Below are 50,872 nucleotides of genomic sequence, written 5' to 3'. Positions count from 1 at the left end.
TCAGGGGGAGGAGACAGAAGAGGCGGACGCGATACTCAGCCGGTACCGGCGGGGGGAACTTTTGCCGCTTTAGGCCGCTTCGCGCGGCACCAGGCGGGTCACCTTGGCGGTGGCGACGTTCTCGTTCACATGGGCGACCGGGGCCGGGCGCTCGATCAGGCCGGCCACGGCGGCCGGGATCTGGGAGCGGCTGAGGCCGATATCGCGCAGCATGGTGTCGTCGAGGCCGTTCAGTTCGTCCATCGCACGCTGCTGGGCGAGATAAGCCTTGAAGCGGGTGGTCACGCCCTTCAGGGCGGTCCAGGCGCCGACGATCAGGTTGGCAATGGCTTCGGCGCGGATACGACGCGCGTAGGCCTCGATCTCGGCGGCGCTCATGGGCGCCAGGTTGGCCGGGATGGCAAAAGCGGTCTGGGTGCGCAGGGTGTTCATGGTAGTCTCCGTTCTGTGGTCCGGGCTTCTCTGTGCATCGCGGCCACGGGCAGAATATTGCACTGCACCTATGAAAAAACAATGACTTACCCATGATCGTTTGCTTACGCAGTATTGCAGAAACTGCATAGCTTGGTCTGGACGAATGCCCTCTGCCGCCCCATAATTTCAACGACACAGCAACGGGTTATCCCATGACACTGCATCAGCCAGGCCCGCTTTCCGCCCTCACCGCCGGCCTGCCGCCCGTGCTTACCAATTGGTTACGTGGGATTGCCGCCGCGCCGAGGGTTTTCGATGGTTTCCCCGGCCTCGCCCTGCTGCCGGCCGATGCGGCCCTGCCCGCCGACAAGGCCGCCGCCCTGGTGGCCGAGCTGGCCACCCGCTTTGCCGCCGCCATCGAGGATCGTAGCGCCGTTGCCGGCCGGCTGGCGAGCTTACGCGCCGAACTGGCCCGACGTGGCCTGGCTGGCGTGATCGTGCCGCTGACCGACGAATACCAGAGCGAATATGTGCCCCTGCGGGCCCAGCGCCTGAGCTGGCTGACTGGTTTCACCGGCTCGGCCGGGCTGGCTATCGTGCTGACCGACAAGGCGGCGATCTGGAGCGACGGCCGCTACACCCTGCAACTGGCCCAGCAGGTGGATGGCGCTTTGTTCGAGCGACTGCACAGTATCGACAATCCGCCGGTCGACTGGCTAAAGGCCACCCTCCGGCCCAACGCCCGCCTCGCCTACGATCCCTGGCTGCATACCGAAGAGAGCGTGAAACGCTTTGCCGCGGCCTGCGCCAGCGTGGGCGCTGAACTGGTTGCGGCAGACGGCAACCCGATCGATGCGGTCTGGGAGGATCAACCGCCACCGCCACTCGCCCCGGTCCGGATACAGGATACCGCACTGGCCGGCAGAACGGCGGCAGATAAACGCGCCGAGATTGCCACAAGCATCAGGGCACGCGGCGTCGAGGCGGTTGTGCTCACCCTGCCGGAATCGATTGCCTGGCTGCTGAATATCCGCGGTGGCGACGTACCGCATACGCCGCTGCCGCTTTCGATGGCGGTCATGGACGCCAATGGCGACGTCGATCTCTATATCGACAGCCGCAAACTGACGCCGGAAGTCCACGCTCACCTGGACGATGTGCGACTGCATGAACCACCCGCCTTCGCGGCGGCCCTCGACGTATTGGGCGAGACCGGCAAGACGGTACAGGTCGATCCCGCCACCAGCGGCGCCTATATCCTGCATCATCTGGAGCAGGCTGGCGCGAAACTGGTCCGCGCCGAAGATCCCTGCCTATTGCCCAAGGCCTGCAAGACGACCGCCGAACTGGATGGCACCCGCGCGGCGCATCGCCGCGATGGAGCCGCCATCACGCGTTTCCTGGCCTGGCTGGACCAGCAGACGGCGAAAGGCGTTGTGGTCGACGAGATCGGCGCGGCAGACAAACTGCAGAGTTTCCGCCGGCTGGATAATGGCCTGCGCGACCTGTCGTTCAGCACGATCTCGGGCGCGGGGCCCAATGGCGCCATCGTGCATTACCGCGTCACCCAGGCCACCAACCGCAACCTGGAAAGCGGCAGCCTCTATCTGGTCGATTCCGGCGGCCAGTATCCCGACGGCACCACGGATATCACGCGGACAGTAGCCATCGGCACGCCGACGGAGGAAATGCGCGACCGCTTCACCCGCGTGCTGAAAGGCCACATCGCCATCGCCATGGCGAAATTCCCCGAAGGCACCGCCGGCCAGCAACTCGATGCCCTGGCGCGCAAGCCATTATGGGAAATCGGGCTGGATTACGATCATGGCACCGGCCATGGCGTCGGCAGCTACCTGTCGGTACATGAAGGCCCGCAGCGCATCGCCAAGGCCGGCAGCGCGGTGCCGCTGAAGCCCGGCATGATCGTCTCGAACGAGCCGGGTTATTACAAGACCGGCGGCTACGGCATCCGCATCGAAAACCTGGTCGCCGTGCGCGTCGAGACCGAGAAGGCCGAAAGCGGCAAACGCTGGCTTGGCTTCGAGACGCTGACCCGCGCGCCCATCGACCGCCGCCTGATCGATCTCGGTCTGCTGACGCCGGCCGAGGTCGCCTGGATGGATGCCTATCATGCGCTGGTCTGGCGCGACATCGCGCCGCTGCTGGATGACGAGACGCGTGCCTGGCTGAAACAGGCGACCGCCCCGTTAGGGACCTGATTGATCCAGCGCAAGCAGCCTTAGAAAATCCGATTCCCCCGCTTGCCAGTCCGGGGCCGCCACGCCTAGCCTGCTTCTCCTGAGCGAAGGAGCGACGATTATGCTGGATGCACGGATCAAGGCCGCCCTGGAACTGGTCACCACGGCGACCCTTACGACGGTCCTGCTCAAGAAGGGCCTGCGCAACGTGTGGCTTCGCGGCGCCAAACCACTGACGCCGCAGGACAGGCGCATCGTCGGCGAAGCTTTCACCCTGCGTTTCGTGCCGGCCCGCGAGGACCTCGCCACGCCGGCCAGCTGGGCCTCGCCGCGCTCCACGCGCGGCGCCATCGAGGACATGCCGGAAGGCTGCATCGCCGTGGTGGATGCCATGGGCATCAAGGATGCCGGCATCTTCGGCGACATCCTCTGCGCCCGCATGCAGAAACGTGGCGTGGCCGCCCTGGTCACCGATGGCGTGGTGCGCGACGGCGCCGGGGTGATCGGCACGCAATTGCCGGTCTGGTGCGATGGCGTCGCGGCGCCGCCCAGCGTGGCCGGCCTGACCTTCGTGAACTGGCAGGAGCCGATCGGCTGCGGCGGCGTGGCCGTCTTCCCCGGCGACGTGATCGTGCTGGATGCCGATGGCGCCGTGCTGATCCCGCAGGCCCTGGTGACCGAAGTGACGGCCGAAGCCGTGGAGCAGGAGAAGCTGGAAACCTGGATCATGGGCGAGGTCGAGAAAGGCACGCCCCTGCCCGGCCTTTATCCACCCAATGCCGAGACCAAGGCGCGCTATGAGGCGGAGATGAAAAAGGGCGGCTGAGCCTTCAGCGCAGCCAGGGCGGCGGACGGTGGCGGCGGAAGGCCGAACGCCGTTCCGTCGCCGAAGAACAGGCTTCGTGATATCCCGGCTCCAGCCGGCCGGGCTTGATCCCAAACCGCGGCAGCAATCCCATCAGGTCGCCGCTGCCGGCATGCGTCATGGCGCGCAGGGCGATGCCGGCACAGGCCGCCGCATCGCTATCGGCCGCATGATGCTGCAGCGCGACGCCGATATGCTCGGCCACCGTGGGTAATTTGTGGTTCGGCAGGTCGGGCCAGGCGGCCCGGGCGATCTTCACCGTGCAGAGATAAGAGAGAGTCGGCCAGGCCAGGTCGTAATGGTTCAGCGCTGCCCGCAGCACGCCGATATCGAAGGGGGCGTTATGGGCCAGCAGCAGAGGCGTGGCCTCCAGATGCGGCAGCAACTCCTCCCACACCAAAGGAAATTCCGGCTCGAATTCCACGTCATGGGGCTGGATGCCATGGATGCTGACATGCCAGGGATCGAAGCGCATGTCATGCGGGCGAACCAGGCAATGCGCCGTCTGTGCCACCTGCCCGCCAACAATCCAGGCCAGGCCGACCGAGCAGATGCTGCCGGCGCTGGGGCTGGCGGTTTCGAAATCCAGCGCGATGGCGGAAGCACCGGATACGGCATCGACGGACGGAATCGCCTGCTGCACCAGCATGGTCAGCCGCCGATCAGCGTGAGCCACTCGTCTTCGGTCAGCACCGTCACGCCGTGTTTTTGCGCATCAGCCAGCTTGCTGCCGGCGCCGGGGCCGGCCACCACGTAGTCGGTCTTCTTCGAGACCGAACCGGCCACCTTGGCGCCCAGGCTCAAGGCGCGCGCCTTGGCCTCGTCGCGGGTGAACCGTTCCAGCGAGCCGGTGAACACCACGGTCTTGCCGGCCACGGGGGAATCCTGCGCCGGCTTTTCCGGCGGCACCACCTCGCGCAGTTCGGCCAGAAGGTGATCGATCACCGCGCGGCTGTGCCGGCGGGTGGCGAAGGTGACGATGGCATCGGCCACCACATCACCCATCTTGTCGATGCTGTTGAGGTCGCCCCAGGCCTCGCCCTCGCGGTCCTTTGCCGCATCCATCGCCTCCAGCCAGGCCTCTGGCGTGCCGTAATGCATCGCCACCAGGCGGGCGCGCTCCTGCCCGACATGGCGGATGCCCAGCGCATGCAGGAAACGGTCGAAGCCGATCACCCGGCGCTGCTCGATGGCGGCCATCAGCTTGGCCACGGACGTCTCGCCGAAGCCTTCCTTGCGCTGCAACGCCTCGGCATGGCGATGTAACAGGAAAATATCGCGCGGTTCCTTCAGCCAGCCCCATTCATAGAAGGCGGCGATCTGCTTTTCGCCCAGCCCCTCGATGTCGAAGGCGTTGCGCGACACGAAATGGCGCAGGCTTTCCATTGCCTGGGCCGGGCAGCTGATGCTGCCGGTGCAGCGGCGCACCACGTCCTCTTCACCCGATTTGGGATCGGCCTCGCGTTCGGCCGGCGCGCCGCAGACCGGGCAATGGGTGGGGAATTTGAACGGCTTCGCATCTTTTGGGCGATGCTCCAGCACCACACTCACGATCTGCGGGATCACGTCGCCGGCGCGCTGCACGATGACGGTGTCGCCGATGCGCACATCCTTGCGGGCGATCTCGTCCTCGTTATGCAGGGTGGCATTCGAGACCAGCACGCCGCCGACATTCACCGGTTTGAGCTTGGCCACCGGCGTGAGCGCGCCGGTACGACCCACCTGGATGTCGATATTCTCCAGGATCGTCTGCGCCTGCTCGGCTGGGAATTTATGAGCGATGGCCCAGCGGGGCGAGCGGCTGATGAAGCCAAGCCGGTCCTGCCAGTCGAGCCGATCCACCTTGTAGACCACGCCGTCGATATCGAAGGCCATGGTGGCGCGCTGGGCGGCGATCTTGCGGTAATAGGCGATCAGGTCCTCGAAGCTGTGGCAGACTTTCACCGGATCGTTCAGCGTGAAGCCCCAGTCGGCCAGTCTGCCGCGCGCCTGCTGCATCGTCTTGCCCAGCGGCTCGGACACCTCGCCCCAATAATAGCCGAAGAAGCGCAACGGGCGCTGGGCGCTGATCTTCGGGTCGAGCTGGCGCAGGCTGCCGGCGGCGGCATTGCGTGGATTGGCGAAGATCTTGGCGCCGGCCTTATCCTGCGCCTCGTTGAGGCTGAGAAAATCCTTGCGCGTCATGTAGACTTCGCCGCGCACCTCCAGCACGTCAGGCCAGCCACGGCCATGCAGCTTGTGCGGCACGCCATGTTTCAGCGTCAGGATATTGGCAGTGACATCCTCGCCTTCCTGGCCGTCGCCACGTGTCGCCGCCCGCACCAGCTCGCCATTCTCGTAGCGCAGGCTGGCCGACAGGCCGTCGATCTTGGGCTCGGCGATCAAGGTGAGATCGTCCTCGATCTTGAGATTGAGGAAGCGGCGGATGCGGCCGAGGAAATCGGCAACGTCTCCCTCGGCAAAGGCATTGTCGAGCGACAGCATCGGCCTGGCATGGCGCACCTTGGCAAAGCCCGCTGCCGGCGCGGCGCCGACGCGGCTGGACACGCCACCGAGCGCGGCAAGATCGGGGAAATGCTCCTCGATCTCCAGCAGGCGACGCTTCATCGCGTCGTAATCGGCATCCGAGATGACCGGCGCATCCTGCTGGTGATAATGCTTGTCGTGCTCGGCGATCTCTTCCTCGAGCCGGGCATGCTCCAGCCTGGCCTGACGCGGCCCGAGATCAGCCACAGGCTTCGCGCGCTGGCGGCTCATGCTTATGCTTCCTGTCCAGCCAGCAGGCTGTCGGCGGCCGCGCGCGCCGCATCGGTGACGGTGGCGCCGGCCAACATGCGGGCGATTTCCTCGCGCCGGTCGGCAACATCGAGTGGCGCAACCTCAGTGAGGGTGGTGCGATTCCTGGCCGGGCCGGTCTCGCGTTTGGCAATGCGCCAGTGACGGCTGCCCTTGGCGGCCACCTGCGGCGAATGCGTGACCACCAGCACCTGCACGCGCTCGGCCAGCCGGGCCAGACGCTGGCCCACGGCAGCGGCCGTCGCGCCGCCGACGCCGCGATCGACTTCATCGAAAATCAGTGTGCCGGCCGAACCGCGACCGGCCAGCACGACGCGCAGGGCCAACATGAAGCGGCTGAGTTCACCGCCCGAGGCGATCTTGGCCAGCGAGCCCGGCGCCGTACCCTGGTTGGTGCTGGCCAGGAACTGCACGCGGTCGGCACCCTCGGCGCTCCATTGCTCTGGCGGCAGCGCCTCGACCGATGTGGAGAATTTCGCCGCGCCAAGTTTCAAAGGCGCCAGTTCAGCCGCCACCGCCTTGTCGAGCTTGGCGGCTGCCTTGCGGCGCGCCGCTGAGATCGCTTCTGCTTTCGCTTGGTAGGCGGCCCTGGCAGCCGTCGCGGCTTTTTCCAGTCTGGCCAGGCTGGCCGCCTGGTTGTCGATCAGGGCCAGACGCTCGGCATAGCGGTCGGTCATGGCGGCCAGATCGTCGACGGCAACATTATGTTTGCGGGCAGCGGCACGGAGCGCAAACAGGCGCTCTTCCACCTTGTCCAGCCGCTGCGGATCGAGATCCAGCTCGCGCGCCGTGTGATCCAGCGCCGCGGACAATTCGCCGGCCTGCAACAGCACCTGGTCGGCCTGGGCAATCACCGCATCAAGTTTGCCGGCGGCCTTCTCGGCCACGCGTTCCAGCGCGCGCAGGCAGGCGCGCAGGCGCGCATCGACACCACCGCCCTGCTCCAAGGCACCCTGCGCCTCCTGCATGGCCGCCGCCAGCTTCTCGCCGGCCTGCAGCAGACTGCGCTGCTGCGCCAGTTCCTGCTCCTCGCCGGGCTTGGGCGAGAGTTCCTGCAGCTCGTTCACCACATGGCGCAGGAAATCCTCCTCGCGCCGCGCCTGTTCGGCGGTCTGGGCGGCATCGGTCAGGGCTTTCTCGGCATCGCGCATCGCCTGGTACGCGTCGCGCAATCCGGCCACGTCTTTTTCCAGCCCGGCATAGTCGTCCAGCAGCGCGCGATGGATCGTCGCGTCGGTGAGGCCCTGCTCGTCATTCTGGCCATGGATCTCGACTAGCATGTCGCCCAGGCGGCGCAACAAGGCGATGCTGACCGGCTGGTCATTAACGAAGGCGCGGCTTTTGCCATCGGCGCCAACCGCACGGCGCAACACCAGCTCATCCGCGCTGTCGAGGCCCTGTTCAGACAGGATGGTATGGGCGGGATGCCCGGCCGGCAGCTCGAAGACGGCGGAGACCACGCCCTGGGCGGCGCCGTTGCGCACGAGGCTGGCATCGGCGCGGCGACCAAGGGCAAGCCCCAGGGCATCGAGCAGAATGGATTTGCCGGCACCGGTCTCGCCGGTCAGTACGCCGAGACCATCGCCACAGGCCAGATCGAGCCGCTCGATCAGCACGATGTCGCGGACACTCAGGCCGGTCAGCATGGCGTCAGAAAATCGAGTTCCAGGTGCGGCCGAACCAGCCCTTGCTTTCGCCATTCGCCGACTTGGTGCCGGGCACCGCCTCGCCGGTTACCAGGGTATAGGTGTCGACATACCATTCGCTGCCCGGATAGTTGTAACCGAGCACGGCCGCCACATTCTGCGCTTCGTCCAGAACGCCCAGCGACATATAGGCTTCGGCCAGGCGATGCAGGGCTTCTGGCACATGGGTGGTGGTCTGGTACTTCTCGATCACCGCGCGGAAGCGGTTGATCGCGGCGATCTGCTGGCCGCTGCGCAGATAATAACGACCGATCGTCATTTCCTTGCCGGCGAGATGGTCGCGGGTCAGGTCGATTTTCAGGCGCGCATCGCGGGCATATTCGCTGTTCGGATAGCGGCGCACCACCTCCTCCAGGGCGTTCAGCGCCTGCTGGGTGATCTTCTGGTCGCGGCCGACATCGGTGATTTGCTCGTAATAGCAGATTCCGACCAGATAATAGGCGTATGGCGTTTCCTTGCTGCCGGGATGCAGCTGGATGAACCGCTCGGCGGCCGAGATCGCGTCGGTGTAGGAATTCTTCTGGTAATGGGCATAGGCTGCCATCAACTGGGCTTTCGTGGCCCAGACCGAATAGGGGTGCTGCCGCTCGACCTCATCGAATCCCCTGGCGGCCGCCTCCCATTCGCTCACCGCCACCGCGTCCATGGCGGTGTTATACAGTTCCTCGACCGGGCGCTCGACATAGGGGGGATCCTTGGCGCCGCAGGCAGCCAGGACCAGAGAGAAAAACAGCGGCAGGACCAGCCTGATGCCCAGGCTACGCCCCCCGGCCGCCCCCGGGTTTACGGCGGGAGTGGCAAAAGCGCGGCGCGCGGAGGGCACAACCCGCGACGAATCCAATCGGCGAAGCATCGGCATGGTGAATTCTGTCGCATGGGGCCCTGTGAAAATCAAGGTTGCCGCCTGATTCGGCAACCTGTCGGGCCGATAAGCCCCTGGCCAGCTACGCCTTTGGAACAACCTTCCCAAGGGCAGGCCGCTATGTATGCAATATTCCTGAGAATTTCCCCCCTCACTACAACCTATACTTCTGAACGATTTCCACTATCTGTAAATTCTCCTATTACATGTACCGACACTCGGTTTCGGACAGTTTGCGTTTACGTTTAATCGCCTGCCGCGAGTAGCGCCGGCTAAAAAGACGGATAGAATAGGCCGCAGTTAGATCAGGGTGCGGACGTTTTGTCGCCCTGTGTCATGCCAGCCCGGACAGCAGGACCGGTTTCGGGCACCATATGAAGAGTAAGCCGGCTGCGGCCGGTTCTCAGTGTTCAAAGGCCGGTTCGACCGGCCCCGCCATGAGGTGAGACTATGGGCAAGATCGCAACGCGTGTTGATGAGTATGTCGGTGAGCGGATTCGCGCCCGCCGCACGGAACTTGGCCTGACCCAGGAAGAACTCGCGAACTCACTGAAGATTTCGTACCAGCAGGTACAGAAATACGAAACCGGCGCCAATCGCGTCAGCGCCGGCCGGCTGTTCGAGATCGCCCAGCGCCTGCAGGTCGACATGGCCTATTTCTTCGACGGCCTGGAAGCCAAGCTGGAAAGCAAGCCGATGGAGCATGGCGGCAAGAACCGCTCGACCATCGAACTGGTACGCAATTTCAGCGATATCGAAGACACCACGATCCGTTCCGCCGTGGCCGGCCTGATCAAAAGCATCGCCAGCCGCTACAAGGACGAGGAAGAAGCTGCCGGCGCCGCCGACTGAGCTGCCGGCAGAACTTTGCCGAATAAAAAAGCCCCGCTTGCGCGGGGCTTTTTTGCTGCAGTATTTCAGCCCTTGATCAGAACGCGGCTTCGGCAGCCACTGCCGGGCGCTGCCGCAAGCCGGCCTCGGCCGCAGGCATGAGACGGGCACTTTCGCGACCCTTGGCATGCGTGGTCCAGGCATAGGCGCTCTGGTCGGCAAACAGCGTCTTGAGCAGCTTGTTGTTCAGCGCATGGCCGGAACGGTGGCCTTCATAACGGCCAATGATCGGTGCGCCGGCCAGATAAAGATCACCCAGGGCATCCAGGATCTTGTGGCGCACGAATTCGTCGTCGTAGCGCAGGCCATCGTCATTGAGGATGCGGTCATGGCCAAGTACCACGGCGTTCTCCAGCGACCCCCCGCGCGCCAAACCCATCGACCGCAGCTGCTCGACTTCCTGAACGAAACCGAAGGTACGGGCACGGGCAATGTCGGCCTTGAAGCGGCCAGGCTCGAGCTGGAACTCGGCGCTCTGGCGGCCGATCATCTGGTTGGCGAACTCGATCTCGAAATCGATGGTAAAGCCGTCATCGGGATGCAGGGCGGCGCCGGCATTGCCCTCACGAACTTCGATGCTCTTCAGCACTTTCAGATAACGGCGCGGCGCCACCTGATCGATCAGGTCGGCACACTCGATCAGGAATACGAACGGAGCCGACGAACCGTCCATCACCGGCACTTCCGGGCCATCGAGATCAACCAGCACATTGTCGACGCCCATACCCGACAGGGCGGCCATCAGATGCTCGACGGTACCGATCGATACACCCTCGCCGGCGGCAACCGTGGTGCACATGCGCAAATCGGAAACCTGGTCATAACGGGCGTGGACCAGCGGCTGGCCGGCCAGGTCGGTGCGGCGGAACACCACGCCGGTATCCGGCGCGGCCGGGTTGAGCACCATATGGACCTTGGCGCCGCTATGCAGACCGATACCCGAGCACTTGATGCGGTTCTTCAGCGTCTTCTGGGCAATTTTTCCAGCAGTCAGCACGCAGCGAACTCCTTGAACCGAAATAGCGAATCGGGCGACCCGCGTAAAAACAAAACCGGGGATGGTTGTAGCAACCACCCCCGGCAACAACAAATCACTCTATGTTTCTAACTGTAACGCCGCCGATACCTATTAACTCATTGTATCGACTGTACTTTTTAACACTCAATTGGCCTGCCGGCGCAGGAAGGCCGGGATGTCCAGCAGATCATCCTGCGGGCGGCTCGGAACCGGGCGTTCAGCCGTGGTGATCAGGCCCAGATCAGCCTGGCGCGGCGCCTGTTCGGTACGGGTGACAGTCGCGGCCGGAGCCTGCTGGGCCGGAGCTGGTGCCGCCGGAGCCTGCACGCGGGTGAATTGCGGCTCGGCCTGACGCGCCGGCGCCGGTTCGGCATCGCCAGCGCGGCCACGGGCCACGCCCGTGATGCGATCGAACAGACTGGCCTTCTTCTTCGGCTCGGCCGGCTTGTTCACCATGTCGGCCTCGGCGAAGGGATTCGGCTGGCGCAGGCCCTCTGGTGCGCGCGGCGGCAACGCCTGCGCAGCCGGCGGCACGAACTGCGGCGCGGCAGCCTGGGCTTCGGCGAGTTGGGCGGCAAACGGCCGCGCCATGGCTGGCTGAGCCTGGGGTTCGATGGCCGGCGTTGCCGCGACGGCGACTGCCGGCTCGGCAACAGGCTGGGCCACAGGCGCCATTGCCGCGTCCGGTAATGCGGCCGGTGCCGGCAATTCGATGCCGGTTTCGGCTTCCGCGGCCATTTCGGGCATCGCCAGCGCCGTGGCGCCAGCCGTCATCGGCTGCGGCGCCATCACGGCCTGGGCAACGGCCGGCTGGGCCGGCATGGCCGGACGGGGCATGGCGCCAAAGGCAATCGGCTTGGCCTGAGGCGGCGTCACCAGGCGCAGCGACGGATTGGCCTGCGGCTGCGGCATCATCTGAGCAGCAGCATCGATGCCGGTAGCGACGACGGAAACGCGCATCTTCCCCTGCATGTTGGCGTCCAGGGTGGAGCCGACGATGATGTTGGCTTCGGGGTCGACTTCCTCGCGGATGCGGTTGGCCGCTTCATCGACCTCGAACAGAGTCAGGTCAGGACCGCCGGTGATGTTGATCAGCACGCCGCGGGCACCCTTCATCGAGATGTCGTCCAGCAGCGGGTTGGCGATCGCCCGCTCGGCCGCCTCGATGGCACGGTGCTCGCCATCGGCCTCGCCGGTGCCCATCATCGCCTTGCCCATCTCGCTCATCACCGAGCGCACGTCGGCGAAATCGAGGTTGATCAGGCCCGGCATGACCATCAGGTCGGTGATGCCGCGTACGCCCGACTGCAGGACGTTGTCCGCCATCTTGAAGGCATCGGCGAAGGTGGTCTTCTCGTTGGCCACCCGGAACAGGTTCTGGTTCGGGATGATGATGAGGGTATCGACATACTGCTGCAGTTCGCGGATGCCGGCTTCGGCCAGCTTCATGCGCTGGCTGCCCTCGAACGAGAACGGCTTGGTGACAACGCCGACGGTGAGGATGCCCATCTCCTTGGCGGCGCGGGCAATCACCGGGGCAGCGCCGGTGCCGGTGCCGCCGCCCATGCCGGCGGCGACGAAAGCCATATGGCTGCCCTGCATATGCTCCAGGATCTGGTCGAGCGATTCTTCCGCCGCGCCCCGGCCGACATCCGGCTTGGCGCCGCAGCCCAGCCCCTGGGTGAGCGAAACGCCCAGCTGGATGCGCCGCTCGGTGAGCGACATGTTCAGCGCCTGGGCATCGGTATTGGCGGCAACGAATTCGACGCCCTCGAGCTGGGCGGCGATCATGTTGTTGACTGCGTTTCCGCCGGCGCCGCCGACGCCGAAGACGACGATACGGGGCTTCAGCTCCCGCGTGGTCGGCATGGTGAGATTGATACCCATGTTCTCCTCCAGGGTTAACTGTTGCAATGACCAAAGTCGCGTTGCGATGCAAGCGACAATGCAAAAACCGCGTGGATGCTGGTTGTTTTGAGTGTGGTGTTCATCGTCTTGGCCACGCGGTCAGAAATTGGTCCGCAGCCAACGGCCGATTCGCGAAATCGCGCCGTTGGATACGGGCTCTGGTTCAGGCAGTCGGATGGTGCGTTCAGCCGCCTGCTGTTGTGCATAAGAGAGAAGGCCGGCACAGGCCGAAAAGGCCGGACCGCCGGTTGCTTCCGCCAGGCCGCCGACTCGAATCGGCCGGCCCAGACGCACCTGTTTGTCGAGAATGCGGGCGGCCAGTTCACGCACGCCCTGCAGCTGGCTGGCCCCGCCGGTCAACACGACGCGGCGGCCGGCCAGCTTCTCGAATCCCGATTGCGCGAGTCGCTCGCGCACCTGCTCCAGCGTCTCTTCCAGACGCGGCTTGATAATGCCGGTGAGAATCGAGCGCGGCACCTGGTTATGGGCATGATCGTCGGTCTCGCCGACCTGCGGCACGTCGATGGTCTCGGTATCGTCCGAGGGGCTCGGCAGCACGGTGCCGTACAGGGTCTTGAGCCGTTCGGCATGGGCCAGCGGCGTGGAAAGCCCGCGGGCGATGTCGTTGGTGACATGGCCGCCGCCCAGCGGCACCATATCCACATGCACCAACTGGCCGTCGTAGAACACCGCCAGGCTGGTGGTGCCGCCGCCCATGTCGAGCAGGGTGACGCCGAGATCCATCTCGTCCTCGACCAGGCAGGCCAGCCCGGCGGCAAAAGGCGCGACGATCCGGCCGGCAATACGCAGATGACCACGAGCCACGCAGGTAGCCAGGTTGCGCAGTGGGCCGGAGCCCGCGGTGATGACATGCATGTTGACGCCGAGGCGCTCGCAGGCCATGCCGCGCGGATCCTTGATGCCGCGTGAACCATCGATGGTATAGCCGACCGGGATCGAATGGACGATCTCGCGGTCGCCCGGATGTTCGTGGCGGCGACCCTGGTCGAGCACCAGGGCAACATCATGCTCGGTCACCTCATGGCCGGCCAGGTCGACCTCGACGCCAACGCTGTGCGACTGCGGATTGCCGGCATTCACGCTGACATAGACGTCGCGGATGGTCTCGCCGCACATGCGCTCGGCGGTTTCCACTGCAGCCCGGATCGACTGCTCGGCGCCTTCCATGTCGATCACGTTGCCGTTGCGCAGGCCGCGCGAGAGCTGGTGTCCGATGCCGATCACCCGCAAGGTGCCGCCATCGGCGCGGGCGATGAAGCAGCAAACCTTGGACGAGCCCACGTCCAGAGCGGCAATCAATCCATTGCGCGATACAGCCATGGCTTACTTCCCCTCGCGTGCCAAGCGTTGTGTCATGTGCGTTTCCCCGCCGGTTTCCTGCCCGGTCCTGCCTTCGGCACCGGCGATTCGGCGTCCGGGTTGAGCTGAACGGTCAGGCGGTCTTCCAGCCGCAGGTCCACGGTCTTGATGTCGCGACGCAGCAGGCCGTATTGCCGTTCCAGCTCGATCAGGCGGCTCCAGGCCTGTTCCGGATTTTCCTCCGGCAGGCGGGCGACAATGCCGTTGTCGAATTCGATGTCCCAGCGCCGGCCGCGCACACGGATCGCATTGACGACGCGGCTGGCCAGAACCGGTTCACGACCCAGCATGTCGAGCAGGTCATGCGCCTTGTCGGACGCGCCGGCGCCCACAAGCAGGAAGAGATGATGGAATTCTGGGCGATCGCCCTCTTCCAGCACCTTGCCGATGGTATCAATCAGATAGACGCGGCCGTCGATCTGCCAGCGCGCGAAAGCCTCGCGCTCGACGATCTCGATATGCAGCGTATCGGGCAGCTGGCGCCATACGGTTGCCTGCCGGACCCAGCCGATGCCCTCGACACGACGGCGGATGGCATCCAGGTCAAGCGACAGCATCGGATCGCCGCGTTCGACTCCCACGGCCTCGGCCAGAGCTTCCAGCGGGGCATGCACACGGCCCTGCAGGTTGACTTCGCCCAGCCGCATGTCGACGGTGGCGCCCGCCTCGCCAGCCATGTCCTGTACGGCCAGGCGGACCTGCGCCGGCAGGTCGGTCTTGAACCAGACATAGCCGCTGCCGCCGGACAGACCGATCAGGGCAGCCCCCAGCAGCACCCATTTCAGCCGCCGCCACAGCACCGACCTGGGCTTGCGGCGTGCCGGCGGCAGCGGCCGGCAGTAACCCTTGGGCCGCGCCGGCGGCTGGCTCGGCGCACAGGGCGCGCAGGGACGATCTTCCGGCAGCACGACTAGCGACCGCATGAGGCGTCCTCCACCATCCAGCGCACCAGCTGGCCGAACGAGATGCCCTGGTGCGCGGCGATTTCCGGCACCAGCGACAGTGGCGTCATGCCCGGCTGGGTGTTGATCTCCAGCAGGTAGAATTTGCCCGGTTCGCCATTGGTATCGTCGTAACGCCAGTCTGAACGCGTCACGCCACGGCAACCCAAAGTCTGATGCGCCTTCAGCGCCAGCGCGCAGACTTCGTCATAGGCCGATTTCAGGATTGGCGCCGGCATCAGATGCGTGGCCTTGCCGTCGGTATACTTGGCTTCGTAATCGTAGAAACGACCATGGGCGCGGATCTCGATGGCGCCCAGCACGCGGTCGCCCATCACTGCCACCTGAATCTCGCGGCCGGGAATATAACGCTCGACCAGCACATGCTCGCCGAAATGCCAGCCGGCATCGTCCTGCGGCTGGTAGTTGTCGCCGTTCATGACGATATGCACGCCGACCGAGGAACCCTCGTTCAGCGGTTTGATCACGTAGGGATGCGGCATCACGGCGCCGCCGGTGAAGGCCGAGCGGTGCACCACGCGGCCCTCGGCCATCGGCAGGCCATGGGCGCGCCAGACATCCTTGGCCATCGGCTTGCTCATCGCCAGCGCCGAAGCCAGCACGCCGGAATGGGTGTAGGGAATGCCAAGGATCTCGAGCAGGCCCTGCACGGCGCCATCTTCGCCATAGGGGCCGTGCAAGGCATTGAAGGCAATATCGGGCTTGATCCGGGCCAGTTGTTCGGCCAGATCGCGGCCAACATCGACTTCCGAAACCCTGAAGCCTTCCTCGCGCAGGGCTTTCGCGCAGGCGCGGCCGGAGGTGAGCGAGACCTCGCGCTCCGACGACCAGCCGCCCATCAGGACCGCGACGTGCTTACTCATGGCCGCCATCCTTCTGCCTGCCGATACGCTTGATTTCCCAGCGCAGGTCCACGCCACTGGTTTCCTTCACCCGGCGGCGCACCGTTTCGCCCAGCGTCTCCAGATCGGTGGCGGTGGCATTGCCGCGGTTGATCAGGAAGTTGCAATGCTGCTCGGAAACCTGCGCATCGCCGACCACCAGGCCGCGACAGCCGGCCGCGTCGATCAGCTGCCAGGCCTTGTGTCCTTCCGGATTGGCAAACGTGCTGCCGCCGGTGCGCGAGCGGATCGGCTGGCTGCCTTCACGGGCGGCCTGGATCTCGTCCATGCGCGCCTGAATGTCCGTCTTGTCGCCCGGCCGGCCTTTCAGGCGGCAGCCCAGGAAAATCCAGTCCTCCGGCACGCCGCAATGGCGATAGCCGAATTTCATCTCGGCGGGTGACAGGCGATGCAGGTTGCCCTGAACATCCACGGCCTCGGCCCAGACCAGCACGTCCTTGAACTCGGTGCCGTAGGCGCCGGCATTCATGCGCAGGCCGCCACCGACGGTGCCCGGGATGCCGCGCAGGAATTCCAGCCCCGCGATGCCATGCATCTGCGCGGTCTGCGCCACATTCACGTCCAGTGCGCCGGCGCCGGCCTCGATTTCGTTATTGTCGCAAGCCGTGACAATGGCGAAATCGCGGCCCAGGCGGATCACAACGCCATCCACGCCGCCGTCGCGCACCAGGGTGTTCGAGCCCACGCCCAGCACGGTAACCGCCACATCGGCGGGTTTGTTCTTCAGGAAGGCGATCAGGTCGTCGCGGTCGGCCGGGCGGAACATCACGTCCGCCGGACCGCCGACGCGGAACCAGGTGATGTCGGCAAGGCCGGCCTGCGCCGACAGCCGACCGCGCACGGCGGGCAGCCGCGCGATCAGGTCGTCATGCCGGAGCTGTTCGGCGGCCATCATGCCTGCTCCTTCGCCTGCAGGGCCTGCAATTCGCCCGGCAGGGCATTCGCCCAGGTGGTGATGCTGCCGGCGCCGAGGCAGACCACGAGGTCGCCGGGCACGGCTTCCTGTTCAATGATGCTGGCAAGCTGTTCCGGCGCTGGCAGCGGCAGCACACGGCGATGGCCGCGGTTGCGCAGACCTTCCACGAGGGCCTCGCGGCTGACGCCGTCGATCGGCGCCTCGCCGGCAGCATAGACATCGGCCACGATCACCGTGTCGGCATCGTTGAAGCAGGCGCAGAAATCCTCGAACAGGTCGCGCAGGCGGGTGTAACGATGCGGCTGCACCACGGCGATCACCTTGGCTTCCGGCCGATCGCCGACCGCCAGCCGCGCGGCGGCCAGCACGGCGGAGATTTCCACCGGATGATGGCCGTAATCGTCCACCACGGTGATGCCGTTCGCCTCGCCGGTGATGGTGAAGCGGCGCTTCACGCCACGGAAACCACCCAGGGCGCGCTTGATCACGTCGGCGCCAAAACCCATTTCGCGGGCAATGGCCGCGACGACCAGGGAGTTCTGAACATTGTGGCGACCGAACATCGGCAGATATACGCCGGCAACGATGTCGCTCTCGCCGCGGGCACGATCTGCCATCAGGATGTCGTAATGGGCGCCGCGGTTGTCGAAGCGGACATTGACGGCGCGTATATCGGCCTGCGGCGAGAAGCCGTAGGTGACGATGCGGCGGTCGGTGATGCGACCGATCATCGCCTGCACTTCCGGATGGTCGATGCACAGCGCGGCAAAGCCATAGAATGGAATGCTCTCGACGAACTGCTTGAAGCCCTCGCGCACGCGGTCGAAGGTGCCGTAATGGTCGAGATGCTCGGGGTCGATATTGGTGACCACGGCGATGGTGGCTGGCAGTTTCAGGAAAGTGCCGTCGCTCTCGTCGGCTTCCACCACCATCCATTCGCCGGCGCCAAGGCGGGCATTGGTGCCATAGGCATTGATAATGCCGCCGTTGATCACGGTGGGATCCATGCCGGCGGCTTCCAGCAAAGCGGCGACCAGCGAGGTCGTCGTGGTCTTGCCATGGGTGCCAGCGATGGCGATGGCCCATTTCAGGCGCATCAGCTCGCCCAGCATCTCGGCGCGGCGCACCACCGGGATCAGGCGGGCGCGGGCCGCTTTCACTTCCGGATTGTCGGGCTTCACCGCCGAGGAGATTACCAGCACTTCGGCATTGGCGATGTTCTCTTCGCGGTGCCCCTCGAACACGGTGATGCCGAGATCGCGCAGGCGTTTGACGTTGTAATTGGCCGACAGGTCGGAACCCTGCACCTGGTAGCCAAGATTGTGCATCACCTCGGCAATGCCCGACATGCCGATGCCGCCGATGCCAACGAAGTGGATGATACCGATATCGAGCGGCAAAGCTCTCATGCCGCGGTCCTTTTCACTGACGGGTTCGCTGACTGGGACTGATCCTTCGCCGCCGCCGGTTGCGGCTGCGGATTGCGCTGTTCGGCCACGGCGCGCTCGACCAGATCGGCTAGCGCCTGGGTTGCCAGTGGCCGGCCCACACTGCGGGCATGAGCCGCCATGTCGGCCAGCTGCGCCGTATCGCCGAGCAGATCGGCGAAAGCGGCGGCCACGCGTTCAACGGTGAACTTGTCCTGGGCGATCACCTGCGCACCACCGGCCTGGGCCAGCGCCTGGGCGTTGGCGGTCTGGTGGTCGTCGGTGGCGTGGGCATAGGGCACCAGCAGCGAAGGCCGGCCGACCACAGCGATCTCCGCCGTGCTGCTGGCACCCGAGCGGCTGACCACCAGATGCGCAGCGGCCAGGCGGTCGGCCACATCGCTGAAAAACCCGGCTGTTTCGGCCGCAATGCCGGCGGTGGCATAGGCGGCGCGCACGCGCTCAAGATCTTCCGGACGGCATTGCTGCTGCACGCGCAGGCGGCGCTTCATCTCGGCCGGCAGTTGCGCCAGCGCGGCCGGCACCACATCGGACAATACCCGCGCGCCCTGGCTGCCGCCCATCACCAGCAGGCGCAGGGTCTGCTCTGGCGCCGTATAGGGCACGTCGGCGGCAGTCAGGATCGCCGGCCGCACCGGATTGCCGGTGACGGTGACGGCGGCCTGGGCCGGCAGGAAATGCGTGGCAGGAAATGACGTGGCGATGCGCGCGGCCCGTTTTGCCACCAGGCGATTGACCCGGCCGAGCACGGCATTTTGCTCATGGATGAGAATCGGGATTTTCTTCAGCCGCGCCGCCAGCAGCAGCGGCAGCGACGGATAGCCGCCGAAGCCAACCACGGCAGTCGGCCGGGTCAGCGCCAGCAGCGACAAAGCCGCCAGCACGCCCTGCGCGATTTCGACCACGCTGAACAGCTTGCCCATGAAACTGCGGCCACTCGGCGTGCCGGCCGGAATGCGATACAGCGGCAGTTCCGGCAGCGACTGGCCGAAGCCCTTGCCGCGCGTATCGGTCACCAGGCCGACGCGATGGCCCCGGCGCAGCAACTCGGCCGCCAGCGCTTCGGCCGGGAAGACATGGCCACCGGTGCCGCCGGCCGCCAGCAGGATCGGGGTATCCGCTGCCGCAGTCATCGCACCGCTCCGCTGTCGGGCCGCCAGCGCGTCAGCGCCAGCAGCATGCCCATGGCAAAGGCCAGCGCGAGCAGCGACGAGCCGCCATAGGAGATGAATGGCAGGGTCATACCCTTGGTCGGCAGCAGATGCAGGTTCACGCCGATATTGATCACGGCCTGCAGGCCGAACTGGGTGGTCAGGCCTGCGGCAGCCAGCAGCACGAACAGGTTGTTCTCGGTCATCAGGCGCGAGAAGCAGCGCAGCACGATAAAGGCGAAGATGCCGACGATGAACAGGCAGGCAAACAGGCCGAATTCCTCGCCGGCCACGGCGAAGATAAAATCGGTATGGGCGTCGGGCAGCACGCTCTTGACCGCGCCCTCGCCCGGCCCGCGACCCCAGATGCCCCCTGTGGCGAAAGCCTCCATGGCGCGCTCGATCTGGTAATTCTCCTTGTTGGCCGGATCGATGAACCTGTCGATACGGCTGGCCACGTGGGGGAAGACCAGATAGGCGCCGAAGATGCCGGCCAGGCCGAGGCCGCCCAGCGCCAGCACCAGCACGATGGGCAGGCCGGCGATGAAGAACTGCGCCAGCCAGACGGCGCAGACCACCACCGCCATGCCGAGATCGGGTTGCAGCAGCAGCAGGCCGACCACCAGGGCGCACAAACCGGTCGAGATCGCCCAACCGGGAAAACCGGTGCCCTTGCGCCATTCGGAAAACAGCCAGGCGGCCACCACGGCGAAAGCCGGCTTGACGAATTCCGACGGCTGCAGCGAGACGCCGCCGAAGGAAATCCAGCGATGCGCGCCTTTCACTTCCATGCCCATGAAGAAGGTGAGCCCTACGCCACACAGCGCCCCGAGGAAGACGATGGTGGCCACGCGACGCACGCCGATGGGGTCAAGCAGAGAGGTGCCGATCATGATCAACAGGGCCGGCATCAGAAAAACCAGCTGACGCTGCACGAAATGGAAGCTGGCCAACCCAATGCGGTTGGCCACCGCCGGCGAGGCTGCCAGGGTCAGCACGGTGCCCACGGCGATCAGTACGGCGATGGCAACCAGCAGCCAGCGGTCGACCGTCCACCACCAGCGGCCGAGCACGGAGGTATCGGTGCGCGAGAAGGTGATCATGCCGCCGCCCCCTGTTCCGCCTGGCCGCCACGGCCGGCCACCAGCCGGATGAATTCATCGCCGCGATGCTCAAAACTCTTGAACTGATCGTAGGAGGCGCAGGCCGGCGACAACAGCACGACGGCATCCTTCAGCCTGTCGCGCTTCGCCGCGGCCAGCGCATCGTCCAGTGCCTTGTCGAGCGTGCCGCACAGCGTATGCGACACCGCGTCGCCCAGCGTGGTAGCGAAGGCAGATGCCGCATCGCCGATCAGGCTGGCATGGCGGATGCGCGGGAAGAACGGCTTCAGGCTGGCGATGCCGCCTTCCTTGGCCTTGCCGCCGGCGATCCAGTAGATCGTCTCGAAGGACGCCAGCGCCTTGGCTGTGGAATCGGCATTGGTGGCCTTGGAATCGTTGATGCAGGCGATGCCGTCGATGCTGCCGACACGCTGCAGGCGATGCTTCAGGCCCGGGAAGGAGGCGATGCCCGCGCGGATGGCTCCCGCATCCAGTCCGGCGGCACGGGCGGCGGCATAGACGCAGGCGATATTCTGGCCGTTATGCGCGCCTGGCAGGGCCGGGAAATCCAGCGCGAAGACCTCGCGGCCATTATCATACAGCCTGCCGCCCACGGCACTGACGCCGTCTTCAAGAATGCGGTCGATGGAGACCGGCACGATGTGGCGGCCACTATTCTGGGCAACCAGCGCAGCATGGATGGCGCGGCAATGCTCGTCATCGACGCCAATCACCGCCGTATCGCCCGCGCCCTGGCCGGCGAAAATCCGCGCCTTGATGGCGGCGTAATTCTCCAGGCTGCCATGGCGGTCAAGATGGTCCGGCGTAATATTGAGCAGCACCGCGATCCGCGCCTGCCACCCGGGCGTCAGGTCGATCTGAAATGACGACATCTCCAGCACATAGATGCCTTCGCCCATGCCAAGACGCGGCAGCGCCAGTACAGGCATTCCGATATTGCCGCCGAGTGCGATCCTGCGCCCCGCACCTGACAACACATGCGCCAGCAGGGCCGTGGTGGTGGATTTGCCGTTGGTGCCGGTGACGCCATAGATTGCCGGTTTAAGTTCGCGCAACAGCAATTCGATATCGCCCAGCACCGGCACACCCGCGCGATGGGCATTCGCAACCACCTGATGCGGCATCGGATGCGTGAGCGGCACACCAGGTGCCAGCGCCAGTCCGGCACAGCCGGCCAGGGCAGCTTCGTCCAGCGGCGTGGCGCGGAACCCGGCTGCTTCAGCCGCGGCCCGCGACGCCTCGTTGTCGTCCCACAATCGCACCTCCGCGCCACCGGCAACCAGCGCCTGCGCCGTGGCCAGCCCGCTGCGTGCGAGGCCGAACACCGCCCAGGTCTGTCCGCGTGTATGCGTGAGTGCGATCATGCCGGCATCACCGCAGCTTCAGGGTGGACAGGCCGGCCAGCGCCAGGATCACCGCGACGATCCAGAAGCGGATCACGATGGTCGGCTCTTTCCAGCCTTTCTTTTCATAATGGTGGTGCAGCGGCGCCATGCGGAAGACGCGCTTGCCGGTCAGCTTGAAGCTCGCCACCTGCACCATCACCGACACGGTTTCCAGCACGAACAGGCCGCCGATGATGGCCAGCACCAGCTCATGCTTCACGATCACGCTGACGGTGCCGAGCGCGCCGCCCAGGCTGAGCGAACCGGTATCGCCCATGAACACCATGGCCGGCGGCGCGTTGAACCACAGGAAGCCGATGCCGGCACCGACCAGCGCGCCGCAGAACACCGCCAGTTCGCCGGCGCCGGCGACATTGTGGATCTGCAGGTAGTTGGCGAAAACGGTATTGCCGACCAGGTAGCAAATCAGGCCGAAGCTGGCGGCGGCGATCATCACCGGCACGATGGCCAGACCGTCCAGGCCGTCGGTCAGGTTCACGGCATTCGACGCGCCGATCATCACGAAGGCAGCGAACGGGATCATGAACCAGCCGAGATTGAGCAACACGTCCTTGAGAAAGGGCACCGCGAGGCTGGTGTTGAGCGGCGCCGCGGCGATCTGGTTGATCCAGACGGCGGCGATGCCGGCAATCACGATCTGCAGCGCCAGCTTGAGCTTTCCCGGCACGCCTTTCGGATTCTGCTTGGTCACCTTGAGATAGTCGTCATAGAAGCCGATCAGGCCGAAGCCGAAAGTGACCAGCAGCACGACCCAGACATAGCGATTGGTCAGGTCGGCCCAGAGCAGCGTGCCGACGCCGATGCCGAGCAGGATCAGGAAGCCGCCCATGGTGGGCGTGCCGCGCTTGACCAGATGGCCTTCCGGACCATCGTCACGGATCGGCTGACCACGCCCCTGCTTGGCGCGCAGCCAGTTGATCAGTGGCTCACCGATCACAAAGGACAACACCATGGCGGTCAGGATCGCGCCGCCGGTGCGAAAGGTGATGTAGCGGAACAGGTTCAGGATGTTGAACTCGTCCGCCAGGGGATACAGCAGGTGATACAGCATTCTGTCGGTGTCCTTGTCACCAGCCGTTGGCGGCGCGCGGCTGCGGCGCCGGAGTCAGCAGATCGTCAACGATGAGGCGCATGCGACTGCCGAGCGAGCCCTTCACCAGCAGCACGTCGCCGCCGCGGATGGCCCGACGCAGGGGCTGCACCAGTTCGGCTGAATTGGCGGCGTGGTGGCCACGCTTCTGGGCTGGCAGGCCCTCGTAAAGCGCGCGCATCAGCGGGCCGGCGGCAAAAACCAGGTCGATATTCTCGCGCACCAGGTCTTCGGCCAGCCCGGCATGAGCGGCTTCGGCATCGGGACCAAGCTCCAGCATGTCGCCCAGCACGGCGATACGGCGGCCGCGCGCCACGCCCGGCTTGGCCATGGCCAGCACCGAGATGGCCGCCCGCATGCTGGGCGGGCTGGCATTGTAGCTGTCATCGATCAGCTCAACGCTGCCGCCATCGCGCCAGTCGAACTTATGGCGCTCGCCACGACCCTTCGGCGCCGTGACGCCGGCCAGCGCCATGCCGGCCTCCGCCAGATCGGCGCCGGCCAGATGGGCCGCGGCCAGCACACCAAGAGCGTTGAGCACCCAATGGCGGCCCGGCGCGCCAATCTTGAAGGTCATCGGGTGGCCGAGGATGTCGGCGGCCACACATGAACAGGCGCTATGCGGCGCATACTTCACCAGCTTTGCCTGGGCCTGTGGATGCTCACCGAAACCGATCACTTCGGCGGCGCCCGCGGCACGGGCAGCGGCGGCAACGCGCTCGAAATGCGGATTGTCGCGATTGACGATCGCGATGCCGCCCGGTTCCAGGCCGGCGAAGATTTCCGCCTTGGCATCGGCGATGCCTTCGATGCTGGCGAAATTCTCCAGATGGACGCCCTCGACCGCGGTGATGATGGCGATATGCGGCCGCGCCAGCTTCGACAGCGGCAGGATTTCGCCGGCGTGATTCATGCCCATCTCAATGACGGCATAACGGCTGTCGACCGGCATGCGCGACAGCGTCAGCGGCACGCCCCATTGATTGTTCAGGTTCCCGGTCGTGGCATGCGTCGCCCCCTGATCGGCCAGCACAAGGCGCAGCATTTCCTTGGTCGAGGTCTTGCCGACGCTGCCGGTGACGCCGATCACCTTCGCGCCACAACGCTGCCGCGCCGCCGCCGCCAGATCGTTCAGCCCCTGGAAGGTATCCTTCACGCGCAACAGGTTAGTGCCGGCCTGCAGCGTTTCCGGATCGCGGTCCACCATCGCTGCCGCCGCGCCCTTGGCCAATGCATCGGCAACAAAGACATGGCCGTCGAAATTCGGACCGCGCAGGGCGATGAACAGGTCGCCGAACGCAACGCTGCGGCTGTCGATCGAAACGCCAGTGGCGGTCCAGAAGCCGTCGCTGTTGCCATGGGTGGCGGAGGCGGCTTCGGCGGAGGTCCAGAGCGCGAAAGCTTCCATTAATATTTACCCCCGTATGGTGCGCTGCCCGAAGCAGACCCTGCATCCGCCGCAGACACGGCTTCGCGCGCGACGGACAGGTCAGCGAAGGGACGCGTTTCGCTGCCGATGATCTGGCCCTGCTCATGCCCCTTGCCGGCGACCAGCAGCAGATCGCCGGCCTTGAGTTCGCTGACCGCGGCAAAGATTGCGGCGCGACGATCGCCGATCTCGGTGGCGCCGCCTGCTGCCGCCATGATCGCGGCACGGATCGCGTCCGGCTGCTCGCTGCGCGGATTGTCATCGGTGACATAGACGCGGTCGGCCAGTTTGGTGGCGACGGCGCCCATCAGCGGCCGCTTGCCGCGATCGCGGTCGCCGCCACAGCCGAACACCACCACCAGCCGCTGCGCGGCATGTGGCCGCGCCGCCTTCAGCACGGTCTCCAGCGCATCGGGGGTGTGGGCGTAATCGACATAGACGCTGGCGCCATTGGCACGGCGCGCCGCCTGCTGCATGCGGCCGGGCACACCCTCAAGGCCTGCCAGGGTTTCCCAGGCTGCCGCCGGATGGGCGGCGCAACCGATCACCAGGCCATAGGCCGCCAGCACGTTGCCTGCCTGGAAACCGCCGATCAACGGCAGATCGACCGAGCGGCGCACGCCGAAAACTTCCGCCTCAACCTGTAAGCCACCGGCATGCGGCATCGCCGAGAGCAGCTTCAGTTCACGGCCCAGCAGGCCGTAGCGGATCAGGCGGTGACCGCGGCGCAGGCAGACCTCTTCCACCCGCTTGCCGAAATCGCTGTCCATGTTGATCACCGCCGCGCCCTTTTCCGGCAGCAGCGTATCGAACAGCCGCAGCTTGGCGGCGAAATAGGTTTCGACCGTCGGATGGTAGTCCATGTGGTCGCGAGTCAGGTTGGTGAAAGCCGCGGCTTCGGGCGCGACGCCATCGAGGCGGAACTGGTCGAGGCCATGGCTGGAGGCTTCCAGCGCCAGATGATCGATGCCCGCGCCCCTGGCAATGCTGAGCAGTTCATGCAGCCGCACCGGATCCGGCGTGGTATGCGCCACCGCCTCATTCAGGCCGGCGCCATGCAGGCCAAGCGTGCCAAGGCTGGCGCTTTTCAGGCCGAGCCGCTGCCAGATCTGAGCGGCGAAATTGGCCACCGAGGTCTTGCCGTTGGTGCCGGTGACGGCAGCGATGTGTTTCGGCTGGGCGTTGAAAAAGGCAGCCGCCATCAAGGCCAGCCGGCGACGCGGATTGGCATCGGTGACAAAGGCGATCTGGTCGGCATAGGCCGGATCGACATGGTCGCTCAGCACCGCCACGGCGCCCTTGGCGCGCGCGTCGGGGATGAAGCGGTGACCATCGGCCTGCACGCCCTTCAATGCGGCAAAGACATAACCCGGGCGCACCGCGCGGCTGTCGGCCGTCAGTCCGGCGACATCCAGCGCCGCGGCCCGCGGGTCGAGCTTCAGGTCGGCGCAGAGGTCACTGAGACGCAAGTTTTTTCTCCTGCGTCCGGCCGGTGATGGTGACATTCGGATTGCTGAAATTCGGCAGCGGCTGGCCCGGGATCGGCACATACATCGCCTGCTTGAGCGCCGGCGAGGATTCATCCACCGGCGGCACGCCCAGCAAGGGCGCGATGCGGCTGATGATGCGGCCAGCAGCCGGCGCGGCAGTCCAGCCGGCGGTGGCGAAACCGTAGGTGCTCTTGTTGCCCTTCGGTTCGTCGACCATCACCTGCACGATGTAGCGCGGGTTATGCATCGGAAAGCCGGCCACGAAGGTGTTGAAATTAGCTTTCTTGTTGTAGCCGCCGCGGTCGTTGACCTTTTCCGACGAGCCGGTCTTGCCACCGACCAGATAGCCGTCGACCTCCGCCTTCTTGCCGGTACCCTCCTCGACGACCAGCAACATCAGCTTGCGCATGGTGTCGCTGATATCGCGGCGGATCACCTGACGGCCCGGTGCCGGCAGGCCCAATGGCCGCTTGACCAGGGTGGGAGGATGCAGCACGCCGCCATTGACGATGGCAGCGGTAGCAGTGGCGAGCTGCAGCGGCGTGACCGACAGGCCATGGCCGAAGGCAATGGTCATCGTCTCGACGGTCTTCCAGTTGCGTGGCACCAGGGGACCGCCGACTTCCGGCAGCTCGATGGTCGGCTTGTTCAGCATGCCCATGCGCTGCATGAACTCGCGCTGGCGCTCGGGGCCGACGTCGACGGCCATCTTGGCCGAACCGATATTGGACGAATACATGAAGATTTCCGGCACGCTCAGCCAGCGCTTCTTGGCATGGTCGTCCTTGATGGTGAAGCGCGAAATCTGGATCGGATGCGTGGCGTCGTAACCGCCATTCAGCTTGACGGTGCCGTAATCCAGCGCCATCGCCGTGTTCAGCGTCTTCATGGTCGAGCCCATCTCGTAAACGCCCAGCGTGATGCGGTTGAAACGCGCATCCTTGCTGGCCGTGCCGGGTTCGGCCGGATCGAAATCCGGCAGGCTGACCATGGCGATTACCTCGCCGGTATGGACGTCGAGCACAATGCCGCCGCCGCCGATGGCGTTGAAAGCCTCGACCGCCCTGGCGACTTCGTCGCGCACCACATGTTGTACGCGAAGGTCGATGCTCAGCTCCAGCGGGTCGCCGGTACGCGATGGATCGCGCAACTGCTCGTCGAAATACTGCTCGACGCCGGAAATGCCTTTGCCGTCGATATCGGTATAACCAAGCACGTGCACCGCCAGCGGGCCCTGCGGATAAACGCGGCGCTGTTCGTTGTGGAAATACAGGCCGGGAATGCCGAGGCGGTTGACCTCATACTGCTCACGCGGCGTCAAACCGCGCTTGAGCCACACAAAGCTCTTGCCCGAGATCAGCTTGGCCTGCACCTCGCCGGTGGCGAGCTCGGGCAGCGCCTGCGCCAGGCGAGTCGCTGCTTCGCTCGGATTCAGCACCTTGCGCGGATCGGCATAGAGCGAGGCGATCTTCAGGTTGGTCGCCAGGATATTACCGCTGCGGTCAACGATCGACTGGCGTTCCATCAGCGCGGTCTTGGCGATCAGTTCCGGATTGACGCCGCGCGCCACCACCGGCTCGGCGGCGCCGCGCAAAACCGTAAGCTCGACCAGCCGTCCGGCCAGCAGGATGAAAGCCAGCGAGAACAGGCCGATGCCGATCACCAGGCGACCGCGGCTGGCATCCAGCGCCTGCTTGGCGGCACCTTCCAGCCGGACCAGGGCAGGACTGCCCGGAATATCCGCCGGCGTGCAGGGCGGTTTGGGCTTCAGCTGACGGCGAAGCAGCGCCATTACGGAGCCCTCCGCTTGTCATTGCCCGGACGCTGCATGGCGCCCAGCACGGCCGCCACTTCGGCGTCGAAATCGTTTGCCTGGGCGGGCGCCGCCTCCGGCTTGGCGGCAACCTGCACCGGTGGCACGACCGGAGCTGGCGGCGCGGCGGGAACAGCCGCCGGCTGGGCCGGCGCCGCAGCCGGCGCCGCGGCCATGGGCGGCAATGCCGGCGCGGGCATATTCGACATCGGCTGGCCACGATCCTGGCGCCAGGGCAAAGCCTCGATGGCAACGATATCCTTGGCGGTGGCCGGCCGCATCTGCAGCAGGCGCTGCGCCTTATCCTGCAGGTATTCCGGCCGGCTCAGATAGCTCCACTCGGCCTGCAGCACGCCGATCGTTTCGCGCTCCTGACTCAGAGCGCGGTTCATCTCGATCAGCTCTTCCTCCAGCCGCTGCACTTCATAGGACAGCTGGTAAAGGCCGAAGGAGACCGCGGCGAGCAGCAGCAGAGCGATCAGGGAGAGGCCGCGGCTCATGCTGCCTCCCGCATGTCGTCGTCAGGCCAGGCCGGTGCGGCCGTGCGTTTCGCAGCCCGCAGCTTGGCCGAACGCGCCCGCGGATTGCCGGCGATTTCCGCTTCGCCGGCCACCAGCGCGCCCTTGTGCAGCGGCACGAAAGACGGCGCGCGCGCTTCGCCGATAGCCTGTGGCAGATGACGCGAGGCGCCGGCCTGCTTGCCGCTGCGACGATCCAGGAAACGCTTCACCACACGGTCTTCCAGTGAATGGAACGACACCACGGCCAGGCGGCCTTCCGGCTTGAGCAGTTTCTCGGCCGCTAGCAGGCCGCGCCTCAGTTCGCCCAGCTCGTCATTCACCACGATGCGCAACGCCTGGAAAGTGCGGGTCGCCGGATGGATGCCCGGTGCGGCCCGTACCACACGGGCGACGATTTCGGCCAGTTGCCGTGTGCGGGTGATCGGATTTTCCGCGCGGGCAGAAACGATGGCGCGCGCCACGGCGCGGGCCCGCCTCTCCTCGCCATAGAGGAAGATGATGTCGGCCAGCTCGGCCTCGTCACGGGTATTCACGATATCGGCCGCGGTCTCGCCGGCCACGCCCATCCGCATGTCGAGCGGACCATCCTGCTGGAAGGAAAAGCCGCGTTCGGCCTGGTCGAGCTGCATGGACGACACGCCGATATCGAGCGCCACGCCATCCACGGCAGCGATACCAATGGCGGCCAGCAATTCGGCCATGTCGCCGAAGCAGCCTTCCAGCAGGCGGAAACGGTCGGGATATAACGCGCTGAGCCGGTCGGCATGAACGCGGACGCGAGGGTCGCGGTCAATGCCGATCACCTGGCACTCCGCCGCCGCCAACAGGGCTGAACTGTAACCACCCGCACCGAACGTACCGTCCACCACCAGGTCGCCGGCACGAGGATTGAGCGCCGACACCACTTCCGCACACATCACCGAAAGATGCGCTGTCCTTGCGGCTTTTTCGTGGCCGGTTTCTGTCGAGGAGCGGAAACGGCCCGCCGCGCTCACGATTTACTCTCCCCGCGCAGATAGGCGGCTGCCTTGGCGCGCGCCTCGGCGGCGCGGGCATCCCAGGCCTTGGGTTCCCAGATCTGGAAGGAATGGCGACGACCGACGAAGACCGCCTCGCCCGGCACGGCGAGGCCGGCATGATCCAGGAATTGCGGGCCGAGCTGGATGCGCCCCTCTTGGTCGAGGCTCAGTTCACTGAGAAAGGGCAGCAGGCCGTCGATCAGCATCTCGCGCTCGGGATGCAGGTCGGGCAGTTCGTCGATCCGGCGATTGACGCCGTCGAGATAGTCGCGGCCGCCAGCGACCAGGGCCGGGGCGGAAATGTCGGGACCGAGGATCAGTCCGCCTTCCGGCTGCTTGCGGGACAGCAGAGCACGATACGGCGCCGGCACGGACACCCGTCCCTTTGCGTCGATCCTGTTCCGAAAGGTTGAGAGGAAGAGTTCCACTCAGCCGCCCCCAAGCTGCAATTCCCGGTCGCGCACCCCCATTGGGCGCCCACGATCTGGGATGAGATGGGATAACATGGGCCTATATGGGCGTCAATGGATTTTAACGGTTTGATATGGCGATTCGAGCCAATGATCACGGGCACTTGCGCCTAAATCGATCCTATAAAATTCATACTTTGTTCGTTTAATATTCCTTCGATCTACACTTGTCTCCAACCCCCTGTCCGTTTACACATCGACGCAGCAGGGTGCCGTGGCCGAAACACTGCTTCCTGCGGCGGGATGCAACCAAAAGAAAGCCTTCATGCGGGCAATTCTCTTTTTATGCGCGATGTTGCTGGCCACCGGCGCTGCCGCCCAGACGACCGTCAACGAGTTCCTGCCGCGCGATGTTCCGGCCCTGAAACGCTTCGCCATCGTCGCCGGAACCGCCAACAACCAGTGCTTCACGGCCCAGTTGGTCAATAACGACCCCAAGCGCATCCGCGCCGCCGTTTTGCTGTCGCCCTGCGAGTTCAACATCGACAACCAGAGCCAGGGCTTTTTCGTCAGCCGGCCCCTGCAACAGGATGGCTATCAGGTCTTCTTCGCCGCCAATCCCGCCTATTGCCTGGCCATGGAACCGCGCAGCCAGCTGCTGGTGGTCTCGGCCTGTGCGCTCAACACCACGATGCTCGAGCAATTGCCCCAACTGTGGGACATCAAGGCCGGCGGCCTGTCGCTGAAGGGCACCGATGGCAAGAAATGGTGTCTCGACACGCGCTCGAAACCGGGCTTCTCGGCAATCTTCGAGCCGCATTTCAGCGAATGCCCGGAGCAGATCCCGGATGCCTTCCTGCTGCGCGTCAACCGCTAGGCAAGGTACCCTTCCCACCAGCCTCATCGAGGAAAAGGTGCCAGACGGCCTGTAAGCCGGGTTCTGTCCCCCTACTCGCGTAGGATGGACGGCCATTCCTCTGGGACGCCCGTTACCGGACGCCTCGCGCGACCGACCCGGATGGCGAGCCGAAAACCGCTCCGCAGGCTTGCGCCTGCTGCCATCCCTATTTGGTCTTGCTCCCGGTGGGGTTTGCCGTGCCGCTTCCGTTACCGGTCGCGCGGTGCGCTCTTACCGCACCCTTTCACCCTTACCGTCAGGCTCCAACCCGAAGATTGGCGCGTGATGGCGGTCTGCTCTCTGTGGCACTGTCCCTGGGGTCGCCCCCGCCGGGCGTTACCCGGCACCGTGTTTCCGTGGAGCCCGGACTTTCCTCGGCACCCCCATCATTGCTGACGAGCGCGCCGCGACCGTCCAGCCGTCTGACACCGGGCACAGGTAGGCTCGCCCGCCGCCGCCGTCAAGGCAGAAACCGGGCCTGATCAGGCGGTTTTATCCGTGCAGGCGCGCCGCATGCTGACCTGCTCCGAGATGTGATGGATCAGGCTGGTGGTTTCCGGATCGCTGACCCCGTCCAGCAGGGCCGGCCGGTAATGCCGCTGGAAAGCGCGCACAACAGCCTCGGTAAGCTGGTCGTAAACGCCGCTGCCTTCGATGCCATAACCGATGCGGTCCAGCGCCACCTGCAGTTCCAGCACGGCGCCGCCGCGATCACCCGGATGCAGGGCCGGAGCATGCGGCGAAACCTTGAAATCCGGGGCCCACCAGCGACCGAAGCCGGCCGCCGCCAGCCGGTGCCAGGGAAACAGCTCGCCCGGATCATCCTTGCGCTGCGGCGCGATATCCGAATGGCCAACATAATTGCCTGGCATCACCTCATGTCGCGAGGCGATATCGCCCAGCAATTCCAGCAGGCCGTCGATCTGCGCCGCCGGGAATTCGCGATAGCCGAATTCATGACCCGGATTGACCAGCTCGATGCCGATCGAACGCGCATTCACATCGCGCACCCCGCGCCAGAACGACACGCCGGCATGCCAGGCCCTCTTATCCTCGGGCACCAGACGGTAGACCGTACCGTCCTCATCAATCACGTAATGCGCGCTGACCTTCGATTCCGGATCCGACAATCGCTGCAACGCCACGGCGGCATCCGGCATGCCGGTATAATGCAGCACGACGATATTGACCGGACGGCGCCCGCTGCGCTCGTCGAAATTTGGCGAAGGATGATCGATCAGACGCATGACTACTCGCCCGCTACCTTACCAACAATCTTGTCTGGCGCCTCGGCGGGCGTCAGTCCGCGTGCCTCTGCCGCCTGCGCCTCACGCAATGTCACGATCAGAACGCCCACAAGCGTCATGGCCGAACCGATCAGCACCCGGCCGCTCAGGCTCTCGTTAAGAAAAACGATGCCGGAGGCGATACCCAGGATCGGCGCCAGAGTGAAACCGGGATTCACGATACTGACGGGATAGCGGCGCAGCAGGAAATAGGCGCCGCCATGGCCGATCAGAGAAACGCCGAGAACGGCATAGCCGAGCGTCGCCCAGTGTGTCCAGTCCGCCATCATAGCGCTGTCGACCTGGCCACTTTCGGTCATGAAGGAGATCAGCAAAAGGCTAGGCGCACTGATCGCGCCGACCCAGGCCTGCATGGTGAAAGTATCAACTCCGCGAATGCGGCGTACGAGAATCTGGCCATACGACATGGCCAGCACGCTGCCGATACAGAACAGGATGGCACCCTGATAACCCATAACCCTGGTGTCGAAACTGATGACCATGGTGCCCAGAAAGGCCAGAGCGATGCCCAGCCCACGTTTCCATCGCACGCGCTCTCCTAGCATGCCCCAGGCCATCAGGGTGGAAATCGGCACGCCCAGTTGCACCACCACGGCCACCACAGACACGTCGTCGGCCAGGGCGATACCGTTGAACATCAGCGAGAAGTGCAGGGTCCCCATCATCAGGGCGGCGGGCAGGACCAGATGCATCTGCCCCTTCTGCCATTTTAGCCACGGCGCCATCAGCAGGGCGAGGCCAAGAAAACGCAGCCCGGTAAAGAATACCGGCGGAAACTGCGAAACCGCTATCTTAGAGGCGACAAAATTGTAGCCCCAGATGGCGCAGATCAGCAGCATCAGGGCAAGGTGCTGGGGCTTCATGGGCGGGGACCCTAGCAAACCCGACCGGTCAGGGGCTACGCTTCTTTCCGGTATGGTTATGCGCCGCATGCAAGGGGGGTATGCGAAAGCCCTCCGGCCGGCGCGGCCTGCCCGCTTTCGCGGCAGGTCAGGACAGCAAACAGGCAGCAATATGGGAAAATCAAAAACAAGCGGCGCAAGCGGCAAAGCCAGGACCGGAAAGCCTGCACCCCGGCGGCGCCCCATCGTCTCCTCGGCCCATCTGGCCAGCGAGAAACTGACAGCCCTGAGCGAATTCGAATTCGCCCTGATGATGAGCGGCAATGCCTTCGCGCGCTGGATCGTGCGCTGCATGACGGCAGCCGGGCAGCCCGACCTGGCCGCGCTGGACGTCATGGTTTTGCACAGCATCAACCACCGGGATCGCCCCAAACGGCTGGCCGATCTCTGCCTGGTGCTGAATGTCGAGGACAGCCACACGGTGAATTACGGCCTTAAGAAAATGGTGCGCCTGGGCTTGGTCAGCGGCGAGCGGCGCGGCAAGGAAATCTTCTATTCCACCACCGCCAAGGGCCGGGCGCTGTGCCTGGAATATCGCAAGATCCGCGAGGAACTGCTCGGCGAGGCCTATGCCCTGATCGGCCAGCCCCAGATGGGCCAGGCCAAGATCGGAGAAGGCCAGGCTGACCTGTCGCGGATCGCTGACCTGATGCGGGCCCTGTCTGGGATGTACGACCAGGCCGCCCGGGCCGCCGCCTCGCTGTGATGAAAATCCGCCGGCCAACGTTGACAATTTATCAACGTTTTGTAACCGTCTGGCCCTGATCCATCCTGGCCGACCTTCCGGAGCCTCCTCAGATGACCCAGACCGCCTCCCCCGCATCCATCGCCGGCCCGTGGGAATTCTGGATCGACCGCGGCGGCACCTTCACCGACATCGTCGGCCGCAAGCCGGATGGTGGCATCGTCACCCACAAGCTGCTGTCGGAAAATCCGGAGCGCTACAAGGATGCCGCCGTGCAGGGCATCCGCGACCTGCTGGGCCTGAAAGCCGGCGACCCGCTGCCCAAGGGCAGGATTGCCGCCGTAAAGATGGGCACCACGGTGGCGACCAATGCGCTGCTGGAGCGTAAGGGTGATCGCGTTCTGCTGCTGGTGAGCGAGGGCTTCGCCGACCAGCTGCGCATCGGCTACCAGACCCGCCCCAAACTGTTCGCGCTGCATATCGTGCTGCCCGAAATGCTATACGAGCGCGTGGTGGAAGTGCCGGAGCGCGTGCGCAACGACGGCAGCATCGAGACTCCGCTGGATCTCGCCGCAGCCGAGAAGGCATTGAAGGCCGCCTATGCCGATGGCATCCGCAGCGTGGCGATCCTGTTCATGCATGGCTATCGCTACACCGCCCATGAGGCCAAGGTGGCCGAGATGGCCCGCAAGCTGGGCTTCACCCAGGTCTCGGCCAGCCATCAGGTTTCGCCGCTGATCAAGTTCGTCAGCCGTGGCGATACCACCGTGGTGGATGCCTATGTCTCGCCGATCCTGCGCCGTTACGTGAACCAGGTGGCCGATGAGCTGGATGCCGCCAATACGGCTTTGCGGCTGATGTTCATGCAGTCCAATGGCGGCCTGGCCGATGCCAACTTCTTCCAGGGCAAGGACAGCATCCTGTCCGGCCCGGCCGGTGGCGTGGTTGGCCTGGTCGAAACCTCGACCCGCGCCGGCTTCGACAAGGTGATCGGTTTCGACATGGGCGGCACGTCGACAGACGTGAGCCACTATGCCGGCGAGTATGAGCGCGCCTTTGAGACCATGGTCGCTGGCGTACGCATGCGCGCGCCGATGATGATGATCAACACGGTGGCGGCCGGCGGCGGCTCGATCCTGCATTTCGATGGCGCGCGCTATCGCGTCGGCCCGGATTCCGCAGGCGCCAATCCCGGTCCGGCCTGCTACCGCCGCGGCGGGCCTCTTGCCGTGACCGACTGCAACGTGGTGCTGGGCAAGCTGCAGCCCGATTTCTTCCCCGCCGTCTTCGGTCCCAATGGCGACCAACCGCTGGATGCCGAGGTGGTGAAGCGGAAATTCGCCGAGCTGCAGGCGCGCGTGAAGGCCGAAAGCGGCGATACACGCAGCATCGAGGAGATGGCGGAAGGTTTCCTCGCCATCGCGGTCGAGAACATGGCCAACGCGATCAAGAAGATCTCGGTGGCGCGCGGCTATGACGTGACCAAATACGTGCTGTCCAGTTTCGGCGGCGCCGGGGGCCAGCATGCCTGCCTGGTGGCCGATGCGCTGGGCATGACGGAAGTGCTGCTGCATCCGCTGGCTGGCGTGCTGTCGGCCTATGGCATGGGCCTGGCCGACCAGCGTGTGCTGAAGGAGAAGTCGGCGGAAGTGGCGCTGGAGCCCGCCGCCCTGCCCGGCCTGGCGCAGGAACTCGACCGGCTGGCGGACGAGTCGCGCAACGACATGCTGAAACAGGGCGTGGCACCTGAGAAGATCACGGTGATCCGCAAGCTGCATGTGCGCTATGGCGGTTCGGACTCAGCCCTTGAGATCGAATTCGGCGATATGGCGGCGATCAAAAACGCCTTCGAGACGGCGCATCGCCAGCGCTTCGGCTTCATCAGCCCGGAAAAGGCTCTGATCGCCGCCTCCGTAGCCGTGGAGGTGGTGGGCCAGGGCGAACGCGCGCCGGATGCCGTCGAGACGATCACCGATCCACGTAGCCAGACCGCGATCCCCACGCTGGCCAGCCGCAAGGCCTATATGGCCGGCGCCTGGCGCGACACGCCGGTCTATGACCGCGCCGCGCTGCGGCCGGGCGAGACAATCAAGGGGCCTGCGATTGTTATCGAACCGACCAGCACCATCGTACTCGAACCTGGCTGGCAGGCCCGCCTGACCGAGCGCCGCGACCTGGTGCTGAAGCGCATCGAGGCCTTGCCTGCCCGCAAGGCGATCGGCACCGACGTCGATCCCGTGATGCTGGAGATTTTCAACAATCTGTTCATGTCGATCGCCGAACAGATGGGCTCCGTGCTGGAAAAGACCGCCTATTCGGTGAATATCAAGGAACGGCTGGATTTCTCCTGCGCCATCTTCGACCTGGATGGCGAACTGATCGCCAATGCGCCGCACATGCCGGTGCATCTGGGGTCGATGTCGGAGAGTATCAAGACCATCATGCGCAAACGCGCCGGCCAGATGAAGCCGGGCGACGTGTACATGCTGAACGCGCCATACGCCGGCGGCACGCATCTGCCCGACGTCACCGTGATCACGCCGGTTTTCGACAAGGCCGGCCAGGACGTGCTGTTCTACCTGGGCAGCCGCGGGCATCACGCGGATATCGGCGGCACCACGCCGGGTTCGATGCCGCCCGACAGCAAGACGGTGGAAGACGAAGGCGTGCTGCTCGATAACGTGCTGCTGGTGGATGGCGGCAAATTCCTGGAAGCCGAAACCGTCGCCATCCTGAAATCGGGCAAATATCCCTCGCGCAATCCGGCGCAGAACATCGCCGACCTGAAGGCGCAGATCGCCTCCTGCGAGAAGGGCGCCCAGGAACTGCGCAAGATGGTGGACCAGTTCGGCCTGGATGTCGTGCGCGCCTATATGCGCCATGTGCAGGACAATGCCGAGGAATCCGTGCGCCGGGTGATCAGCCGCCTGAAGGACGGCGCATTCACCTATCCGATGGATGACGGGTTCGAGATCAAGGTGAAAGTGACGGTCAATCACAAGGACCGCACCGCCAAGATCGACTTCACCGGCACCTCCGGCCAGCATCCGACCAACTACAACGCGCCCAAGGCCGTCTGCGTGGCGGCCGTGCTGTATGCCTTCCGCTGCCTGGTGGATGCCGACATTCCGTTGAATGGCGGCTGCCTCAAGCCGCTGGAGATCGTGATCCCGGAAGGCTCGATGCTCGATCCGGTCTATCCGGCCGCCACGGTGGCCGGCAATGTCGAAACCAGCCAGTGCATCACCGATGCCCTCTTCGGTGCGCTGGGCGTGATGGCCGCAGCCCAGGGTACGATGAACAACTTCACCTTCGGCAACAACGATTACCAGTATTACGAGACGATCTGCGGCGGCAGCGGCGCCGGCCCGGATTTCGACGGCTGCGACGCGGTGCACACGCATATGACCAATGCGCGCCTGACCGATCCGGAAGTGCTGGAATTCCGTTTCCCCGTGCTGCTGGAAAGCTTCCGCATCCGGCGCGGCTCGGGCGGCAAGGGCCGGCACAAGGGCGGCGACGGCACCATCCGCCGCATGCGCTTCCTCACCGACATGGTGGCCACGCTGCTATCGTCGCATCGCAAGGTGCCACCGTTTGGCCTGGAGGGCGGTAGCAATGGCGAGACCGGCCGGCAGTGGGTGGAACGCAAATCGGGCGAACGCGTCGAGCTGGAAGGCCGCTGCTCGACGCCCATGCAGCCGGGCGACGTCTTCGTCATCTCCACACCCTCGGGCGGTGGCTTCGGCAAGGCGGAATAGCCTACAACAGTATTCGCCCGATCAGCCGGCGGAATGATATCAGTGATATCACTGATATTATTTCGACCCTTTTGCGTCGGTTTTCGACGTGATTGAGCCTTTCCTGACGCTTTCCGGCAAAAGCCGCCGCTTGCCAGCCTGCACGATCCGTTTTCCATCAAATCCAATCACTTTGCGGGATTCTCGCCATTCGGCCGGTTACCGCTGGACAGGCGATTCAGGAACATATATGGAACTTTGACTGTCTCTATCAACCCGGGTCCATCCGTGGCCGACGCCCTGAAGGATTTTTATAACAGCGCCATCGTGGGCGACATCGCCGAGCGGGTGAGCGCGGCCCATCCGGCATTCCCGGTCGATCATTTCCGCAAGGCGGTGATGGCCGTGCTGCCGCCGCTGTCGCTGATGCAGCGGGCACGGGCGATTGCCGATGGCCTGCGCCGCCATCTGCCGCCGGATTACCCCGACGCGCTGGAGATCCTGCTGAACAGCCTGGGTCCCGATGACAACACAGGCGGCATCGACGGCATGGGCGGTTTCCGCCATCTGCCGCTACTGAATTTCGTTGGCGCTTACGGGCTGGACCATCCCGAGCTATCGCTCGATGCCCTGCGCCAGATGACGCGGCATTTCAGCGCCGAGTTCGATATCCGCTATTACGTGGAACGGCATTACGACCTGGCCATGCAGGCCGTGCGTGGCTGGACCGACGATCCGCACTGGGCGGTGCGACGGCTGTGTTCGGAGGGCCTGCGCCCGCGCCTGCCCTGGGGCTTGCGGCTGAAGCGGTTCATCGCCGACCCGGCGCCGGTGCTGGAGATCATCGAAACGCTGCGCGCCGACCCGCACGAGTCCGTGCGCCGCTCAGTGGCCAACAACCTGAACGACATCGCCAAGGACAATCCCGACGCCGTGATCGCCACGGTCCGACGCTGGCAGGCCGAGGATCGCGACGGCACGGCCGACAGCGTGCGCCACGGCCTGCGCACCCTGGTGAAGAAGGGTGACCGCCGGGCACTCGACCTGCTGGGCTTTGATCACAGGGCACCGGTCGCCGCACTGGATTTCGCCATCGCCAAACAACGCTACCGCGTGGGCGACACGCTGGCCTTCAGCGTCAGCCTGCGCCATGACGGCAAAAAGGCGGCCCGGTTATCGGTGGACTACGCCATCCATTGGCGCAATGCCCGCGGCGGCCTGCAGGCCAAGGTGTTCAAGCTGGCCAAGCCTCGGCTGGGCCCCGGCGAATCCGTGACACTGGACAAGGTGCACTCGCTCAAACCCATCACCACCCGCCGCTATTATGCCGGCGAGCATAAGCTGGAAATCCTGGTGAATGGGCAAAGCCTGGCGGACGGGACGTTCAGGCTTCTGCTATAACCTTCAGGCCGTCGCGCGTGGCAGGCGCAGGCCCTTGAGGATTGCTTCGGCGGCCTCGGCCGGCTGCAGCTGCGACGTATCGACGGTCAGGTCCGCCTTGGGCATATGCGCCGTGCTGAATACGCCGGCCGCTTCCAGCTTTTTGTAATCCTCGTGCGAGGTGAGTTTGCCGGTCTTGCGGCGCGATTTGCTGTCGATGCGGCGATAGACCTCGTCCATCGGGCAGGTCAGCTCGACGAAATGCACCCGGCTGCCGGCCCCGGCGACCACGTCGATGACGCGGTCGATGAAATTCTTCCGTACGGTCGTCTCCGGCGCGAAGTTGAAGATCAGGCCAGACAGGCGTGCCCTTGCCGCCTGCTCGATCACCGACAACCAGATCTGTTCGCGCAGTTCGACAAAGGATGGGCTGCCGAATTCGAAAACCGGCAGCAGCAGGTCGACCGTCATCTGGTTGTGAAACAGCTTGTAGCCGGTGAGCGCCGCCAGCTCGCGGGCGACGGTAAGCTTGCCGGTGGCGGGTTTGCCGTAGATGAACACCAGTTTCATGGCTTGGATCGGGTTTCCTTCATGCGCAACCCCTATTGCCTAACCGCAGCGCCGCAATCTTGCCACAGGAATCTGCGTTAAAGGTGCGATTGGGATTTCGCAGTCGATGGCTCCGCCTGATGCCGGCCATCGCCAGCGTGCATTGTGGGGGGCATCCTGGCCCGCAGATTCGCCATTCTTTTTCTGTTGCTGCCTGGCCTGTGGATGCATGGCCTGTGGGCGCAGGCCGCGGTGGCGCAACAGGCCCTGCCCGACTGCCCGCTTTTCGCCAGCGCCGCCGCCCCGGCCTATTGCAGCATCGAGCCGATACTGCCGGCTGCCCTGCCGCAGTCCATCTTGCCGCTCAGTTTCGATCCCGATGCCGGCCTGCGCCTGCTGGCGCGCCGGCCGCTCTTTGGCCCGACCGACATCGCCGGCATCGCCAACCCGCCACCCTTCTACGGCCGCGATGCCGAGGATGACCTGAAGCTGCGGGTCTACAGCGAGGAGCTGGCCGCCCTGCAGCCCGGCGCGGTTTCCGCCGCCTATGACCTGCCGGTATTCGGTGGATTGCAGCTCACCAATGCCAGTGCGGTGAACCAGATCGAGAGCGGCGCGGACCAGGACGAAAAATCCGTCAGCAGCCGCTTCGGCCTTGCCTATGAAGATTACGGCATCCGTTTCCGGGTCAATCCGAATGCGGCGATCAACTGGGGCGAACTGGCTGGCAGCGCCAGCCGGCGGGTCGGCGTCGACAACCAGATCTCCACCACGCTGGCGCGCGACCTGACACTGACGCTGTCGTCAGGCTATGATGCGCAGTTCCATCCCGGCAATCCGGCCGCGGATAACAGCACCGAACGCCACCGCATCGCGCTGGCGCGGCATTTCGCCGGCGGCTGGCGTCTCGGCGCCTCGGCCCAGCGCCGCAACGAATACAGCTACCAGCAGGAAAAGGACCTCAACATCCTCGGCCTGATGATTGGCCTGCCGCTGGGCGAGGACCTGGCCTTCACCGCCAACCATGAATTCGGCCTGAGCGAAAAACGCGATTTCAGCACCGGCAGCGCCCTGCCGCTGGCCGGCAGCCGCCAGAGCCTGGATTTGCAGCTGCACTGGACACCGGCGGTGCTGGCCAGCCGGGCGATGACCCTGATGGCCGGCTACAGCGTCAGCCAGGAAGCCACCGATGGCGTGGCCGATCCCTACCTGACCCGGGCCCGGCTGAATCTGGCGATGAAGTTCTGAGTCATTCAGCTTGCCCAAAGAAGTGAAACATGTTTCACTTCTTTGCAGGAGGAGACACGGCAGATGGCCTATCGCCGGACCGAGACCGTGGTGGCGCGCCTGGCTGAGACGCGGGAGCGCATCGTTACGGCTGCCCTGAAGCTGGTGGCCCGGGAAGGCTATGGCGGCGCCGGCATTCCGGCGATTGCCGCCGAAGCGGGTCTGAGCACCGGCGCGCTGTATCGCTATTTCCCCTCCAAGGCCGAATTGTTCGACGAGGTGTTCCGTCGCGGCTCGCAACGCGAGATCGACGTCTGCGCCGAGGCAGCCGCCCAGGGCGGGCGGGCGCGCCAGCGGCTGACCCGCGTGGTGGAGGTGTTTGCCCGGCGCGCCCTGAAAGGCCGGCGACTGGCCTATGCCCTGCTGGCCGAGCCGGTCGACCCGCTGATCGAGGCCGAGCGCTTGCGCTATCGCCTGCCCTATCGCGACATCTTCATCGGCATCATCGAGGACGGCATGCGCGCGGGCGAGATCGCCGCGCAGGATGCCCTGCTGACGGCCTCGGCCATCGTCGGCGCGCTGAACGAGGCCCTGATCGGGCCGCTGGCACCGCAGGCGAAAAAGACCGACCAGGAGAAACTGATCAACGGCCTGGCGCTGTTCTGCGTGCAGGCCCTCGGGCCGATGCCGCCGCGAAAATTATAAGAATGAAAGGGAACGCCATGAGCACCGCCGCCTACGAGACCCATGAAGTACTGAACCAGCCGCCCGCGCTGGAGAATTACAACCTGTTCACCACCGACCGGGCATTGATGGACGCCGCCGATCGCAATGGCGCCGGCTGGGCGAAGGACCGCCTCACCGTCTATGGCAGCCGGCTGGGCGACGCCGAGACCATCGAAATGGGCCGGCTGGCGCATAAATTTCCGCCGCAGCTGAAACTGTTCGACCGCTTCGGCCATCGCCGCGACGAGGTGGAATTCCATCCCGCCTGGCACGGCATCATGAACCTGATCATTGGCGAGGGCCTGCATTCCGCCCCCTGGGCCGAGCCGAAAGCCGGCGCCCATGTGGCCCGCGCGGCCGCCTATATCATGCATGCGCAGATCGAACCGGGCAGCCAGTGCCCCACCACCATGACCTATGGCTGCGTACCGGCGATCAAGCGCGATGCCGCGATTGCCGCCGAATGGCTGCCCAAGATCTATTCCCGGCAATACGATGCCGCCAACAAGCCGGTGGCGCAGAAAACCGGCGCGCTGATCGGCATGGGCATGACCGAGAAGCAGGGCGGCTCGGATGTGCGCGCCAACACCACCAAGGCAATGCCGGTAGGCGCCGGTGGTCCCGGCGCGGAATACATCATCAGCGGGCATAAATGGTTTTTCTCCTGCCCGCAGATTGATGCGCATCTGGTGCTGGCACAGTCGCCGGGAGGCCTGAGCTGCTTCTTCGTGCCGCGCTGGCTGCCCGACGGATCCAAGAATGCCATCCATATCCAGCGTCTGAAGGAAAAGGTCGGCAACAAGTCGAATGCCTCGTCGGAGGTCGAATTCCATAACGCCCATGGCTGGCTGCTGGGCGAGGAAGGCCGCGGCGTGCCCACCATCATCGAAATGGGCACCTATACGCGACTGGACTGCGCGCTCGGTTCGGCCGGGCTGCTGCGCGGCGCGGTGTCGCAGGCGCTGCATCACGTGTTCCATCGCCGCGCCTTCCAGCGTCACCTGATCGACCAGCCGCTGATGACCAATGTGGTGGCAGACCTAGCGGTGGAATCGGAAGCCGCCACCATGCTGGCGATGCGGCTGGCGCGCGCCTTCGACCGGGCTGACCATGACCCGCAGGAGGCCGCCTTCCGCCGCCTCTGCACCCCGGCGGTAAAATATTGGGTGTGCAAGCGCGCGCCCAATGCCGTGGTCGAGGCCATGGAGGTGCATGGCGGCAACGGCTATGTGGATGAAGGCCCGCTGGGCATGCTGTACAAGGAAATCCCGCTCAACTCGATCTGGGAAGGCTCGGGCAACGTGATGTGCCTCGATGTGCTGCGCGCGATGCAGAAAAACCCGGACGGGCTGGAAGCCTATTTCGCCGAACTCAACCCGGCGCGGGGCAGCGACCGGCGGCTGGATGCCGCCATTGCCGACCTGAAGACCGAATTCGACGACCTGGGCGAAATCGAGCATCGCGCGCGGCGCGTGGTGGAAAAGATGATGGTGACCCTGCAAGGCGCCCTGCTGGTGCGCCATTCCATACCGGCCATCGCCGATGCCTTCTGCGCCAGCCGCCTCGGCGGCGACTGGGGCCATGCCTTCGGCACCCTGCCCAAAGGCATCGACACGCGGGCAATCGCGGAGCGCGCCAGGCCAGTGTGATTCAGGCCGGTGTGATTCAGGCCGGTGTGATTCAGGCCGGACAGAGCTGAGTAGCGGCAGAAAGGCGGCCTTGCGGCCGCCTTTCCACGTTTCGGGTACCGTTTCGGGCCGGCTTCACTCGGCCTCGCGCCCCTCCGGGTCGCGGATGCCACGGAAGGTGCGGCTGAGCTGGGCGCGGCGCGACAGCATGTTCAGCGCCTCGACCGCGACCGAGAAACCCATCGCGCCGTAGATCATGATCTTGGGGATCTCGACGTCGAAGCCCTCGGCCACCAGGGCCATGCCGATCATCACCAGGAACGACAGCGCCAGCATCACCACGTTGGGATTCTTGTTGACGAAGCGGGCCAGCGGCTCGGCCAGAGCCACCATGATGGCGACCGACAGCAGCACGGCCACCACCATGATCTCGATCTGGCGCGACAGGCCGATGGCAGTGATCACGCTGTCCAGCGAGAAGACGATGTCGAGCACGGCGATCTGGCCGATCACCGCCCAGAAGGCCGGATATTTCTTCTTCGCGGGCTCGGCGCCGCCGGCGCCGTTCTCATCCATCTCGTCGCTGGATTTCGGCGTGACGCGCTCATGGATTTCCATGGTCGCCTTCCAGATCAGGAACAGACCACCCAGGATCAGCACCAGGTCGCGGCCGGAAATCTCGACGCCGAATACCGTGAACCAGGGAGCGGTGAGCGTGATCAGCCAGGCGGCCGAGAGCAGCAGCATGATGCGGGTGATCACCGCGCCGAGCAGGCCGAGGCGGCGGCCCATTTTCTGCTGCTCGGGCGGCAGGCGACCCGTGAGGATGGTGATGAAGATCAGGTTGTCGACGGCAAGGACAAGTTCAAGCGCGACAAGACCGGCCAACGCGAGCAGGGCCGCCGGTTCGAGGAAAACCGAGAGATCCATGGAGATATCCTGGGCGGGGCTTTTTAAGAGAAGCCGTCCGACATCGCTGCCATCCCGTACATGGCAGCCAGAGGGGCCCGGACGTGGAGGGAAATCTATAGCCGTTTACGGCGATTTCAAGGCCCTTGCCGTTCAGTCGGCGGCCCCGGCTGCCGGCGCGGCAGCGCGCAGATCGGCACGGGCATGGCGCAGCACCTGGGCCGAGCCCCAGAGCGCCAGGCCGGCCATGAAGGCGGCGACGGCCAGATCGGGCCAGGGCGTGCCGGTGGCGAAAACGCCGCTGGCCGCCAGCAGCACGGCGATGTTGCTGAGCGCATCGTTGCGGCTGCAGATCCACACCGCGCGCATATTGCTGTCGCCGGCGCGGAAGCGATAGAGCAGCAACGCGACCGTCACGTTCACCACCAGGGCGGCAAAGCCGACCACGCCCATCGTGAAAGCCTCGGGCATTGTGCCGGCCAGCAGGTGGCGGATCACCATGCCCGCTACCCACAGGCCAAACAGGCCCATGGCGATCCCCTTCAGCAGGGCAACGCGGGCGCGCCAGGCCAGCGCCATCGAAAGAACCGCCAGCGCCAGCGCGTAATTGACGGCATCACCCAGGAAATCGACGGAATCGGCCAGCAGCGAGGTGGAGCCGGCGGCCAGGCCGGCGCCGATCTCGACCACGAACATCGCCGCATTCAGCACCAGGGCGATCCACAGGGCGAAACGCGGGCTGCCGGCGCCATGATCGTGCTCATGGCGGTGATGCTGATGATGGTCGTGCTGGCAACAGGAAGCACCCATGGCTTCAGCCTTTCTCATCGTGATGCGGTTCGCTGACATGCGCCACCATGTCGGCCAGCATGTGGCGCACATGGTCGTCGGCAACGTCGTAATGGATCTCGCGGCCCTTGCGCATCGCCCGCACCAGCCGAGCCGCTTTCAGCAGGCGCAGATGGTGGCTGGCGAGTTGCGGCGACAGGCCGGCCCGGGCGGCGGCGGCCGAGGCGGCGCTTGGCCCCCGGCAGAGGATCAGCACCAGCTTCAGCCGGCTCGGATCGCCCAGCAGGCGGAACATGTCGGCCAGCAGATCGGCGCGGTGATCAGGGATGGGTTCCGGAGCAAACATTTAAACAGGTATTTAAATGTTTGCTCCTGACCTGTCAACCAGCCTGCCCTCCGTATCATGACAATTGGCACAATTGTCACCTCGCCCGCTTATGGCATCGCGGCTATGCTGCGGTTTCATAAGGATAACCCGGTCCGTTTCGCCATGCCGTTCCGCCCCCTCCCATGCCTGTCCCGTCCGCATCCTGACGACCGGGGGATCATGCGATGATCCTGCAGGCCCTGCTGCGCCGCCCGCTCGATTTCATCGGCCGGCATGCCACCAAATTCCTGTTCGGCGGCGTGCTGGTCGGGCTGGCCCTGCCCCCGCTGGCGGCCCTGCTGCGGCCGGGCCTGGTGGTGTTCCTGCTGCTGCCGCTGACCATGGCGCTGATGCGGCTGGACTGGAGCGCCTTCCATGCCTATGCGAAGCGGCCCCTGCTGGTGCTGCCGATGGTGGCCTTCCTGCTGCTGGCCTGTCCGTTGCTGGTGTTCGCCGCGCTTGAGCCGCTCGGCCTGCCGCGCCCACTGATGGAGGCGATCGTGCTGATGGCCGCGGCGCCGCCGATCACCGGCACGGTGGCGATCGCGCTGATCCTCGGGCTGGATGCCGCGCTGGCGGTGATCGTCATGGTGATCGCCACCGCCCTGGTGCCCTTCACCCTGCCGCCGCTGGCGCTGATGCTGCTCAACATCGAGATCCAGATGTCCCTGGTCGAATTCATGGGCCGGCTGGCGCTGATGGTGGGCGTCGCCTTCGGTGGCGCGCTGCTGGTGCGCTGGCGCGTGAAGCCCGAGTGGCTGCGCGAGAACAGCCGGCTGATCGATGGCTGCTCGGTGGTGGCCCTGGTGCTGTTCGCCATCGCCATCATGGACGGCGTCGCCGCCAAGCTGATGGCCCAGCCGGGCTATGTGATCCTGGCCACGGCATCGGCCTTCATCGCCAACCTGCTGCTGCAGGCGCTGGGCTATGGTGTCGGCCGCCATCTCTTCCGGCTCGGCCAGCCGGCGGCGCTGACGCTCGGCATCCTGACCGGCAACTGCAACATGGGCCTGGTAATGGTGTCGCTGGCCGACCGCGCGGTATTCGACATGGTGGTGTTCTTCGCCATGGGCCAGCTGCCGATGTACATGCTGCCCGGCCTGCTGCAGCCAGTCTATCGCCGGCTGGCAACGCGGCCAGCCTAGAGCAGGCCGACCCAGATCGAGGAGAGATAAATCATGCCGACCCTGCTGATCACCGGCGCCAATCGCGGCATCGGCCTGGAATTCGTCAAGCGCTATGCCGCCGAGGGCTGGCAGGTGATCGCCTGCTGCCGCGACCCGCAGGCCGCCACCGCCCTGCAGGCCGTGCCGGGCAAGGTGACAATCGAGAGACTGGAGGTCACCGACTATGCGGCGGTGGATACGCTGGCGGCGGGATACGCCGACACCGCCATCGACCTGCTGCTGAACAACGCCGGCATCTACGGCAACCGCGATGGCGCGCTGAGCATCAGCGATTTCGATACCTATCTCAAAGTCCTGCAGGTCAACAGCGTGGCGCCGATGAAGATGGCGCTGGCCTTGCTGCCCGCACTGAAAAAGGCCAGGGCAGCGAAAATCGCCACCATCTCCAGCCGCATGGGCTCGATCGGCGCCGGCGCCGGCGGCTCCTATGTCTATCGCGCCTCGAAAGCCGCGATCAACGCGGCGATGCATAACCTGGCGCTGGACCTCAAACCCGCCGGCATCACCTGCATCGTGCTGCATCCCGGCTGGGTGAAGACCGACATGGGCGGCCAGGGCGCCGATATCACGGTGGAAACCAGCGTCAGCGGCCTGAAACAGGTGATCGATGGCGCGGCGCTAAAAGACACCGGAAAATTCTTCAACTACGACGGCAGCGAAATCCCATGGTGAAAACAATCCTGATCACCGGCGGCAGCCGGGGCATCGGCCGGGCGGTGGCGATCATGGCCGGCCAACGCGGCTGGTCGGTCGGCGTGAATTATGCCGGCAACGAACCGGCGGCGCAGGAGACGGTGCAGGCTGTTCTGGCCGCTGGCGGCAAGGCCATTGCCATCAAGGGCGACGTGGCGGTGGAGGCCGACGTGACCGCCATGTTCGACGCGGTGGAGAAAGTTTTCGGCAAACTGGACGGCCTGGTGAACAATGCCGGCATCGTGGCGCCGACCGCCGACCTGGCCGATATGCCGCTCGAACGGCTGAAACGGCTGTTCGACACCAATATCCTGGGCAGCGTGCTTTGCGCGCGGGAGGCCGCGCGGCGCATGTCATTACGACGCGGCGGCAAGGGAGGCGTGATCGTCAACCTGTCGTCGGTGGCTGCCAAACTCGGCTCACCCAACCTGTTTGTCGATTATGCCACCTCAAAAGGCGCCATCGATACGCTGACCATCGGGTTGTCGAAAGAGCTTGGCCCTGAGGGTATTCGCGTCAATGCCGTGCGCCCGGGCATCATCGAAACCGAAATCCATGCCAGCGCCGGCGAACCGGACCGCGCTGCCCGCCTGGGCCCCACTGCGCCGCTGGGCCGAGCCGGCACCGCGATGGAAGTCGCCGAGGCGATCATCTGGCTGCTGGATGATGCCAGCAGCTATGTCAGCGGCGCGCTGCTGGACGTGGCTGGCGGACGCTAAAGGGCAGCAGTTCAGGTCGCGCTGTCGATCAGCCCGAGGATATGGCTCTTGCCGATCCCGGCCAATGCGCCAGGCTGGATCAGCCCCGGCGCGACGGCAGCGCCGATCAGCAGGGTAAACCCGGTGGCAACCGCCAGATGCAGCATATCCTTGTCGTCGATATCGTATAAAACGCCCTCGATCTGCCCGGTCCGCGCACGCCGGGCAAACAGGGCCATCGTCTCGACCTGCTTGATCGATTGCTCGGCAAAAGCAGTGGCTGACGTCGAAAAGGCGTGGCAGCCGGCAGACCGATAGAGGTCGATCAATCGAGGATCTGGCGATACCCGCACCGATTGCCGGACCGAAACCGGCTGTAGATAAGAGATAATGTCGGCGATCCGGCCGCTCGGCGTGCCGCTGGGCACACCGACGACGCTGAAGGCAAGATGTTTGTAGAGGCCGGCCGGCACCTCGCGCAGGCGCTGCAGGTAGGTATTCCGCGTCTGACCCACGGTCAGGGTTTCGCAATGGACAGGAATGACCATGATGCCGTCTGGGTTCTGTTGCAGCATCGGCTGCAACCCCAGCGCGGCGCTCAGCAGGGCATAACGGTCGAGGTGGAAGCGCAGCTCCTCCGGATTGTCGACCAGAGGATCGTCATCGCCCAGCGCGGGCTCGCCACGGAACAGGGGGGTAACCAAGAAAGCGGTGAACATCCGCCGCCTGACATTAAAAACCGGATCGAACCGGATGCTGCATTCCTTCAGATAAGCGGCCGGACTGATCTTCTGGAACAGCCCGGCAAGGGACTGATCGAGATCGGTCAGGTCGGGTCCTGGCCCAACGCGGCCGGGATCCACCCCGGCAGCGGCCTGTGCGTCGCCGACCTCATCGAATGAGAGCAGGTCCTGCATCTCTTCCGCGAAAGCACCAGACTCGACGTAACGCAGCAATTCATCGAGAGTCTGGACCTTTTCGGTCAGCAGGCTGTGATCAACCTCCGCGACCCTTGACTTGATCGTGATGTCGCAGCCCGGCCTTTCACCCAGGATCAGCCTTTCAATCTCCCGCGCCATCGCCTCGGCCTTAGCTTCGGACTGCTGGTGCGTCAGGCGCGTGAACAGAACCAGGAAACGTTCGTCGTCGATCCTGTAATAAGGATCGACCGGCTCGAGATAACGCCGGAACACGTTTTCAACGATTGCCTGAATCTCATCGCGCCACAGCTCCCACTGCGTCCCTAGCGTTGCGCGGATATGGTCCAATCCGACCAATTGCAGCGTGCCCGCCTGCATCCTGGCCGGTATCGGCGCGGCTGACTGTTGCACGACGCCAGTTATGGGGGCAGAACTGGCCACCCGCGATTTGTGCGCCCGTGCTGAGTCGGCCTGCTCTGCTCCGAAAAGAAAATCGCCGACCCGCTGCAACGGCGTTTTTTTGTCAGGCGTCTTGTGATCCGGATCGTTCATTTCAGCCGCCCATGATCAGGTCTGGGTAGAATACCCACAGGCCGGGGAATGCGCATAGATGTCAAACGAAGGAAAATGGAAATAGTTGCCAGGGCGGCATAACAGAATCAGCCGAGGGGAAGCTTCATCCCGACATGGCTGGCCTTGAAGCCGAGCCGTTCATACAGGCGATGCGCGCCCTGGCGACTGTTGTCGGAGGTGAGCTGCACCAGCTTGCAGCCGCGTTCCCTCGCCCGCGCGATGGCATGGGCAATAAGCTGCGAACCGAGACCCTTGCCGCGCAAAGCAGATTCAATGCGCACCGCTTCGATCTGCGCGCGTTGCTTGCCCAGGCTGCCCAGGCCGGGCAGCACCAGCAGCTGCAGGCAACCGATGACGTGCCCGGCATCGTCCAGCGCCAGGATTACCTCAGCGCCGATCTTTTGCAGGCCATCGAATGCTGCGCCGTATTCAGCGGGCAGCGGATCGATGTAGCGCTCGCGTGAGCCGCCCAGATGGTCATCGGCCAGCAGCCGCACGATCTCGGGCAGGTCGGCCCTGGTGGCGAGCCGGAATTTCACTCCGCCGCCTCGGCTTCCGCACGCGATGGATCATAGGCCAGATTCGGCGCCAGCCAACGCTCCATGATGGCGAGATCCATGCCCTTGCGTTTGGCATAATCGGCTACCTGGTCGCGCTCGATGCGGCCAATGCCGAAATAGCGCGCCTCCGGGTGGCTGAAATACCAGCCGCTGACGGCGGCAGAGGGCCACATGGCAAAGCTTTCGGTGAGCGTGATGCCGGCCTTCTCGGTGGCATCCAGCAGTTTGAACAGCGTCGCCTTCTCGGTATGGTCCGGGCAGGCCGGATAACCCGGCGCCGGACGGATGCCGCGATACTTTTCGGCCACCAGATCATCGTTGCCCAAAGCCTCGTCGGCGGCGTATCCCCAGAATTCCTTGCGCACGCGCTCATGCAGGCGCTCGGCAAAGGCCTCGGCGAGGCGGTCGGCCAGCGATTGCGCCAGGATGCCGGAGTAATCGTCATGCTTCGCCGTGAACTCGCGTCTGATCCAGTCGTCCAGGCCGATGCCCGCGGTGACGGCGAAGGCGCCAACATAATCGGCCAGGCCGCTTTCCTTCGGCGCGACATAATCGGCCAGACAGAAATTGGCGCGGTTGCCATCACGTTTCATCTGCTGGCGCAGCATATGCAGGCGCGCCACTTCCTCGCTCTGCGCCTCGTCGGCATAAAGCGCGATATCGTCATCACCGACCTGCGCGGCCGGCCAGAAGCCGATCACGGCCGAGGCACGGATCGGTTTTTCCTCCACCATGCGTTTCAGCATCGCCTGGGCATCGCGGAACAGGTTGCGCGCCGCCTCCCCCACCACGGCATCCTGCAGGATGTCTGGGTATTTGCCGCGTAATTCCCAGGACGCGAAGAAGGGTGACCAGTCAATGCGTTCGATCAGGTCGGCCAGCGGATAATCCTCGAAGACCTTGAGGCCGAGGAATCCCGGGCGTGGCGGGGCATAGCTGCTCCAGTCCAATCTGGTCTTGTTGCGGCGGGCGTCGGCAATGCTCTGGCGCGGACCGGTATTGCGCTCGCGGGCATGGATGTCGCGAATCTTCTGGTATTCGTTGGCGATCTCGCCGGTATAGGCCGGCTTGTCGTTGGCCGAGACCAGCTTGCCGGCCACGCCGACCGCCCGCGAGGCATCGGTGACATAGACCACCGGGCCCTTGTAATTGGGCGCGATCTTCACCGCCGTATGCACCTTGGACGTGGTGGCGCCCCCGATCAGCAGCGGCAACGAGAAACCCTCGCGCTGCATCTCGCTGGCCACATAGCACATCTCGTCCAGGCTCGGCGTGATGAGGCCCGACAGGCCGATGAGGTCGACCTTGTGTTTTTTCGCTTCTTCCAGGATGCGGGCACAGGGCACCATGACGCCGAGGTCGATCACCTCGTAATTGTTGCACTGGAGCACGACGCCGACGATGTTCTTGCCGAT

Annotated in this window: 44 protein-coding genes and 1 other RNA gene; 13 read left to right on the top strand and 32 right to left on the bottom strand. The window is 65.0% G+C overall.

The features are described from left to right. Positions 1–69 precede the first annotated feature (69 nt). Positions 70–432 carry a DUF1127 domain-containing protein gene (locus Q1J79_RS02810; RefSeq protein ID WP_300296215.1) on the bottom strand — a complete coding sequence of 121 codons (363 nt, stop codon included), beginning with the start codon at positions 430–432 and terminating at the stop codon, positions 70–72. A 194-nt stretch (positions 433–626) separates the two neighbouring features. Here Q1J79_RS02810 and Q1J79_RS02805 point away from each other — a divergent pair, with 194 nt between their 5' ends. Together Q1J79_RS02805 and Q1J79_RS02800 are read left to right on the top strand one after the other, a co-directional pair. After that, the gene (locus Q1J79_RS02805; protein ID WP_300296212.1) at positions 627–2,633 is read left to right on the top strand and encodes an aminopeptidase P family protein; all 2,007 of its coding nucleotides are present in this window, start codon (positions 627–629) and stop codon (positions 2,631–2,633) included. Positions 2,634–2,733: 100 nt separating this feature from the next. Next, entirely contained in the window at positions 2,734–3,438 is a 705-nt protein-coding gene (locus Q1J79_RS02800) for a ribonuclease activity regulator RraA (protein WP_300296209.1), read from the top strand. 4 nt (positions 3,439–3,442) lie between these two features. Here Q1J79_RS02800 and Q1J79_RS02795 read toward each other — a convergent pair whose 3' ends face one another. From Q1J79_RS02795 to Q1J79_RS02780, 4 genes are read right to left on the bottom strand one after another with little or no spacing between them, the layout of a single operon-like run. Further along, positions 3,443–4,126, bottom strand: coding sequence for a 3'-5' exonuclease (locus Q1J79_RS02795; protein WP_300296206.1), 684 nt, complete (start codon positions 4,124–4,126; stop codon positions 3,443–3,445). 2 nt (positions 4,127–4,128) lie between these two features. Continuing rightward, complete coding sequence (ligA, locus tag Q1J79_RS02790; protein WP_300296203.1) at positions 4,129–6,234, bottom strand: NAD-dependent DNA ligase LigA; 2,106 nt, start codon at positions 6,232–6,234, stop codon at positions 4,129–4,131. Positions 6,235–6,236: 2 nt separating this feature from the next. Further along, complete coding sequence (recN, locus tag Q1J79_RS02785; RefSeq protein WP_300296200.1) at positions 6,237–7,919, bottom strand: DNA repair protein RecN; 1,683 nt, start codon at positions 7,917–7,919, stop codon at positions 6,237–6,239. Between the two features lie 4 nt (positions 7,920–7,923). Beyond that, positions 7,924–8,724, bottom strand: a complete 801-nt coding sequence (locus Q1J79_RS02780; RefSeq protein ID WP_300296296.1) for an outer membrane protein assembly factor BamD — start codon at positions 8,722–8,724, stop codon at positions 7,924–7,926. Positions 8,725–9,291: 567 nt separating this feature from the next. Here Q1J79_RS02780 and Q1J79_RS02775 point away from each other — a divergent pair. Then, a complete protein-coding gene (locus Q1J79_RS02775; RefSeq protein ID WP_300296197.1) occupies positions 9,292–9,693 on the top strand; it encodes a helix-turn-helix transcriptional regulator in 402 nt (133 codons plus the stop codon). Positions 9,694–9,769: 76 nt separating this feature from the next. On the opposite strand, the gene lpxC is transcribed toward Q1J79_RS02775, so the two are convergent. The 17 genes from lpxC to Q1J79_RS02690 form a co-directional block, all read right to left on the bottom strand. After that, positions 9,770–10,729 carry a UDP-3-O-acyl-N-acetylglucosamine deacetylase gene (gene lpxC / locus Q1J79_RS02770; protein ID WP_300296194.1) on the bottom strand — a complete coding sequence of 320 codons (960 nt, stop codon included), beginning with the start codon at positions 10,727–10,729 and terminating at the stop codon, positions 9,770–9,772. Positions 10,730–10,894: 165 nt separating this feature from the next. Then, positions 10,895–12,637: a cell division protein FtsZ gene (gene ftsZ, locus Q1J79_RS02765; protein ID WP_300296192.1), complete on the bottom strand. Its 1,743-nt coding sequence runs from the start codon at positions 12,635–12,637 to the stop codon at positions 10,895–10,897. A gap of 120 nt (positions 12,638–12,757) precedes the next feature. Continuing rightward, positions 12,758–13,999, bottom strand: a complete 1,242-nt coding sequence (ftsA, locus tag Q1J79_RS02760) for a cell division protein FtsA (RefSeq protein WP_300296190.1) — start codon at positions 13,997–13,999, stop codon at positions 12,758–12,760. 32 nt (positions 14,000–14,031) lie between these two features. Next, positions 14,032–14,961, bottom strand: coding sequence for a cell division protein FtsQ/DivIB (locus Q1J79_RS02755; RefSeq protein WP_300296187.1), 930 nt, complete (start codon positions 14,959–14,961; stop codon positions 14,032–14,034). Next, positions 14,949–15,863: a D-alanine--D-alanine ligase gene (locus Q1J79_RS02750; protein WP_300296185.1), complete on the bottom strand. Its 915-nt coding sequence runs from the start codon at positions 15,861–15,863 to the stop codon at positions 14,949–14,951. The genes Q1J79_RS02755 and Q1J79_RS02750 overlap by 13 nt, the downstream gene beginning before the upstream one ends. Beyond that, entirely contained in the window at positions 15,856–16,797 is a 942-nt protein-coding gene (gene murB / locus Q1J79_RS02745) for a UDP-N-acetylmuramate dehydrogenase (protein ID WP_300296182.1), read from the bottom strand. Before murB ends, Q1J79_RS02750 begins: the two co-directional genes overlap by 8 nt. Beyond that, the gene (gene murC / locus Q1J79_RS02740; RefSeq protein ID WP_300296180.1) at positions 16,794–18,227 is read right to left on the bottom strand and encodes a UDP-N-acetylmuramate--L-alanine ligase; all 1,434 of its coding nucleotides are present in this window, start codon (positions 18,225–18,227) and stop codon (positions 16,794–16,796) included. The genes murB and murC overlap by 4 nt, the downstream gene beginning before the upstream one ends. After that, a complete protein-coding gene (murG, locus tag Q1J79_RS02735) occupies positions 18,224–19,399 on the bottom strand; it encodes an undecaprenyldiphospho-muramoylpentapeptide beta-N-acetylglucosaminyltransferase (protein ID WP_300296177.1) in 1,176 nt (391 codons plus the stop codon). The genes murC and murG overlap by 4 nt, the downstream gene beginning before the upstream one ends. Further along, complete coding sequence (ftsW, locus tag Q1J79_RS02730) at positions 19,396–20,520, bottom strand: putative lipid II flippase FtsW (protein ID WP_300296174.1); 1,125 nt, start codon at positions 20,518–20,520, stop codon at positions 19,396–19,398. The genes murG and ftsW overlap by 4 nt, the downstream gene beginning before the upstream one ends. After that, the gene (gene murD, locus Q1J79_RS02725) at positions 20,517–21,905 is read right to left on the bottom strand and encodes a UDP-N-acetylmuramoyl-L-alanine--D-glutamate ligase (protein WP_300296171.1); all 1,389 of its coding nucleotides are present in this window, start codon (positions 21,903–21,905) and stop codon (positions 20,517–20,519) included. The genes ftsW and murD overlap by 4 nt, the downstream gene beginning before the upstream one ends. Before the next feature lie 7 nt (positions 21,906–21,912). Beyond that, positions 21,913–22,998: a phospho-N-acetylmuramoyl-pentapeptide-transferase gene (gene mraY, locus Q1J79_RS02720; protein WP_300296169.1), complete on the bottom strand. Its 1,086-nt coding sequence runs from the start codon at positions 22,996–22,998 to the stop codon at positions 21,913–21,915. A gap of 16 nt (positions 22,999–23,014) precedes the next feature. Further along, positions 23,015–24,445 (bottom strand): UDP-N-acetylmuramoylalanyl-D-glutamyl-2,6-diaminopimelate--D-alanyl-D-alanine ligase, encoded by a 1,431-nt coding sequence (locus Q1J79_RS02715; protein WP_300296166.1) that lies wholly within the window; start codon positions 24,443–24,445, stop codon positions 23,015–23,017. Beyond that, entirely contained in the window at positions 24,445–25,935 is a 1,491-nt protein-coding gene (locus Q1J79_RS02710) for a UDP-N-acetylmuramoyl-L-alanyl-D-glutamate--2,6-diaminopimelate ligase (RefSeq protein ID WP_300296163.1), read from the bottom strand. The genes Q1J79_RS02715 and Q1J79_RS02710 overlap by 1 nt, the downstream gene beginning before the upstream one ends. Beyond that, the gene (locus Q1J79_RS02705; RefSeq protein ID WP_300296160.1) at positions 25,922–27,748 is read right to left on the bottom strand and encodes a penicillin-binding protein 2; all 1,827 of its coding nucleotides are present in this window, start codon (positions 27,746–27,748) and stop codon (positions 25,922–25,924) included. Before Q1J79_RS02705 ends, Q1J79_RS02710 begins: the two co-directional genes overlap by 14 nt. Then, the gene (locus tag Q1J79_RS02700; RefSeq protein ID WP_300296157.1) at positions 27,748–28,269 is read right to left on the bottom strand and encodes a hypothetical protein; all 522 of its coding nucleotides are present in this window, start codon (positions 28,267–28,269) and stop codon (positions 27,748–27,750) included. The genes Q1J79_RS02705 and Q1J79_RS02700 overlap by 1 nt, the downstream gene beginning before the upstream one ends. Further along, positions 28,266–29,285: a 16S rRNA (cytosine(1402)-N(4))-methyltransferase RsmH gene (gene rsmH / locus Q1J79_RS02695; protein ID WP_300296154.1), complete on the bottom strand. Its 1,020-nt coding sequence runs from the start codon at positions 29,283–29,285 to the stop codon at positions 28,266–28,268. The genes Q1J79_RS02700 and rsmH overlap by 4 nt, the downstream gene beginning before the upstream one ends. After that, positions 29,282–29,680, bottom strand: a complete 399-nt coding sequence (locus Q1J79_RS02690; RefSeq protein WP_300296151.1) for a hypothetical protein — start codon at positions 29,678–29,680, stop codon at positions 29,282–29,284. The genes rsmH and Q1J79_RS02690 overlap by 4 nt, the downstream gene beginning before the upstream one ends. Before the next feature lie 364 nt (positions 29,681–30,044). Here Q1J79_RS02690 and Q1J79_RS02685 point away from each other — a divergent pair, with 364 nt between their 5' ends. Continuing rightward, the gene (locus Q1J79_RS02685; protein ID WP_300296148.1) at positions 30,045–30,596 is read left to right on the top strand and encodes a hypothetical protein; all 552 of its coding nucleotides are present in this window, start codon (positions 30,045–30,047) and stop codon (positions 30,594–30,596) included. 36 nt (positions 30,597–30,632) lie between these two features. Here the strand turns inward: Q1J79_RS02685 and rnpB are convergent. The 3 genes from rnpB to Q1J79_RS02670 all read right to left on the bottom strand — a co-directional run bounded on the left by rnpB (position 30,633) and on the right by Q1J79_RS02670 (position 33,120). Further along, positions 30,633–31,043, bottom strand: an RNA gene (gene rnpB, locus Q1J79_RS02680) — RNase P RNA component class A. 56 nt (positions 31,044–31,099) lie between these two features. Continuing rightward, the gene (locus tag Q1J79_RS02675; RefSeq protein WP_300296146.1) at positions 31,100–31,864 is read right to left on the bottom strand and encodes an N-acetylmuramoyl-L-alanine amidase; all 765 of its coding nucleotides are present in this window, start codon (positions 31,862–31,864) and stop codon (positions 31,100–31,102) included. Between the two features lie 2 nt (positions 31,865–31,866). Continuing rightward, the gene (locus Q1J79_RS02670; protein WP_300296143.1) at positions 31,867–33,120 is read right to left on the bottom strand and encodes a DMT family transporter; all 1,254 of its coding nucleotides are present in this window, start codon (positions 33,118–33,120) and stop codon (positions 31,867–31,869) included. On the opposite strand from Q1J79_RS02670, the gene Q1J79_RS02665 reads away from it, so the two are divergent. The 3 genes from Q1J79_RS02665 to Q1J79_RS02655 all read left to right on the top strand — a co-directional run bounded on the left by Q1J79_RS02665 (position 33,119) and on the right by Q1J79_RS02655 (position 38,652). Continuing rightward, positions 33,119–33,532: a winged helix DNA-binding protein gene (locus Q1J79_RS02665; RefSeq protein WP_300296140.1), complete on the top strand. Its 414-nt coding sequence runs from the start codon at positions 33,119–33,121 to the stop codon at positions 33,530–33,532. The genes Q1J79_RS02670 and Q1J79_RS02665 overlap by 2 nt on opposite strands. Positions 33,533–33,624: 92 nt before the next feature. Then, positions 33,625–37,272, top strand: coding sequence for a hydantoinase B/oxoprolinase family protein (locus tag Q1J79_RS02660; protein WP_300296138.1), 3,648 nt, complete (start codon positions 33,625–33,627; stop codon positions 37,270–37,272). Positions 37,273–37,539: 267 nt separating this feature from the next. Next, the gene (locus tag Q1J79_RS02655; RefSeq protein WP_300296135.1) at positions 37,540–38,652 is read left to right on the top strand and encodes a DNA alkylation repair protein; all 1,113 of its coding nucleotides are present in this window, start codon (positions 37,540–37,542) and stop codon (positions 38,650–38,652) included. A 3-nt stretch (positions 38,653–38,655) separates the two neighbouring features. Here the strand turns inward: Q1J79_RS02655 and Q1J79_RS02650 are convergent, their stop codons facing one another. Then, a complete protein-coding gene (locus tag Q1J79_RS02650) occupies positions 38,656–39,201 on the bottom strand; it encodes an AAA family ATPase (RefSeq protein ID WP_300296132.1) in 546 nt (181 codons plus the stop codon). A gap of 144 nt (positions 39,202–39,345) precedes the next feature. On the opposite strand from Q1J79_RS02650, the gene Q1J79_RS02645 reads away from it, so the two are divergent. The 3 genes from Q1J79_RS02645 (at position 39,346) to Q1J79_RS02635 (ending at position 42,782) form a co-directional block, all read left to right on the top strand. Then, entirely contained in the window at positions 39,346–40,428 is a 1,083-nt protein-coding gene (locus Q1J79_RS02645) for a hypothetical protein (RefSeq protein WP_300296130.1), read from the top strand. Between the two features lie 63 nt (positions 40,429–40,491). Further along, positions 40,492–41,112 carry a TetR/AcrR family transcriptional regulator gene (locus tag Q1J79_RS02640; protein ID WP_300296127.1) on the top strand — a complete coding sequence of 207 codons (621 nt, stop codon included), beginning with the start codon at positions 40,492–40,494 and terminating at the stop codon, positions 41,110–41,112. A 17-nt stretch (positions 41,113–41,129) separates the two neighbouring features. Further along, positions 41,130–42,782 (top strand): isovaleryl-CoA dehydrogenase, encoded by a 1,653-nt coding sequence (locus Q1J79_RS02635; protein ID WP_300296124.1) that lies wholly within the window; start codon positions 41,130–41,132, stop codon positions 42,780–42,782. Between the two features lie 114 nt (positions 42,783–42,896). On the opposite strand, the gene Q1J79_RS02630 is transcribed toward Q1J79_RS02635, so the two are convergent. The 3 genes from Q1J79_RS02630 to Q1J79_RS02620 form a co-directional block, all read right to left on the bottom strand. Continuing rightward, positions 42,897–43,691, bottom strand: a complete 795-nt coding sequence (locus Q1J79_RS02630) for a TerC family protein (RefSeq protein WP_300296121.1) — start codon at positions 43,689–43,691, stop codon at positions 42,897–42,899. A gap of 132 nt (positions 43,692–43,823) precedes the next feature. Then, a complete protein-coding gene (locus Q1J79_RS02625) occupies positions 43,824–44,480 on the bottom strand; it encodes a cation transporter (protein WP_300296118.1) in 657 nt (218 codons plus the stop codon). A gap of 4 nt (positions 44,481–44,484) precedes the next feature. Then, entirely contained in the window at positions 44,485–44,805 is a 321-nt protein-coding gene (locus Q1J79_RS02620) for a helix-turn-helix transcriptional regulator (RefSeq protein ID WP_300296116.1), read from the bottom strand. A 206-nt stretch (positions 44,806–45,011) separates the two neighbouring features. Here Q1J79_RS02620 and Q1J79_RS02615 point away from each other — a divergent pair, with 206 nt between their 5' ends. The 3 genes from Q1J79_RS02615 to Q1J79_RS02605 are packed head-to-tail and all read left to right on the top strand — an operon-like array spanning position 45,012 to position 47,425. Continuing rightward, entirely contained in the window at positions 45,012–45,971 is a 960-nt protein-coding gene (locus tag Q1J79_RS02615) for a hypothetical protein (RefSeq protein WP_300296113.1), read from the top strand. A gap of 33 nt (positions 45,972–46,004) precedes the next feature. Beyond that, on the top strand, positions 46,005–46,685 hold the full coding sequence (locus tag Q1J79_RS02610; RefSeq protein WP_300296110.1) for an SDR family oxidoreductase: 681 nt from the start codon (positions 46,005–46,007) through the stop codon (positions 46,683–46,685). After that, complete coding sequence (locus tag Q1J79_RS02605; protein WP_300296107.1) at positions 46,679–47,425, top strand: SDR family oxidoreductase; 747 nt, start codon at positions 46,679–46,681, stop codon at positions 47,423–47,425. The genes Q1J79_RS02610 and Q1J79_RS02605 overlap by 7 nt, the downstream gene beginning before the upstream one ends. Positions 47,426–47,436: 11 nt before the next feature. Here the strand turns inward: Q1J79_RS02605 and Q1J79_RS02600 are convergent, their stop codons facing one another. The 3 genes from Q1J79_RS02600 to Q1J79_RS02590 all read right to left on the bottom strand — a co-directional run. Continuing rightward, complete coding sequence (locus tag Q1J79_RS02600) at positions 47,437–48,876, bottom strand: hypothetical protein (RefSeq protein ID WP_300296104.1); 1,440 nt, start codon at positions 48,874–48,876, stop codon at positions 47,437–47,439. 107 nt (positions 48,877–48,983) lie between these two features. Beyond that, on the bottom strand, positions 48,984–49,436 hold the full coding sequence (locus Q1J79_RS02595; RefSeq protein WP_300296102.1) for a GNAT family N-acetyltransferase: 453 nt from the start codon (positions 49,434–49,436) through the stop codon (positions 48,984–48,986). Continuing rightward, positions 49,433–50,872, bottom strand: a 1,440-nt coding sequence (locus tag Q1J79_RS02590; RefSeq protein ID WP_300296099.1) for a vitamin B12 dependent-methionine synthase activation domain-containing protein, incomplete at its 5' end; no start/stop codon positions are given. The genes Q1J79_RS02590 and Q1J79_RS02595, both read right to left, overlap by 4 nt.

The organism is Ferrovibrio sp. (assembly GCF_029255545.1).
Taxonomy (GTDB): Bacteria; Pseudomonadota; Alphaproteobacteria; order Ferrovibrionales; family Ferrovibrionaceae; genus Ferrovibrio.
Note: the sequence above shows the minus strand (reverse complement) of the source record. Positions and strands in the feature narration are given on the sequence as shown.

Coding starts and splice junctions, on each gene's coding strand:
- Q1J79_RS02810 (WP_300296215.1), bottom strand. CDS start 432: ATGAACACCCTGCGCACCCAGACCGCTTTTGCCATCCCGGCCAACCTG.
- murB (WP_300296182.1), bottom strand. CDS start 16,797: ATGATGGCCGCCGAACAGCTCCGGCATGACGACCTGATCGCGCGGCTG.
- recN (WP_300296200.1), bottom strand. CDS start 7,919: ATGCTGACCGGCCTGAGTGTCCGCGACATCGTGCTGATCGAGCGGCTC.
- ftsW (WP_300296174.1), bottom strand. CDS start 20,520: ATGATCACCTTCTCGCGCACCGATACCTCCGTGCTCGGCCGCTGGTGG.
- Q1J79_RS02675 (WP_300296146.1), bottom strand. CDS start 31,864: ATGCGTCTGATCGATCATCCTTCGCCAAATTTCGACGAGCGCAGCGGG.
- murC (WP_300296180.1), bottom strand. CDS start 18,227: ATGAGAGCTTTGCCGCTCGATATCGGTATCATCCACTTCGTTGGCATC.
- Q1J79_RS02620 (WP_300296116.1), bottom strand. CDS start 44,805: ATGTTTGCTCCGGAACCCATCCCTGATCACCGCGCCGATCTGCTGGCC.
- Q1J79_RS02635 (WP_300296124.1), top strand. CDS start 41,130: ATGAGCACCGCCGCCTACGAGACCCATGAAGTACTGAACCAGCCGCCC.
- ftsZ (WP_300296192.1), bottom strand. CDS start 12,637: ATGGGTATCAATCTCACCATGCCGACCACGCGGGAGCTGAAGCCCCGT.
- Q1J79_RS02665 (WP_300296140.1), top strand. CDS start 33,119: ATGACGGCAGCCGGGCAGCCCGACCTGGCCGCGCTGGACGTCATGGTT.
- Q1J79_RS02600 (WP_300296104.1), bottom strand. CDS start 48,876: ATGAACGATCCGGATCACAAGACGCCTGACAAAAAAACGCCGTTGCAG.
- mraY (WP_300296169.1), bottom strand. CDS start 22,998: ATGCTGTATCACCTGCTGTATCCCCTGGCGGACGAGTTCAACATCCTG.
- Q1J79_RS02615 (WP_300296113.1), top strand. CDS start 45,012: ATGATCCTGCAGGCCCTGCTGCGCCGCCCGCTCGATTTCATCGGCCGG.
- ftsA (WP_300296190.1), bottom strand. CDS start 13,999: ATGGCTGTATCGCGCAATGGATTGATTGCCGCTCTGGACGTGGGCTCG.
- Q1J79_RS02705 (WP_300296160.1), bottom strand. CDS start 27,748: ATGGCGCTGCTTCGCCGTCAGCTGAAGCCCAAACCGCCCTGCACGCCG.
- Q1J79_RS02660 (WP_300296138.1), top strand. CDS start 33,625: ATGACCCAGACCGCCTCCCCCGCATCCATCGCCGGCCCGTGGGAATTC.
- Q1J79_RS02805 (WP_300296212.1), top strand. CDS start 627: ATGACACTGCATCAGCCAGGCCCGCTTTCCGCCCTCACCGCCGGCCTG.
- ligA (WP_300296203.1), bottom strand. CDS start 6,234: ATGAGCCGCCAGCGCGCGAAGCCTGTGGCTGATCTCGGGCCGCGTCAG.
- Q1J79_RS02700 (WP_300296157.1), bottom strand. CDS start 28,269: ATGAGCCGCGGCCTCTCCCTGATCGCTCTGCTGCTGCTCGCCGCGGTC.
- Q1J79_RS02605 (WP_300296107.1), top strand. CDS start 46,679: ATGGTGAAAACAATCCTGATCACCGGCGGCAGCCGGGGCATCGGCCGG.
- Q1J79_RS02800 (WP_300296209.1), top strand. CDS start 2,734: ATGCTGGATGCACGGATCAAGGCCGCCCTGGAACTGGTCACCACGGCG.
- murG (WP_300296177.1), bottom strand. CDS start 19,399: ATGACTGCGGCAGCGGATACCCCGATCCTGCTGGCGGCCGGCGGCACC.
- Q1J79_RS02775 (WP_300296197.1), top strand. CDS start 9,292: ATGGGCAAGATCGCAACGCGTGTTGATGAGTATGTCGGTGAGCGGATT.
- Q1J79_RS02685 (WP_300296148.1), top strand. CDS start 30,045: ATGCGGGCAATTCTCTTTTTATGCGCGATGTTGCTGGCCACCGGCGCT.
- Q1J79_RS02750 (WP_300296185.1), bottom strand. CDS start 15,863: ATGAGTAAGCACGTCGCGGTCCTGATGGGCGGCTGGTCGTCGGAGCGC.
- Q1J79_RS02630 (WP_300296121.1), bottom strand. CDS start 43,691: ATGGATCTCTCGGTTTTCCTCGAACCGGCGGCCCTGCTCGCGTTGGCC.
- Q1J79_RS02650 (WP_300296132.1), bottom strand. CDS start 39,201: ATGAAACTGGTGTTCATCTACGGCAAACCCGCCACCGGCAAGCTTACC.
- Q1J79_RS02755 (WP_300296187.1), bottom strand. CDS start 14,961: ATGCGGTCGCTAGTCGTGCTGCCGGAAGATCGTCCCTGCGCGCCCTGT.
- Q1J79_RS02715 (WP_300296166.1), bottom strand. CDS start 24,445: ATGGAAGCTTTCGCGCTCTGGACCTCCGCCGAAGCCGCCTCCGCCACC.
- Q1J79_RS02610 (WP_300296110.1), top strand. CDS start 46,005: ATGCCGACCCTGCTGATCACCGGCGCCAATCGCGGCATCGGCCTGGAA.
- murD (WP_300296171.1), bottom strand. CDS start 21,905: ATGATCGCACTCACGCATACACGCGGACAGACCTGGGCGGTGTTCGGC.
- Q1J79_RS02670 (WP_300296143.1), bottom strand. CDS start 33,120: ATGCAGCGCACGATCCAGCGCGCGAAGGCATTGCCGCTCATCATCAGG.
- Q1J79_RS02640 (WP_300296127.1), top strand. CDS start 40,492: ATGGCCTATCGCCGGACCGAGACCGTGGTGGCGCGCCTGGCTGAGACG.
- Q1J79_RS02795 (WP_300296206.1), bottom strand. CDS start 4,126: ATGCTGGTGCAGCAGGCGATTCCGTCCGTCGATGCCGTATCCGGTGCT.
- Q1J79_RS02625 (WP_300296118.1), bottom strand. CDS start 44,480: ATGGGTGCTTCCTGTTGCCAGCACGACCATCATCAGCATCACCGCCAT.